The organism is Nisaea nitritireducens (genome assembly GCF_014904795.1).
Taxonomy (GTDB): Bacteria; Pseudomonadota; Alphaproteobacteria; order Thalassobaculales; family Thalassobaculaceae; genus Nisaea; species Nisaea nitritireducens.
Map to the genome: position 1 here is coordinate 1 of NZ_JACZFS010000065.1, position 57,671 is coordinate 57,671.

51 protein-coding genes and 1 tRNA gene are annotated in these 57,671 nt (G+C 60.6%); 31 read left to right on the top strand and 21 right to left on the bottom strand.

Annotated elements, in window-relative coordinates; translation table 11 throughout:
• Positions 1-1,161, bottom strand: a 1,161-nt coding sequence (locus tag IG629_RS20140) for a pyridoxal phosphate-dependent aminotransferase (RefSeq protein ID WP_193173710.1), incomplete at its 3' end; no start/stop codon positions are given.
• A 178-nt stretch (positions 1,162-1,339) separates the two neighbouring features.
• On the opposite strand from IG629_RS20140, the gene IG629_RS20145 reads away from it, so the two are divergent.
• The 7 genes from IG629_RS20145 (at position 1,340) to glpK (ending at position 7,881) form a co-directional block, all read left to right on the top strand.
• Positions 1,340-2,422, top strand: a complete 1,083-nt coding sequence (locus tag IG629_RS20145) for a class I SAM-dependent methyltransferase (RefSeq protein ID WP_193173711.1) — start codon at positions 1,340-1,342, stop codon at positions 2,420-2,422.
• Positions 2,423-2,556: 134 nt separating this feature from the next.
• A complete protein-coding gene (locus IG629_RS20150) occupies positions 2,557-3,036 on the top strand; it encodes a hypothetical protein (protein ID WP_193173712.1) in 480 nt (159 codons plus the stop codon).
• A 73-nt stretch (positions 3,037-3,109) separates the two neighbouring features.
• Positions 3,110-4,372 carry an MFS transporter gene (locus IG629_RS20155; protein WP_193173713.1) on the top strand — a complete coding sequence of 421 codons (1,263 nt, stop codon included), beginning with the start codon at positions 3,110-3,112 and terminating at the stop codon, positions 4,370-4,372.
• Positions 4,362-5,219, top strand: coding sequence for a metallophosphoesterase family protein (locus tag IG629_RS20160; protein ID WP_028467754.1), 858 nt, complete (start codon positions 4,362-4,364; stop codon positions 5,217-5,219). Before IG629_RS20155 ends, IG629_RS20160 begins: the two co-directional genes overlap by 11 nt.
• A gap of 57 nt (positions 5,220-5,276) precedes the next feature.
• Positions 5,277-5,501, top strand: a complete 225-nt coding sequence (locus tag IG629_RS20165; RefSeq protein WP_193173714.1) for a hypothetical protein — start codon at positions 5,277-5,279, stop codon at positions 5,499-5,501.
• A gap of 178 nt (positions 5,502-5,679) precedes the next feature.
• Complete coding sequence (gene ppa, locus IG629_RS20170) at positions 5,680-6,213, top strand: inorganic diphosphatase (RefSeq protein WP_028467756.1); 534 nt, start codon at positions 5,680-5,682, stop codon at positions 6,211-6,213.
• A 156-nt stretch (positions 6,214-6,369) separates the two neighbouring features.
• Positions 6,370-7,881, top strand: a complete 1,512-nt coding sequence (gene glpK / locus IG629_RS20175; protein ID WP_193173715.1) for a glycerol kinase GlpK — start codon at positions 6,370-6,372, stop codon at positions 7,879-7,881.
• 31 nt (positions 7,882-7,912) lie between these two features.
• Here glpK and IG629_RS22915 read toward each other — a convergent pair whose 3' ends face one another.
• The 4 genes from IG629_RS22915 to IG629_RS20190 all read right to left on the bottom strand — a co-directional run bounded on the left by IG629_RS22915 (position 7,913) and on the right by IG629_RS20190 (position 12,398).
• Positions 7,913-8,185 (bottom strand): GGDEF domain-containing protein, encoded by a 273-nt coding sequence (locus IG629_RS22915; RefSeq protein ID WP_264299844.1) that lies wholly within the window; start codon positions 8,183-8,185, stop codon positions 7,913-7,915.
• 40 nt (positions 8,186-8,225) lie between these two features.
• The gene (locus IG629_RS20180; RefSeq protein ID WP_319025140.1) at positions 8,226-8,927 is read right to left on the bottom strand and encodes a sensor domain-containing diguanylate cyclase; all 702 of its coding nucleotides are present in this window, start codon (positions 8,925-8,927) and stop codon (positions 8,226-8,228) included.
• A 373-nt stretch (positions 8,928-9,300) separates the two neighbouring features.
• The gene (locus IG629_RS20185; protein WP_193173716.1) at positions 9,301-11,751 is read right to left on the bottom strand and encodes an ATP-binding protein; all 2,451 of its coding nucleotides are present in this window, start codon (positions 11,749-11,751) and stop codon (positions 9,301-9,303) included.
• 8 nt (positions 11,752-11,759) lie between these two features.
• Entirely contained in the window at positions 11,760-12,398 is a 639-nt protein-coding gene (locus IG629_RS20190) for a histidine phosphatase family protein (protein WP_193173717.1), read from the bottom strand.
• A 96-nt stretch (positions 12,399-12,494) separates the two neighbouring features.
• On the opposite strand from IG629_RS20190, the gene IG629_RS20195 reads away from it, so the two are divergent.
• Both IG629_RS20195 and IG629_RS20200 read left to right on the top strand, forming a co-directional pair.
• Positions 12,495-12,758 carry a hypothetical protein gene (locus tag IG629_RS20195; RefSeq protein WP_226886980.1) on the top strand — a complete coding sequence of 88 codons (264 nt, stop codon included), beginning with the start codon at positions 12,495-12,497 and terminating at the stop codon, positions 12,756-12,758.
• Positions 12,755-13,396 (top strand): DUF2238 domain-containing protein, encoded by a 642-nt coding sequence (locus IG629_RS20200; RefSeq protein ID WP_193173718.1) that lies wholly within the window; start codon positions 12,755-12,757, stop codon positions 13,394-13,396. Before IG629_RS20195 ends, IG629_RS20200 begins: the two co-directional genes overlap by 4 nt.
• Here the strand turns inward: IG629_RS20200 and IG629_RS20205 are convergent.
• Positions 13,353-15,881, bottom strand: a complete 2,529-nt coding sequence (locus IG629_RS20205; protein ID WP_193173719.1) for an ATP-binding protein — start codon at positions 15,879-15,881, stop codon at positions 13,353-13,355. The two genes, IG629_RS20200 and IG629_RS20205, sit on opposite strands and share 44 nt — an antisense overlap.
• Positions 15,882-16,471: 590 nt before the next feature.
• Between IG629_RS20205 and IG629_RS20210 the strand changes: the two genes are divergently transcribed.
• A complete protein-coding gene (locus IG629_RS20210) occupies positions 16,472-17,590 on the top strand; it encodes a GGDEF domain-containing protein (RefSeq protein WP_193173720.1) in 1,119 nt (372 codons plus the stop codon).
• Here the strand turns inward: IG629_RS20210 and IG629_RS20215 are convergent.
• The 4 genes from IG629_RS20215 to IG629_RS20230 all read right to left on the bottom strand — a co-directional run bounded on the left by IG629_RS20215 (position 17,581) and on the right by IG629_RS20230 (position 22,572).
• On the bottom strand, positions 17,581-20,316 hold the full coding sequence (locus IG629_RS20215) for a sensor histidine kinase (RefSeq protein ID WP_193173721.1): 2,736 nt from the start codon (positions 20,314-20,316) through the stop codon (positions 17,581-17,583). The two genes, IG629_RS20210 and IG629_RS20215, sit on opposite strands and share 10 nt — an antisense overlap.
• Positions 20,316-20,579 carry a hypothetical protein gene (locus IG629_RS20220; RefSeq protein ID WP_193173722.1) on the bottom strand — a complete coding sequence of 88 codons (264 nt, stop codon included), beginning with the start codon at positions 20,577-20,579 and terminating at the stop codon, positions 20,316-20,318. Before IG629_RS20220 ends, IG629_RS20215 begins: the two co-directional genes overlap by 1 nt.
• A gap of 3 nt (positions 20,580-20,582) precedes the next feature.
• Positions 20,583-20,954: a response regulator transcription factor gene (locus tag IG629_RS20225; RefSeq protein WP_193173723.1), complete on the bottom strand. Its 372-nt coding sequence runs from the start codon at positions 20,952-20,954 to the stop codon at positions 20,583-20,585.
• A 106-nt stretch (positions 20,955-21,060) separates the two neighbouring features.
• Positions 21,061-22,572 (bottom strand): helix-turn-helix domain-containing protein, encoded by a 1,512-nt coding sequence (locus tag IG629_RS20230; RefSeq protein ID WP_193173724.1) that lies wholly within the window; start codon positions 22,570-22,572, stop codon positions 21,061-21,063.
• Between the two features lie 218 nt (positions 22,573-22,790).
• Here IG629_RS20230 and IG629_RS20235 point away from each other — a divergent pair, with 218 nt between their 5' ends.
• From IG629_RS20235 to IG629_RS20265, 7 genes are all read left to right on the top strand, one after another.
• On the top strand, positions 22,791-24,140 hold the full coding sequence (locus tag IG629_RS20235; RefSeq protein ID WP_193173725.1) for a substrate-binding protein: 1,350 nt from the start codon (positions 22,791-22,793) through the stop codon (positions 24,138-24,140).
• A 92-nt stretch (positions 24,141-24,232) separates the two neighbouring features.
• Positions 24,233-25,264 carry a branched-chain amino acid ABC transporter permease gene (locus tag IG629_RS20240; RefSeq protein WP_193173726.1) on the top strand — a complete coding sequence of 344 codons (1,032 nt, stop codon included), beginning with the start codon at positions 24,233-24,235 and terminating at the stop codon, positions 25,262-25,264.
• 3 nt (positions 25,265-25,267) lie between these two features.
• The gene (locus tag IG629_RS20245) at positions 25,268-26,476 is read left to right on the top strand and encodes a branched-chain amino acid ABC transporter permease (RefSeq protein ID WP_193173727.1); all 1,209 of its coding nucleotides are present in this window, start codon (positions 25,268-25,270) and stop codon (positions 26,474-26,476) included.
• 11 nt (positions 26,477-26,487) lie between these two features.
• Complete coding sequence (locus tag IG629_RS20250) at positions 26,488-27,243, top strand: ABC transporter ATP-binding protein (protein ID WP_193173728.1); 756 nt, start codon at positions 26,488-26,490, stop codon at positions 27,241-27,243.
• Positions 27,240-28,028 carry an ABC transporter ATP-binding protein gene (locus IG629_RS20255; RefSeq protein WP_193173729.1) on the top strand — a complete coding sequence of 263 codons (789 nt, stop codon included), beginning with the start codon at positions 27,240-27,242 and terminating at the stop codon, positions 28,026-28,028. The genes IG629_RS20250 and IG629_RS20255 overlap by 4 nt, the downstream gene beginning before the upstream one ends.
• Before the next feature lie 157 nt (positions 28,029-28,185).
• Complete coding sequence (locus IG629_RS20260) at positions 28,186-28,776, top strand: histidine phosphatase family protein (RefSeq protein WP_226886970.1); 591 nt, start codon at positions 28,186-28,188, stop codon at positions 28,774-28,776.
• A gap of 90 nt (positions 28,777-28,866) precedes the next feature.
• Positions 28,867-29,241: a cupin domain-containing protein gene (locus IG629_RS20265; protein ID WP_193173730.1), complete on the top strand. Its 375-nt coding sequence runs from the start codon at positions 28,867-28,869 to the stop codon at positions 29,239-29,241.
• A 154-nt stretch (positions 29,242-29,395) separates the two neighbouring features.
• Here IG629_RS20265 and IG629_RS20270 read toward each other — a convergent pair whose 3' ends face one another.
• The 4 genes from IG629_RS20270 to IG629_RS20285 all read right to left on the bottom strand — a co-directional run bounded on the left by IG629_RS20270 (position 29,396) and on the right by IG629_RS20285 (position 36,480).
• Positions 29,396-31,633 (bottom strand): ATP-binding protein, encoded by a 2,238-nt coding sequence (locus IG629_RS20270; RefSeq protein WP_193173731.1) that lies wholly within the window; start codon positions 31,631-31,633, stop codon positions 29,396-29,398.
• A gap of 173 nt (positions 31,634-31,806) precedes the next feature.
• Positions 31,807-33,834, bottom strand: a complete 2,028-nt coding sequence (locus IG629_RS20275) for a MacB family efflux pump subunit (protein ID WP_226886971.1) — start codon at positions 33,832-33,834, stop codon at positions 31,807-31,809.
• Positions 33,770-34,996 (bottom strand): efflux RND transporter periplasmic adaptor subunit, encoded by a 1,227-nt coding sequence (locus IG629_RS20280; protein WP_193173732.1) that lies wholly within the window; start codon positions 34,994-34,996, stop codon positions 33,770-33,772. Before IG629_RS20280 ends, IG629_RS20275 begins: the two co-directional genes overlap by 65 nt.
• 32 nt (positions 34,997-35,028) lie before the next feature.
• Entirely contained in the window at positions 35,029-36,480 is a 1,452-nt protein-coding gene (locus IG629_RS20285) for an efflux transporter outer membrane subunit (RefSeq protein ID WP_226886972.1), read from the bottom strand.
• A 523-nt stretch (positions 36,481-37,003) separates the two neighbouring features.
• On the opposite strand from IG629_RS20285, the gene IG629_RS20290 reads away from it, so the two are divergent.
• The 3 genes from IG629_RS20290 to glxR all read left to right on the top strand — a co-directional run bounded on the left by IG629_RS20290 (position 37,004) and on the right by glxR (position 40,033).
• Positions 37,004-37,858: a D-amino-acid transaminase gene (locus IG629_RS20290; RefSeq protein ID WP_193173734.1), complete on the top strand. Its 855-nt coding sequence runs from the start codon at positions 37,004-37,006 to the stop codon at positions 37,856-37,858.
• Positions 37,859-38,077: 219 nt separating this feature from the next.
• Positions 38,078-39,088, top strand: a complete 1,011-nt coding sequence (locus IG629_RS20295; protein ID WP_226886973.1) for an LLM class flavin-dependent oxidoreductase — start codon at positions 38,078-38,080, stop codon at positions 39,086-39,088.
• Positions 39,089-39,151: 63 nt separating this feature from the next.
• Positions 39,152-40,033 carry a 2-hydroxy-3-oxopropionate reductase gene (gene glxR / locus IG629_RS20300; protein WP_193173735.1) on the top strand — a complete coding sequence of 294 codons (882 nt, stop codon included), beginning with the start codon at positions 39,152-39,154 and terminating at the stop codon, positions 40,031-40,033.
• Between the two features lie 165 nt (positions 40,034-40,198).
• Here the strand turns inward: glxR and IG629_RS20305 are convergent, their stop codons facing one another.
• Positions 40,199-41,521: a ferredoxin reductase family protein gene (locus tag IG629_RS20305; RefSeq protein WP_193173736.1), complete on the bottom strand. Its 1,323-nt coding sequence runs from the start codon at positions 41,519-41,521 to the stop codon at positions 40,199-40,201.
• A gap of 249 nt (positions 41,522-41,770) precedes the next feature.
• On the opposite strand from IG629_RS20305, the gene IG629_RS20310 reads away from it, so the two are divergent.
• The 4 genes from IG629_RS20310 (at position 41,771) to IG629_RS20325 (ending at position 44,989) form a co-directional block, all read left to right on the top strand.
• Positions 41,771-42,661, top strand: coding sequence for a hypothetical protein (locus tag IG629_RS20310; protein WP_193173737.1), 891 nt, complete (start codon positions 41,771-41,773; stop codon positions 42,659-42,661).
• Positions 42,662-42,819: 158 nt separating this feature from the next.
• Positions 42,820-44,130 (top strand): DUF2254 domain-containing protein, encoded by a 1,311-nt coding sequence (locus IG629_RS20315; RefSeq protein ID WP_193173738.1) that lies wholly within the window; start codon positions 42,820-42,822, stop codon positions 44,128-44,130.
• 109 nt (positions 44,131-44,239) lie between these two features.
• Complete coding sequence (locus tag IG629_RS20320; protein ID WP_193173760.1) at positions 44,240-44,596, top strand: YigZ family protein; 357 nt, start codon at positions 44,240-44,242, stop codon at positions 44,594-44,596.
• A 27-nt stretch (positions 44,597-44,623) separates the two neighbouring features.
• Positions 44,624-44,989 carry a YchJ family protein gene (locus IG629_RS20325; protein ID WP_226886974.1) on the top strand — a complete coding sequence of 122 codons (366 nt, stop codon included), beginning with the start codon at positions 44,624-44,626 and terminating at the stop codon, positions 44,987-44,989.
• 23 nt (positions 44,990-45,012) lie between these two features.
• On the opposite strand, the gene IG629_RS20330 is transcribed toward IG629_RS20325, so the two are convergent.
• On the bottom strand, positions 45,013-46,611 hold the full coding sequence (locus IG629_RS20330; RefSeq protein ID WP_193173739.1) for a GMC family oxidoreductase: 1,599 nt from the start codon (positions 46,609-46,611) through the stop codon (positions 45,013-45,015).
• A gap of 5 nt (positions 46,612-46,616) precedes the next feature.
• A complete protein-coding gene (locus IG629_RS20335; protein ID WP_193173740.1) occupies positions 46,617-47,585 on the bottom strand; it encodes a 3-hydroxyacyl-CoA dehydrogenase family protein in 969 nt (322 codons plus the stop codon).
• Positions 47,586-47,812: 227 nt separating this feature from the next.
• Here IG629_RS20335 and IG629_RS20340 point away from each other — a divergent pair, with 227 nt between their 5' ends.
• The 4 genes from IG629_RS20340 (at position 47,813) to IG629_RS20355 (ending at position 52,018) form a co-directional block, all read left to right on the top strand.
• The gene (locus IG629_RS20340; protein ID WP_193173741.1) at positions 47,813-49,540 is read left to right on the top strand and encodes an N-acyl-D-amino-acid deacylase family protein; all 1,728 of its coding nucleotides are present in this window, start codon (positions 47,813-47,815) and stop codon (positions 49,538-49,540) included.
• Positions 49,541-49,581: 41 nt separating this feature from the next.
• On the top strand, positions 49,582-50,757 hold the full coding sequence (locus IG629_RS20345; RefSeq protein WP_319025138.1) for a serine hydrolase domain-containing protein: 1,176 nt from the start codon (positions 49,582-49,584) through the stop codon (positions 50,755-50,757).
• Positions 50,758-50,844: 87 nt separating this feature from the next.
• A complete protein-coding gene (locus tag IG629_RS22980) occupies positions 50,845-51,399 on the top strand; it encodes a GNAT family N-acetyltransferase (RefSeq protein ID WP_193173743.1) in 555 nt (184 codons plus the stop codon).
• A 124-nt stretch (positions 51,400-51,523) separates the two neighbouring features.
• Positions 51,524-52,018, top strand: a complete 495-nt coding sequence (locus tag IG629_RS20355; RefSeq protein WP_193173744.1) for a CinA family protein — start codon at positions 51,524-51,526, stop codon at positions 52,016-52,018.
• 130 nt (positions 52,019-52,148) lie between these two features.
• Here IG629_RS20355 and IG629_RS20360 read toward each other — a convergent pair.
• Positions 52,149-52,238: transfer RNA gene (locus IG629_RS20360), tRNA-Ser, on the bottom strand.
• Between the two features lie 218 nt (positions 52,239-52,456).
• On the opposite strand from IG629_RS20360, the gene IG629_RS20365 reads away from it, so the two are divergent.
• The 3 genes from IG629_RS20365 to IG629_RS20375 all read left to right on the top strand — a co-directional run bounded on the left by IG629_RS20365 (position 52,457) and on the right by IG629_RS20375 (position 55,027).
• Entirely contained in the window at positions 52,457-52,783 is a 327-nt protein-coding gene (locus IG629_RS20365; protein WP_193173745.1) for a hypothetical protein, read from the top strand.
• A 97-nt stretch (positions 52,784-52,880) separates the two neighbouring features.
• Positions 52,881-53,372: a VOC family protein gene (locus IG629_RS20370; RefSeq protein ID WP_319025139.1), complete on the top strand. Its 492-nt coding sequence runs from the start codon at positions 52,881-52,883 to the stop codon at positions 53,370-53,372.
• Positions 53,373-53,413: 41 nt separating this feature from the next.
• A complete protein-coding gene (locus IG629_RS20375; RefSeq protein ID WP_193173747.1) occupies positions 53,414-55,027 on the top strand; it encodes a Rieske (2Fe-2S) protein in 1,614 nt (537 codons plus the stop codon).
• A gap of 17 nt (positions 55,028-55,044) precedes the next feature.
• On the opposite strand, the gene IG629_RS20380 is transcribed toward IG629_RS20375, so the two are convergent.
• The 3 genes from IG629_RS20380 to IG629_RS20390 are packed head-to-tail and all read right to left on the bottom strand — an operon-like array spanning position 55,045 to position 57,506.
• Complete coding sequence (locus IG629_RS20380; protein ID WP_193173748.1) at positions 55,045-55,719, bottom strand: DUF1028 domain-containing protein; 675 nt, start codon at positions 55,717-55,719, stop codon at positions 55,045-55,047.
• Positions 55,720-55,745: 26 nt separating this feature from the next.
• The gene (locus IG629_RS20385; protein WP_193173749.1) at positions 55,746-56,165 is read right to left on the bottom strand and encodes a RidA family protein; all 420 of its coding nucleotides are present in this window, start codon (positions 56,163-56,165) and stop codon (positions 55,746-55,748) included.
• Between the two features lie 54 nt (positions 56,166-56,219).
• Positions 56,220-57,506, bottom strand: a complete 1,287-nt coding sequence (locus tag IG629_RS20390) for a flavin-containing monooxygenase (RefSeq protein ID WP_193173750.1) — start codon at positions 57,504-57,506, stop codon at positions 56,220-56,222.
• Positions 57,507-57,671 lie beyond the last annotated feature (165 nt).

Here is a 57,671-nt window from a genome sequence, read left to right on the forward strand (position 1 = left end):
GTCTTCGAGGATCGTATCGGACGTCGCATAGGAGATCCGGAAATGCGGGCTGAGGCCGAAAGCCTCGCCATGCACGGCCGCGACGCCTTCCGCTTCCAGCAGGTAGGTACAGAAATCTTCGTCATTCTCGATGGTCTTGCCGTCGGGCGTCTTCTTGCCGATGACGCCGGCGCAGGACGGATAGACGTAGAAGGCGCCGTCCGGGGTCGGGCAGTTCAGGCCGCTGGCCTGGTTCAGCATGGAGACCACGAGATCGCGGCGGGCCTGGAAGGCCTTGTTGTTCTCGGCGATGAAATCCTGCGGGCCGTCGAGCGCGGCGATCGAGGCTGCCTGGCTGATCGAGGACGGGTTCGAGGTCGACTGGGACTGGATCTTGCGGATCGCTGTGATCAGCTCGACCGGGCCGGCCGCGAAGCCGATGCGCCAACCGGTCATGCAGAAGGCCTTGGACATGCCGTTGACGGTCAGTGTCCGGTCGTACAGGCCGGGCTCTATTTCCGCCGGGGTGCAGAACTTGAAATCGTCGTAGACGAGCTTCTCGTACATGTCGTCGGTCATGACATAGACGTGCGGGTGCTTCATCAGCACGTCCGTGACCTTCTTCATGTCTTCCTTCGTGTAGCCGGCGCCGGACGGGTTCGACGGGCTGTTCAGGATGATCCATTTGGTCTTCGGCGTGATCGCCTTTTCCAGATCTTCCGGCTGCAGCTTGAAGTCCATCTCCTGCGGGCATGGGACGATAACCGGCTCGCCCTCGGCGAGCAGTACCATGTCCGGGTAGGAGACCCAGTAGGGCGCCGGAATGATGACTTCGTCGCCCGGGTTGAGCGTGGCCATCAGCGCGTTATAGAGCACCTGCTTGCCGCCGGTGCCGACGGTGATCTGGTTGCGCGCATAGTCGAGATTGCTGTCGCGCTTGAACTTGCGGCAGATCGCGTCCTTCAGCTCGGGCGTACCATCCGGATCCGTGTAGCGGGTGTCGCCGCGCTTCATCGCGTCGATGGCGGCTTCGATGATGTGGGCCGGGGTATCGAAATCCGGCTCGCCGGCGGAGAGGCCGATGACGTCGCCGCCCGCGGCCTGCAGTTCACGCGCCTTGGCGCTGATGGCGATGGTGGGGGACGGCTTGATCCGGCCGAGACGGTCAGCGATGAAGCTCATTATTTCCTCGGAAAGGCTGGCTGATAAGACGGAAGGCAGAGCCTACGCCTTCACTTGTCGAGGATCAATATTATGATGTGCGCAACACTTGTTTGGTTTGGGTGCGATGGCATGATGCGAGGAGGCGAAAAATCTGAATTGCTACGTCAAATATTTTTTTATTGAGAGGTTTTATTGTATGGATAAAAAAAATAAGAATAAATATCGAGAGTATTATTCTCAGTATTTTTCAAAAGAGACTTTTCTCAGTCCTAAAAAAGAAAAATTCCATTCAAATCTTCAATATCTTCAGGATATTGGCCTCGCTGATAGAAAGAGTTTTGAATCGCGTCGGATTATGGAAATTGGCGCCGGAAAAGGGCGTCTGACATTTAATCTTTGGAAATCAGAATTACTTGAAGATGTTGTGCGCTACGATGTCGTCGAGCCCTCGGATGGTATCTACGCGATCAAGGAGTTTCTTCAGCTGCCTGCTGCACATTTCTCAAAAAGCGACCTTGTTCAGATCGTGCAGGAACATCCGCCCGGTTCGGTCGACTTGCTGATATTGCATGGTGTTATTCCACATGTGAGCATCCCGAGTCTTCGCGAGATAGTTCAGCAAGTATCGAGACTTATCAGTGCCAATGGAGAAATTCACGTCACCTCTAGCTTTTTCGGGATGAAAAAGGCCGGGTCGCGCGCGCTGATGGCGTTTTCCGATATGACGCCTGGTGGTGAGACGGTGGCGGCTTTTTTGCACGCCGGGCTGCAGTGGGCCATGACAGGGTGTCGCATCGGCTGTGTTTATGATTTCTATCAACGGCATTTTTTTCATTCATTCCGGTCCGGATTTCGCGACCGTTACTTGCACTTCAACGAGATAATGTCCGTACGGCCTTACAACATGGATTGGGGATATGCCAATCATGCGGATGCCCTTCGGGATGCGGGGTTTTCTGTTCATTCCTGCTTTCCCCACTCTATGAGTTTGCGCGCCGCGCGTACCGATCACGGAATGATGTTTCCGCCCAGAATCAATGGTGAAGACTGCAATGTTGTGATCTTGGGAAATGATTGGTTGGGGAAGTGGGTGGCTGCGAATCTCGGTATTGCGCCCGAACATTGCATCAATGGGGTAGAGCAATTGGCCGGCGCTGACGTGGTTATCGCTGCTTATGACTACACTAAAGGTCCTTCTTATGCGGAGACGGTTCGAAGCTTGGAAGCTCGAGGGTACAAATTCGGTGAAACGTGTTTCATCTATCAAATGTTCTTCTAAACAGATCAGAAATAGGCTCGATTTTCGAAAAACTCTGGACATGCAAAGTGCCGACGGGAGATTCTCCCGAAATCTGGAAAAACCGGCAAGAAATTCATCGTAATTTAAAGAGTTTAGAGTGTAAGAACAGCGCTATGGACCCGATACGCAGATCAGAACATGCAATACCCCGCGCTGGCACACTCGACCGCGATGTCTGGGCGCGCGATCTCGCCCGCTCCATGTGCGAAAAGGTTCCCGATGTCGAGGAGCTGGAGATGCGCCGGCTGGAGCAGTTCCTCTGCGGCCTGATGCATTATCTGTTGGGCAAGGTGCACGATCGGCCTGAATTCCGGCGCGAGGAAGCGGTCTGGCGCGGAAAGCACGGCTTGCTGCCGCTGATGGGCGGGATGATGGACCGGTACCGGAACATGCCCCGCAAGCCCGGCACGGAGCCGGTGCGGCAATGGCTGAATGACATGGCCGACGAAGCGACCAGCTCGAAATACAACCCCGTCTGCATCCAGGCGTTCCGCCTCCTGGCACGGCTTGAGCATGACGATCTCGAGAACATGCTGCACAACGCGTCTTGCGTGGTGCTCCTCTCGCTCGGTCAGGAAATTCCCGCGGATTGATTCCGAAGTCGGGAGCATTCCATTCCCGTTCTAAGTATTTTCCAAGCCCGGGACATTGGACTACAAACAGATCATGTCCCTCACAACATCCGTGGCTCGCTTTTGTCAGGCGTTCCGCAATCGCGATTACGCCATTTATTGCGCCGGCAGCTCCCTGACCGTCATCGGTCTGTGGATGCAGCGGATTGCCGTCGGCTGGGTCGCCTGGGAGCTGACCGAGAGCCCAACCTGGCTCGGCATCATTGCGTTCGCCGAGCTCTTCCCTGTGGTCATCCTGAGCCCGCTTGCCGGTACTCTGGCGGACCGGCTTGACCGGCTGTGGATTGCCAGGGTCGCGCAATGTCTCAACATGGTCCAGGCCACGGCACTGACGGTTTTGACGCTGTCCGGTGCGCTGACAATCTGGTGGCTGTTCTCACTGGCGCTGTTCACCGGGATCGTTGTCTCGTTCTGGCAGCCGGCCCGGATGGCGATGATCCCCAATCTGGTCCGGCGTGAGGATATGGCCTCGGCGGTGGCGATCAATTCGGTGATCTTCAACGCGGCCCGCTTTATCGGCCCGGCGATCGCCGGTGTGGTTATCGTGGGCTATGGCGCGGGCTACGCCTTCCTCGCGAACGCGATCAGTTATCTGCCTTTCATCGCGGCATTGTGGATCATCCAGCCGAATATGAACGGGCGGAAGCCGAAGCATGGTGCAGGCATTTTGGCGCAGATGGCCGATGGATACCGTTACGCCCTGACCCATCCCGGCATCGGCCCGATGCTGATCCTGATGCTGATCACCTGCATCGCCATGCGTCCGGTGTTCGAATTGTTGCCGGGCTTTGCCGCCGAGATTTTCGGCCGCGGTGCCGAGGGGCTCTCCATGATGGCGACGGCCACCGGGATTGGCGCGGTGATCGGGGGACTCTATCTCGGTCAGCGCAACGGCCTTGAAGGTCTGGTACAGCTTTCCCTCGTGAGTGTGGTGGCGATGATCGCGGCGCTGCTGGTGTTCAGTCTGACATCGAATTTCTGGGTGGCACTGATTGCGCTGGCCGTTGCCGGTGGCGCGATGGTCACACACGGGGCCGGGTCGCAGACCCTGATCCAGGCGGCGGTCGACGAGGATATGCGTGGCCGGGTGGTTGCGCTTTACGGCATGCTGTTCCGGGGTGGTCCGGCGATCGGTGCCCTGGGCATGGGCTGGGTCTCGGAGTGGGCCGGGTTGCAATGGCCGCTTGTGGCCGGTTGCGCCATTGCGTGCCTTGCGCTGCTCTGGATGACCGGACGCCGGATGGCCATCCGGGATGCCATGGAGGCACGGCGTGGAGAAGTCGAGAGTGACGGCTGAATCCGAAAATACCCGGCTCTGGGCCATTTCCGATCTCCATCTCGCCTCCGAGGTGAACAGGAACGCGCTTGCCGAGATTCCCGATCATGGTGCGGATTGGCTGATCCTGGCGGGAGATGTCGCCGAGCGCGAGGAAGTGTTTGTCGATGCGGTGACCTTTCTGGGCAAACGGTTCGGAAAGCTGATCTGGGTGCCGGGAAATCACGATCTCTGGACCGATCAGCGGCCCGGCGGGGTGGCCCGGCGCGGCGATGAGCGCTACCGGCATCTTGTCGAGTTGGCCCGCGCGGCTGGCGTGGTCACACCGGAAGACCCCTATCCAAGATGGCCGATGGATCTTGATGGAGAGCCGGTCTTCATAGCGCCGCTTTTCCTGCTCTATGACTATAGCTTCCGCCCGGAGGATGTTCTGCTCGCCGACCTGAAAGACTGGGTGCGGGAGAAACACGCGGTGCCGGTGGATGAAGTCCTGCTCGATCCCGAACCTTTCGCGGATCGCCCGGCTTGGTGCGCTGCCCGTTGTGCTGAAACCGAGGCCCGTCTGTCGGCTTTGCCCGAGGGCGCGCGGACCGTGCTGGTGAACCACTGGCCCTTGCGCGAGGATCTGATCCGGATACCGCGGGTTCCGCGATTTGTGCCCTGGTGCGGCACCCGGATCACGCATGATTGGCACCGCAGGTTCCGCGCTATCGACGTCGTCACCGGGCATCTGCATACCCGCAGGACCGACATGGTCGACGACACCCGTTTCCATGAGGTCTCCCTCGGCTATCCAAGACAATGGGATCAGTCGCGCGGGATTGGGGATTATCTCCGCGACGTGACCCCCGGAAATGCAAGGGGTTGAATTCGTTCGCCGGCATGCGAGGATGGAAAAGATTCACCGGCGAGGGGGAGCTGACCTATGCGTACTGTTGATCTGACCTTGGAATTCGAAGCGGCCGAGAGCCTTCTGCAGATTTTGAACGAGGGAAGGGTTTCCGGCGACATGCGCGATCATCTCGCCAGGTTGGTTGAGGATGCCATCCGCGCAGCTTCGGCAGCTGAACCCGAGACCGAACCGCGCTATGTCGGAGAACATGGGGAGCATAACCCCAACACGCTTGGGAAACCGGGCGGTATCAAATAGCCAAGCGCCTTATTTCCGGGTTTTCTCCATAGCTGCGTCCATTCGACACTTGACCTTCGCGCCGCATTGCCGCAAATGCTGCGCCGCAAAAGTTTTCTGTCGCCAATCCGATAAAAGGCGGGAATACCGTGTGCGGGGATCTGCTCGCTAGGTGTCCCGTGCGAATGGAGCAAGACCCTTGGACGTAAGTAAGATCTCGACTGGCCCCAATCCGCCGCACGAAGTACATGCCGTTATTGAAATTCCGCAGGGCGGCGTTCCGGTGAAGTACGAGCTGGACAAGGATTCCGGCGCGATGATGGTCGACCGGTTCCTGCACACCGCCATGTTCTACCCGGCGAACTACGGTTTCATTCCGAACACCCTCTCCGACGATGGCGATCCTGCCGACATCCTCGTCATTACCGGTTCCGGCGTTGTTCCGGGTGCTGTCATCCCGTGCCGTCCGATCGGGGTCGTGCATCTGGAAGACGAAGCCGGCATGGACGAGAAGATCATCGCAGTGCCTGTCGAAAAGCTGCATCCCTATTATGCCGGGGTGAAAAGCTATCGTGACCTGCCGGAAATTCTGATCCAGCAGATCGTCCACTTCTTCGAGCACTACAAGGATCTCGAACAGGACAAGTGGGTGAAATTTATCGAGATGGGTGACGCCGAGTCGGCCCGGACCACGATCCTGGAAGCGATGGAGCGGGCGAAAGACGCGAAGTAACGCGCCGCCCTCTGAAAAAGCGATCTGAATGCAGCCGCGCCGTCCCATGAGGGGCGGCGCGGTTTTGTTTGTGCTGGCAACCGCCCGCTGCGACGGGCTATTGAATCTTCTCGGCGCCCGATGCGTCGCGGGCAGCACGGCCCGAGGGAGGATCAGATGAACACAGCCGCAAAGGCTGGCAACGACCGGCTTATTCTTGCACTCGATCAGGGAACCACCTCGAGCCGCGCTATCGTGTTCGATGCGAACACACGCGTGGCTGCGGTCGCGCAGCAGGAGTTTCCCCAACATTTCCCGCAGTCCGGCTGGGTCGAGCACGACCCGGAGGATCTCTGGCGGACCACGGTAGAGACCGCGCGGGAGGCGATCGCGAAGGTCGGCGGCGCGGAGCGGATAGCGGCGATCGGCATCACCAACCAGCGCGAGACCACGGTGGTCTGGGACCGGCGTACCGGCAAGGCCATCGCCAATGCCATCGTCTGGCAGGACCGGCGCACCGCACCATTCTGTGCGCGCCTGAAAGAGGCGGGCCATGAGCCGCTTTTCACGGCAAGGACGGGCCTTTTGCTGGACCCCTATTTCAGCGGCACCAAGATCGCCTGGATTCTCGATAATGTGGAGGGCGCGCGGGCGCTTGCGGATGCAGGGCATCTGGCTTTCGGCACGGTGGATAGCTGGCTGATCTGGCGGCTGACCGGCGGCAAAGTGCATGCGACGGACGCAACCAATGCCTCGCGCACGCTGATCTATGACATCAACAAGGGCGCTTGGGACGCGGAGCTGCTGGCTATCCTCGGGGTGCCGGCTTCCATGCTCCCGGAGGTGAAGGACTCATCGGCGGATTACGGGGTGACGGACGCGGACCTGTTCGGCGCGCCAATCCCGATCTCCGGTGTGGCAGGGGACCAGCAGGCGGCGACCGTGGGACAGGCCTGCTTCGAGCTCGGCATGATGAAATCGACCTACGGGACCGGCTGTTTCGCATTGTTGAACACAGGCAGCAAACCGGTGCAGTCGACCAACCGGTTGCTGACCACCATCGCTTACCAGCTTGGCGGCAAGCCAACCTATGCTCTGGAAGGCTCGATCTTCGTGGCGGGCGCCGCCGTGCAATGGCTGCGGGACGGGCTCGGTATGATTTCGGATGCGTCCGAAAGTGCGGGGCTGGCGGAGCGAGCGGACATGGCGCACCGGGTCTATCTCGTGCCGGCCTTCACCGGTCTTGGCGCGCCTTACTGGGACGCGGAAGCGCGCGGCGCGCTCTACGGGCTGACACGAGCCTCCGGGCCCGCCGATTTCGCGCGGGCTGCTCTGGAAAGCGTCGGCTACCAGACACGCGACCTGCTGGGAGCCATGCGCAGTGACTGGAGTGCCGAAGGCGGAGATACCGTGCTCAGGGTCGATGGAGGCATGGTGGCTTCTGACTGGACCATGCAGTTTCTCGCCGACATTCTCGGGGCTCCGGTCGACCGGCCGGTGGTGGCGGAGACAACGGCGCTCGGCGCCGCCTATCTCGCCGGCCTGAGGCACGATTATTATCCGTCACCGGCGAGGATGGCCGAACAGTGGGCCCGGGAGCGCCGCTTTGAGCCGGCCATGGGGGCGGACGCCCGTGACCGGCTTTACGCCGGCTGGCGCGATGCGGTGCGGCGCACTGTATCCGGTTGAACGATGCTGCAGGTGTTCGGGTGGGGGGCGATCAGTCTCCGGACACGTCCGTTTTGCTGTCAGCTCCGAAGCTGTCCTTGGCTGCTATGGCCACCCGGTTGCGCCCGGCCGCTTTGGCGGAGAACAGCGCGGCATCTGCCCGTGCGATGAGAGATTTCAGGGAATCTTGTTCACGAAAAGAGGCCAGACCGGCGCTGGTCGTCACGCGAAGCGTGTGATCCCCGATTGCGACGGGCGTGGTTTCAAGAGCGTTCCGGCAGCGTTCTGCGACACGCTCCGCAAGATCAAAATCGGTTTCGGGCATCAACAACGCGAATTCCTCTCCGCCGATCCGGCCGAAAAGGTCAAGGGTCTCTGGATTCAGATGTGCACAGGGCTGCAAATGTTCTGATGACCTCGTCGCCCGCAGGGTGACAGAAGCTATCGTTCACTTCCTTGAAGCGGTCCAGATCAAACAAGGCGAGCGCCAGTGGCCGGTTGTAGCGTTTGGCACGTTCCAACTCCCGGCCGGCGCCTTCCATCCAGGCGCCACGTGACATGGCGCCACTGAGATGGTCGCTCGAAGCAATCTGTCTGAGTTCCAGTTCGCCGACGACAATTTTTGCAAATTGGTCGAGTATCGAGACCTCGAATGGTGTGAACAGTCGCGGCTTGGTGTCGATCGCACAAAGGCTGCCGATATTATATCCGTCCGGGGTTCTCAGGGGGATTCCCGCATAGCTGCGAATATGAGGCTCGCCGGTCACCAGCGGGTTTTCGGAAAAGCGCGGATCGGATGTTGCATCTTGGATGACGAGCGGGTTCCGATCTTTGATGGCCTGGGCGCAGAAGGATACATCACGGGGCGTTTCGCTCATTTCGATGCCGCGTTTCGCCTTGAACCATTGGCGCTGGTGTTCGACAAGAGAGATTGCGCACATGGGGACGTTCAGAATATTCTGGACGAGGTTGACGACATGCTCGAACGCATCTTCTTCGCTGGTTTCGAGGATCTGATAGCGTTGCAGCGCGAGCAACCGACCCTCTTCGTCTCGCAATTTGTCCACATTATCCAAGCAGGGACTCCTCATCCGCTGGGGTGGGAACAGTCAAGACAGCGGCTCTGCCCGCTATGACGACGGAAGTGTTGCTGCGCCCACCGGCATAATCTGCGTTTGCCCTGTACGGGCTGACTGCAATTCGATTCGGAACGTCTGTTTGAAATCGAGACAATGTGATGGTCCTCGGTGCGTAGAACGGAACCTAATCCGGTGAATCAATATTCATCCAAATGATAGCGAATGGCGTTTCGCCGAATCTTCAGGTGAAATCTCTGGCATCGGGGCCGATCAATCTTGAACAGGACAGTTGATTTCACGTTAGCAACCTTTCGAGTGTATTGTGGCTGGAATATGCGCGAAGTGAGCGCGCACGGCAGTCTCAAGGCAGAATAACCTCGATCTCCGTGCCTTCTCCGGGCTTGCTCCGACAATTGATCTTTCCGCCCAGGCGCTGTGTCGCCAGATTGAACACGATATGCATCCCGAGTCCGGTGCCGCCGTTGGCGCGCCGGGTAGTGAAGAATGGGTCGAATATCTGGGCGCGGGTCTTCTCGTCCATTCCCTTGCCGAAATCTCGAACGAGAATCCGGTCGGCTCCGTTGCTTAGTCTCTGGACTTCTATTTCGATTTCACCGCCGTTCGAATCGTAAGCGTGAATTCCAGCGTTCATGATGAGATTGGTCAGGATCTGCGCGATAGCGCCAGGGTAGGTAAGCCGGTGAAGGTTTTCGGACGGCTCCGCGAATCTGACTGTGAGACCCCGCCGCCTGGTCTCGGCAGACAGGCTTTGGATCGTACTGTCAATATACGTGCCCAGTTCGATCTCCCGGGCGTCATCAGCGGTCTGGTCCACAGCGACCAGCTTGAAGTTCTTGATGAGATCGGCGGCCCGATTGAGGTTTCGCTCCACGATCTCGAGCCCGTTGCCGATATTTGAAAGGCGATCAACGGCGAGTTCGCGGGTTAAACGGCTTTCCGGACTCCGGATCTCTCTGTCGAACTCCCGGGCGATATCCGCCACGTGGCTCGCGGCAGTGACACAGATCCCAAGCGGCGTGTTCACTTCGTGCGCGACACCGGCGACGAGCGCGCCAAGGGCTGCCATTTTCTCCTGACGCACCAACTCGTTCTGTGCGCTTTTCAGATCCGTGATGTCTGTATTGGTCACAATGCATCCGACATCGTCGACAAAGCGGCGCTCTACCTTGTGATAGGATCCGTCGGGCAAAATGTCCTCGAACACATTGCTTTCCCGTCGTTCGAGAAGGGCGGTCCGTTCGGAGAGAATTTTCTCCAACTTCTTCGGGTCGCGTTGCTGGTTCCGTTTGCTGGTGTGAATGTGCTTCAGAATCTCGATATAGGGCGTACCTGGAGTACAGATCCGGTCCGGAAACTTGTGCGCCTTCCTTATCCAGGTGTTGGTGAGGCGCACGCGATTTTCAGTATCGAGCAAAATCATGCCTATGGGCGCGTAATTAACAACGGCTTCCAGCGTCTTCCGTTCGGTTTCAAGTGCTTCCTCGGTCTGGCGACGGACGACGACCTCGCGCTGTAGTTCCTCCGTGCGTTCCGACACCATCCGCTCGAGTTCGGCGGTCATATTCTCCCTGAGTTTGTCCGCCTCGATTTTCTCGCTGATGTCGCGGACCATAAATTGAGCGATCTCGATTTGATCGGGGCCCTCGAAAGCTGTCACCGTGAGTTCCGTCGGAAATTCGGTGCCATTCAGCTTTCTGCCGCGCCACTGGACGACCTGCGGGGTTCCTTTCCGGGCTTCGTCGAAAATCGCATTCAAGTTTTTTACGGTTGTTTCCTGCGTGCCGTGAACGCTGCCCGAGAGCGTTCCGAGAGGGGTGCCCAGGACTTGTGCTGCCTCGACGCCGAACATTTCCTCGGCCTTCTTGTTCAGAGCGGTGTATCTGCGGTTCGCAAAGACGAAAATCGCGTCTCCGGCACTGTCGAAAAGATCTCTGTACTGGGTCTCGCTTCGTTCTCGTTCCGAAACCTCTTGCCGAAGCTGATCCAGAATACTTTCGAAATAGGAAATCGCGCGTCCCAGCTCGCCAATCTCGTCGGTCCGGTTTTGGTCCGGAAGGAAATTGGACGGCTGGCCTTTCGCCAGGTTGCCCAGGGCCGTTATGGCGTCGATCAGGTCCCGCGACATCAGGCGGTTTATGAACCACGAGACCAGCAGGGAAAGCGGAACGCAGAATGCCAGACCGGCGAGGAGAGTCTGTGTCAGGCGCCGGTCGAGCGCGGCGTAAGCTTCTGAGGCGTCCGAATTGTCCTGCAAGTTCACATTCATCAACTCGCCCAGGTCATGGAAGACCTCTTCGTACTGTCTGTTCGTCCGGCTCATCTGCTCCGCGTAGCGCGCCATATTCACCGAGGTCATCAGAACCGCTGAGATGTAGTTCTGACGGAATGTCTCGAAATTCTGTCCGAATTGCCTAAAGAGGCGACCATCAAGACTTTGCGCATCCAGTGTGCCCTGAATACTTTCCAACTCCTTCTTGATGTCGTGCAGCCGGTTTATGTGAGGACGTGCAAGATCGTAGAGTTCGCCCTCTTCAAGCTCGCCGGCGCGGCCGAGGATGCTCTGCATCTCTAGATGGACGGCGGCAACGCGTTCGCCGAGCGATGTTACTTTATCAAGCCGGGAAATGGCGGACATCTGAAGCTGGGCCAGGTCCCGCCGCTTTTCGCTATTGCTCTGGAGAACCGTGATCAAGAGACCGGCGAAGATCAGCACGGTGATGATCGGGGCAACAAAAACCCAGGTCTTGAGCCCCAGCCGAAACCGCCGGCCTGGCCGTTTCTCTGATGTCACGGGAAATCCTATTGTTGACTGGCCGTGAGTGGCCAGCTGTCGGGGTGGATGGCGGCGCGGTAACGGAAGGCACCGGCCCCGTCCGGTTCAAAAACAACGGTAACGCCCTCGGGCTTAGGCCAGACGCCCGACGCTTCGCGAAGATTGGCAGTGTGACCTGCGATGACTGTATTTGTGCCGTCAGCGGGGACCTCGGCCAGCAGGGCGCGCAGAACTGTGGTTTGCCGCTCTGTGTTCTCGTCTCCGGACCCGAGCGAGAACTTGAGATCGTCAATCAGCTCTGCCTTGCCGAAGGCAAGGATCGCCGTGTTCCTGGCGCGGCAGTACGGACTGGCAACGATTTTCGCAACTGGAATACCGAGCTTTCTAAGGGCGTCGCCGATCCGGCGTGACTGATCGCGGCCGAGTTCGGATAGGGGGCGCTGGGTTGTGCAGTTGTCCAGGTTATCGCGATCGGTGTCCTCGACGTCGTGGTCCGTAGCGGCGTGCCGGATGTAGAGAATGAATCCGCCACCACGCAGCTCATCTACAAGATCGCTCGAGATCGCTAAATGGCTTGTCTGCGAAGCATCTCCGTCAGAAGAGGCGAGTGCTGCCTGCCAGGGAAACCCGAGCATTAGAATCGTCAGAAAGATACGTGAAAGCATCAGGACAACTCCGATTGATTTCCGATCTGAGTGTCAATTTTTATTCAAATTAGTCACGAAAGGGTTAATTGAGGGCATATTCCGGGTTCCGGGGACTTGGTCAGGCGCATTCGTGCCGCAGGCTTTGTTCACGCTGTGCATGAAAGCGTCGGCTATCAGACCCGCGATCTGCTGGAAGCCAAGCGCAGTGAGTGCAGTGCCGACGGAGGGGATTTTGTTCTGCGGGTCGATGCGGGCATGGTGGCTTCCGACTGGACCATGCAGTTTCTCGCCGACATTCTCGCTGCTCCGGCCGATCACGCCGCCGCGATGCGGTGCGGCGGACGGTTACGGCGTGAACGGGGCGGGATAAAGGCATGAGTTTGGGTAGGGAAAGCATCGACGCAAAAGGCCGGGACAAACCCCTGTTGGTAACAACCTTCCTGGTCGCCCTGATATGCCTGTGGTCCTTCCTCGACGCCCGCGATCCGCTGATCTGGTGGATGGAAGCGCTTCCGGTGCTGCTGGTCTACCCGCTGCTTTGGGCAGTGCGGGGACGGTTCAGGACGACGGCGCTGCTCAATATCCTGATCGCAGTGCATGCAGTGATCCTGCTGGTCGGCGCTCATTACACCTATGCCGAGGTGCCGCTGTTCGACTGGGTGCGCGATGCTTTCGGATTTGAGCGCAATCACTATGACCGTGTCGGGCATCTGGCGCAGGGTTTCGTCCCGGCCATTGCCATCCGCGAGTTGCTGATCCGGACCTCGCCGCTCCGGCCAGGCTACTGGCTGTTTGCGATCGTGCTCTTCTCTGTTCTTGGTGTCAGTGCAAGTTACGAGCTGATCGAATGGCTCGCGGCGGTACTGGTCGGTGCCGATGCCGATGCCTTCCTCGCGACCCAGGGAGACCCCTGGGATACTCAGGCGGACATGGCTCTGGCGGGATCGGGGGCTCTATTGGCGCAGATCGTCTTCAGGCGGCTGCATGACCGCCAATTGACGCGGCTGCCGGAGTAGCAGGCGTAGCTGAGGATTCGTCCGCCGGGGTTTGTGGCAGGATTATCTCGAATTCCGTGCCTTCGCCGGGTGTGCTCTTGCAATGGATCCGGCCGCCGAGCCGCTGGGTGACAAGATTGAAGACGATGTGCATGCCGAGCCCGGTTCCGCCGTTGGCGCGTTTTGTCGTGAAGAACGGATCGAAAATCTGCGCCTGCGTCTCCTTGTCCATGCCCTTGCCGAAATCCCGAACAATGATCCGGTCCGATCCGTCACTCAGCCGCTCGACTTCCAGCCGGATATCGCCGCCATGGTTTTCATAGGCGTGGATGCCCACGTTCATGACGAGATTGGTCACGACCTGCACCAACGCGCCGGGGAATGTGCGCCGGGTCAGCTTCTCTTCCGGGCGCACAAGGTCGATATTGAGTTTCTTCCGCTTCGTTTCGGCGATCAGGCTCTGCAGGGTGTCCTGGATATACTCGCCTAGTTCGATTTCCCGTTCGTCGTTCGCCGTCTGATCCACGGCGACAAGTTTGAAGCTCTTGATCAAGTCGGCCGCGCGGGCGAGATTCTTTTCGATGATGCCGAGTCCCTCGCCCGTCTGAGTGAGCTTTTCAACGGCCAGTTTGCGTGTCAGGCCGCCTGTGGGGCTCTGGACCTGTTCGCTGAACTCACGGACGATCGACGAGACATGTGACGACGCTGTCACGCATATTCCGAGCGGTGTGTTCACCTCGTGGGCGACCCCGGCGACCAACCCCCCGAGCGCGGCCATTTTCTCCTGGCGAACAAGATCGTTCTGCACGTTCTTGAGATCGGTGATGTCTGTGAAGGTGATGATATACCCAACACCGTCGATGAACCGACGATCAACCTTATGGACGCTGCCGTCGGGCAGGCGATCCTCGAACACGCTGTTTTCCTGGGCTTCAAGATTGGCGATCCGGGATGCGAGCATGTCGTCCTTGGCCCGGCCCTTGAAATCCCCTTCTGGCTTTGCGTTGAAAATGTGACGCAAAACGCCCTGATAGGGCATACCCGGGGCGGAGATCGCATCGGGAATTCCATGGACCCGCTTGACCCACGAATTCATGCGGACAATCCGGGCATCGATATCGAGAAGCGCCATGCCGAGCGGGGCATATTCGACTGTGGCCTCGAGCGTCCGGCGCTCTGCCTCGAGCGCCTCTTCGGTTTCCCGTCTTGCCGCAACCTCCCGCTGGAGCTCCTCGGTACGTTCGGAGACCATGCGTTCCAGCTCGACGGTCATGTTTTCCTTGAGACGTTCGGCCTCCTTGCGGCTGGTGATGTCCCGGATGATCATTTGCACGATATTCTTGCCGTCGGGGCCGGCAAAAGCCGCGACCGTGCATTCCGTTGGAAAGGCCGTGCCATCCAGTCGACAGTTGCTCCATTCGAACCTCTGCGGCTCACCGCGGAGCGCCGCGCTCATCTTCTCTTTGAATATTCTGGCGAGATCTTCTTGATTGTAGCTTGCCGGGTCGGCAAATGCTCCGAGTTCGTAGTTTTGGATCTCCGACGCCTTGAAGCCGAACATCCTTTCTGCCTGTTTGTTGGCGCTTACATATTTGCCGTCTTCCATCACGAGGATCGCGTCGCCGGCGCTGTCAAACAGGTTGCGAAGCTGGGCTTCATTTCTCTCCCGTTCCGAGATCTCACTCGTCAGGAGATCGAGAATACCGTCGAAAAATGCGATGGCGCGGGCCAATGCGCCGAGTTCGTCCTTGCGCGACTTGTCGATTCCGATGTTTGACGGCTTGCCGTTGGCAACGTTGGACAGGGCTCCGATCGCGCTTCTCAGATCCCCGGAGATCCGTGTCGAGATCACCCAGCCCATGATGACTGAAATCAGTACGGCCAGAGCAAGCCCGCCAATCAGCGATCGTGTGATCTGCCTGTTATGCTCCTCGGTCGCGATAGAGGCGTCCTCGTTCATGCGCAGGGTAAGGCTGGATATCTGATCCAGCTGGCGAACCACGGTGAGGTAGAGCCTGTTGATCTTGCGCATCTCGCCGTCGAAGCGCGAGAAATCGACGGAAGTCGACACGATCGCCGACACATACTGTTTTCTGAGCTGTTCGAATTTCGTTAGCAGGCTTGTCGCCGAAGCAGATATTTCAGGATCTGCGATAATCGTCTCGCGCGTTATCCGGATATCCTGTCTGATCTCGTGGAGGCGACGCATCGTTGGTCGGGCAAGGTCATAGAATTCTACTTTTTCGACCTCGTGAGCTTTCCCCATTGCTTCCAGCATCGCCAGGTGAACTTCGGTTATCTGCTCTCCGATTCCAGAAATCTGTCGGGCCCACAAGAGCGTCGAGGATTGCCTCTCCCTGAGTTCGTCGCGCTGTTCTTTAGTGCCATTGAGTACCGCAATGAAAAGCCCGGTAAAGATTGCAATGGTGAGGAGTGGCGTGAACAAGAACCAAGCCCGCATTCCGGGGCGGAGGCCAATTCGTGGGGTGGCGAAGGTGAGTGCCATGGAGCCTCCTCTACGATTGATTCACGGGCAACGAGGCAATAACCGATAGCCTGAAGGTCCGACTGCGAGAGCCTGAAAGGCATGCACCTAAAAAACGCGGGCAACTGCGATAGCAGCCTCTGTCGTCCTTGGTGCAATTTCGCGCGGTCCGTTCGAACATCGATATTGCCTCAGTTCGTTATGCGTCCCGCGCATCATTCTGTGAGAATGGTCACGAATTCGTTAATACGTATTGCATTTTAAATAAATACATATGAAGGGGTGCTTCTCATGTGTGAGATGCGCTGACGATCGCAGGTGACCATCAGTATGCCCGCGAGTGCCGTCGGGGAAATGGTGAAGGGTTTCGTTCCGGCCATGGTCATTCTGGAGTTCCCGCCCCGGACGTCGCAGATCCGCGTCAGTCGCAAGCTCGGCGCGACCCTGTAGCCGTTGATTTTTGTGTTAGATTTTCTTCTAAAATACTTAGAAATTGTCTGGTTTAGCTGCTTGAGCTAGTTTGCCGGGACGACTAACAGATTGCGGTGCGGGACCTCGAGAGCGATCATTCGCAAGGCATTCCGATTGCGCGTGATGCGCGGAGAGTACCCATGAGTGACAGCGTCCACGCCGGTGACGAGGACGGCTCCAGATATGGCCGTGAATACTTCTCCTATGTGCGTGGTCTTTTCCTTGCGACCTCCTTTATCAGTATCTTTGAGCTGTACCTGAATTTCGACTGGTTCCTGAGCGTGCCCCTCTGGCTGCAGGTCGCCAGGATTATGATAACGGTGATTGTCGTCGGGTACTGGCTGTGTATGCCCCGCTTCGACCCGATGCCCCGCCACGCCTTCCGGGTCGGCATTCTGTTTTTCCTGATGAGGTCTCTGACGCTGTCCTATGCGTTGGAGCCGTATAATGTCGCGTTCTTCTATACAGTCGCTTTGATTGCCCTGATGACGCTCGCGTCTAACAGGTATGAGGTCTGGGCGGCCATGCTGATCGGTGCAGTGTCGCTCCTGATCGCGCGCAGTGGGCAATTTCCGGATCGGGCCTATTTGGGCCTTGCCCTGGTCACGATTTTTGCCGGGTATTTCGGTTTGTCCTTTTTGCGCTTCCGGGAACGGCTTTTCGAACTCCTGTCCCAACTGAAAGACCAGACCAGGACGGATCAGCTGACCGGCCTGAAGAACCGCCGTGCTCTGCAGGACGATATTGAAAACGGCTTTCAGCTGCTCGAGAGCGAGGGCACGGCCTTCAGTCTTCTGCTTATCGATGTCGACCATTTCAAACGGGTGAACGACATCCATGGACACGCGGCCGGGGACGAGATCCTGAAGACATTGGCGCGGGAGATCCGTCACGATGTCCGAGATATGGCCGATGCCGATGCTGGAGCTGGCACTGTGTACCGGTTCGGCGGCGAGGAATTCGTGGTGATCCTGCCTGGCACGAGCGTCGACGGTGCAAGTATCGTGGCGGAGCGGTTGCGCAGTCGCATCGATGCAAAGCAGTTTGATGCGATCCCCCAGGAGACCCTCATCCCTGTTGGCGGCGTGACGATCTCCGTCGGCATTGCGGGAGCAGAGGCGGGGTCGGGTTGGAGCGAAGTTTACAGCGCTGCCGATCTGGCTCTCTACAGGGCGAAGGATCTGGGGCGGAACCGTGTTGAGCGCGCAGATCGCCCGACACCGTTTCCTGCCAGCCCTGAACTGGTGTTTCAGGCCTGACCGGCTTCGGGTTCCTGTGGCTGTGGTTGCGCCCGTTTCACCGGCAGGGTGATGCGGAAGCATGTTCCGATCCGCCGGTCGTCGATCAAGGCGAGGGTGCCGCCGAGCCGCTTCATGATTTCCTTGCTGATGGCAAGGCCGAGGCCGATCCCGCCGGTTGAGGATTGAGCCGCGCCGCGCTGGAATTTCTCGAATATGAACGGTCGCAGATGGCTCGGTATGCCGGGGCCATTATCGGAAATCTCGATCTCGTATTGCTCATCCGTCAGCTTGCCGGTTATCCGTATCTCGGGCTTGGCGGAGGTGTTGTGCTTGATGGCGTTGGTCAGGATGTTGATCACCACCTGCTGCAGGCGATCCGGGTCCGCGTCAACCAACGCCGAGGGAAGTGGTTGGTCCAGAAGGATTTCGCTGCCGGTGGATTGCGCCAGCCCGCGGCATGATTCGATGGCCCGAACCAGCGGCACCGCTGCGTCGAGCTCATGCAGGTTCCAGGAAGCCTCGCCCCGATCCATCAGGTTCATATCCAGGATCTCGTCCAATAGCCGGGTCAGGCGCAGACTTTCCTCATGGATGATGGAGAGAAAATGCTGGCCTTGCGGGCTCGACAGGTCGCGGGTTTCCAGCAGGATTTCCGAGAAGGAGCGGATCGAGGTCATCGGCGTCCGGACCTCGTGACTGACCTGGCTCAGAAAATCGTCCTTCTGCGCATCCAGCAGGGTGAGGCGCTGGTTGGCGCGGCGGAGTTCGCGCGCCGTCGCTTCAAGCTCAAGCGACTTCTTCTCCACCTCTTGGCTGTATTCCATCAGCTGTGCGGTTTCATCGGCGATACGCATCAGCTCATCGAGGCTGATGGTCTCGCCGCTGACGATACGGGAGATCATGGCGCGCGCGGAGGCGGCTCCGATGGACCCGGCCAGGCGGCGCTCCAGATGCGCGATGAAGGCATCGGTCGGTTGCGGGAAGTCACTCTCCAGCCCTTGCCCCTCGGCGAATTCGCGGAACACGCGCTGGGCTTCGGTTGACCCGAGAATGCGCTGGGCCAGAATGAACAGATCCTCGGCCGAGGCGGAGCGCTGGATGAAGCGATGCTCGTCGCCCGCCGGCGTGCGAAACACATCGACGAACAGCGTGCCCTGAAGGCGTTCAAGCGGTTTCGGCTCGAACAGCAGGGAGCCGCCGATGAAGAGAACAGTATTGGTGGCGAGGCTCCAGAACAGGGCATGGACCAGCGGGTCCTGGCCGGTCAGCCCGAACAGGGCCTGCGGGCGGAACAGCTCTATGCCCCAGGGGCCGTGCTCGATGGTACTGGCCGAGAGCAGCAGGTCGCCCTCGAAGCTCGGCAGGAACAGGGTGTAGCCCCAGAGCAGGAAGCCGGCCAGCAGACCGAGCTTGGCGCCGCTGGCGGTGGCCCGTTTCCAGTAGATGCCGCCGAGCAGGGAAGGCAGGAACTGGGCGACACCGGCAAAAGCGATCAGACCGATGGCAGCCAGCGCGTCCGACTTGCCGCTGAGGCGGAAGTAGAGATAGCCGAGCAGCAGGATGAAGCCGATGCTGATGCGCCGACTGATCAGCAGCAGGCGGCGGACATCGCCGCTGCGCTCGATCGACGTCCACGGTGTGCGGAGCGCGATCGGCATGACGATATGGTTCGAGATCATGGTCGACAGCGCGATGGAGGCGACGATGACCATCGATGTCGCCGAAGAAAATCCGCCGAGGAAAGCCAGCAGCACCAGGAAATCCTGATCGACCGACATCGGCAGGGTGAGCACGAACATGTCTGGATTGGAGCCTTCGGGCAGCACGGTCAGGCCGCCAATGGCAATCGGCAGCACGAACAGGCTCATCAGCAGCAGGTAGGCCGGGAACAGCCACGAGGCCATGCGAAGCTGATCCTCGCCGGTATTCTCCACCACGGTGACCTGGAACTGGCGCGGAAGGCAGATGATGGCAATGGCGGACAGGAAGGTGAGGGCGACCCAGCGGGCGTCGAACATATCGTCGGTCTGCAGGATGCGGGCAGCATCCCGGCTGAAGATGTCGGCGGGCCCGTCCGCCAGGGCAAAGACGACAAACAACCCGACGGCGATCAGCGCGAAGAGCTTGACCAGCGCTTCAAGCGCGATGGCGGCGACGACGCCGTGATGGCGCTCGTTCGCGTCGATTGTCCGGGTGCCGAAAATGATGGTGAAAAGCGCCATGCCGGCGGCGATCCAGAAGGCCATTTCGTTGGCTGGGTCGCTGCTTGGTGGGTTTGCAAGAGTGCCCGGATCGGAGGCGACGATCACCTGGATGCTTGTGGTCACGGCCTTCAGCTGCAGGGCGATATAAGGGGTGGTTCCGATCACTGCGATCAGGGTCACCAGAACGGCGAGGCTGGTGCTCTTGCCGTAGCGCGAGGAGATCAGGTCGGCGATGGAGGTGATCCGGTGCATATGGCCGATCCGGACCAGCTTGCGCAACAGGAACCACCAGCCGATGAAAACCAGCGTCGGGCCCAGATAGATGGTGGCGAACTCAAGCCCGTTGCGGACTGCCGAGCCGACCGCGCCATAAAAGGTCCAGGAGGTGCAATAGACCGAGATCGAGAGAGTGTAGACGACCGGCGACTGGATCCAGGACGCCTTGCCGGAGCGCGCCTGACGGTCGCCCAGGAAAGCGACCATGAAAAGCAGCGCCACATAGGCAAGCGAGGTGACGAAAATCAGGTTCGGGGAAAGCATCAGCGCCCCGGTGAGGAGGTGTCAGGCGGTACGGCCGCGTGCGGTTCCGGGTCATTGAGCCTGTGTGAAAACCAGAAGGCGATCGCGATCAGCGCGGACCAGAGCCCGAAGATATAAGCAACGATCAGCGGGATGCCGAACAGGCTCGTCTGCGCCGTGAACAAGTTGATGACCGGCGGGAGCAGCAGGAATAAACCGGCGACCGGGAGCAGGAAGGCGGCGTCTCGGAACTTGGCCGCTGTACTGGGTGAGGCGGGGCGCATCGGCTAAAGTCCGGCCAGCCTGCGGACCTGATCGACGACATCCTTGTTCGAGAACGGCTTTGTCACGAATGCGTTTGCGCCGATTTCCTCCGCCGTCTTGCGGTCCTTTTCCTGGCCTTTCGCCGTCAGGACGATAACCGGAAGGTCTCGGGTGCGCGGAGACGCGCGGAGCTGCCGCAGGATGTCGAACCCGTTGCGGTGCGGCAGCATGATGTCGAGGATCACCACGTCAGGCAATGAGCCGGCGTTGAGCTGTTCCAGAGCAGAGTTTCCGTCGAGCGCACTGGTCACTTCCCACCCCTCGCGTCCCAGCAGGAAGCTCAGGGACTCGAGAATGTTCGGCTCGTCCTCCGCAATAAAGACGCGTTTCGTCACGCCGTTTCCCCCAATAGCCGTGTTGGTAGTCCGACTGTTTTTTCAATGCCGGTTGATTCGAGTGTAGCTCAGGCGGGCGATGGCGCAACAGCTCTACGTGTTTCCGTCAGGCGCCGGTGATCGGGTGCTCCTGCCTGTGGCGGCATTCTTCGCGCGTGCAGACCCGGCAGGCGGAGCCGACCGGCTCCGATACGGACTTCGCCGTCAGGTCCAGACCGTCACCATAGATCACGTCGCGGGCATAGAGCGCATCGCAGCCCAGCATGATCGAAACAAGGTGCCGCGGAGCATCGAAGCCCGTGGCCTGCTTGGCGACGGTCTTGGCGAAAAACAGGAAGCGGCTGCGGTCGGGAAATTCGGCCAGTTGCCGGAACACCCGGTCCGGTGTCTGAAAGGCCCGATAGATCGCCCAGAGGGGGCAAGCGCCACCATAGCGCGGCAACGGCAAATCGCGCAGCGGCAGGCGCTTGGTGATGAAGCCTGCCGGGTCGGAGCGCATGAAGGCGAAGGGCACACCCTCCGCGCCCGGCTTGCGGAGCGAGGCCAGCCGGTGGCAGACCTGCTCGACGCTGGCGCTGAACCGGTATTGCAGCATGTCGATATCGTACCGGCAGGCAATCGCGACCTCCCGGAACCGGTCGTACGGCATCAAGAGGGCGGCGGCGGCATAGGATTGCAGCGAGCGGCGGCCCCGGACCAGAGCCGCATCGCTGGTCAGCAGGGGGGATTGCAGCAGAATTTCCTCGATCACGTCCGCCAATGCACTGACCGCGAGTGCCCGCGCTGCCTGAAACCGGCGGGTTGCGGCCGGCAGGGCAGGCCCTGATGCGGTGGTCACGGATGGCGGTGTCTTGCCGAACTGCTGGAGCAATGTGTGGGCTGCGGATTCGAATTCCGGTGCCAGCACGTCACATCCGAGGCGTGTGCCGAGCTCTTCCACGGCCTCTTCGAGGGTGGCGAAATAATTCTGGTTCTCCAGAACAAAATCGTCGACCTCCTCCGCCGGTGTGACCGAGCCCTGGCGTGACGGCGCGCGGTCGAAATATCCGGCCATGGCTTGAGCGACATCGGACAGTTTGGCGCTTTCCTCCGCGAGGTTGCGGTGAAACCGCGCCTGCTGATCTTCGGGGACGTCATCGACGCTGGCGAGAATTTCAGAGGTCGACCGGATGGCGGCAATGTTGGAAAGCATGCCGTGCACGGCGTCGGAGAGGAACGGGTCCTGGCGCAGACGGTCGGACAGGGCGTGCAGGGTCGCGGTCTGGTCTAGGTTGGTCCTGTGCATATTCACGATCAGCCCGGCCCATGGCCGGTGCCGGGCAACAAGATCTGTCGCACTTTCAGGATCTGTCTCGCTGTCGGCATTGGCCGGATCGGTTGCGATTTCCTCCAGGTCCTGGATCAGGCGGCGCTCCGCTGCACCGTCCAGATAGTCGATGCCGACGGAAAGTACCTCGCCCAGCCGTCGCAACAGGGCTCCGCCGACCTGACGTTTGTTGTGCTCGATCAGGTTCAGGTATGACGCGGAAATGCCGACGGCCTGCGCAAGATCCGCCTGCGTCCGTCCAAGGCTCCGGCGCCGCTCCCGTATTCTCATTCCAATCGGCGCGCGGGCCATGTTTCAGTTCCTTGATTTTGCTCAACTTGGTGCAGTGCAGCGTAAATTATTTACAAACCAATAATATTTGATATCCATAAATTTACAAAAAAATCAGCAAATTTCAAATACTTATTCGTTTGTTGACTAAATGTGCGTACCCTTGTGACTGAGCGCATAAAGATGCTCATCGCGGATTGGGTCTCTGACGCATTCCAGAAAAATAACGGGAGGAACAAATGGCAAAATTCAATCCTGGATTCAGCCGCCGTGGCCTGCTGAAGGCCTCGGCTGTTGCTGGGGTCGGCCTTGCTGCGCCGACGATTTTCTCAAGTAAATCCTATGCCTACATGAATGAGCCGAAAGGCGGGACTGTAACTCTGGGCTTCAACGTGCCGCAGTCAGGCCCTTATGCTGACGAGGGCGCGGATGAGCTTCGCGCCTACGAACTCGCGGTCGAGCACCTCAACGGTGGCGGTGATGGCGGGATGATGAATACCTTCTCGTCGAAGGCACTGAAGGGCAATGGTATTCTCGGCAAAAAAGTCGAGTACGTGACCGGCGATACCCAGACCAAATCCGATGCTGCCCGCGCGTCGGCGAAGTCGATGATCGAGAAAGACGGCGCCATCATGATTACCGGTGGTTCGTCCTCCGGTGTCGCTGTGGCGGTGCAGGGCCTGTGTCAGGAAGCAGGCGTGATCTTCATGGCCGGCCTGACCCATTCCAACGACACTACGGGTAAGGACAAGAAGGCTAACGGCTTCCGTCACTTCTTCAACAGCTACATGTCTGGTGCAGCGCTTGCGCCGGTGCTCGGGAAAGCCTACGGCACCGATCGTAAAGCTTACCATCTGACGGCAGACTACAACTGGGGTTACACCACAGAAGAAGCTGTCCGGAGCTCGACCGAAGCGATGGGCTGGGAGACGGTTGGGGCGGTCAAGACACCGCTCGCCCAGACCGACTTCTCGTCCTATATCACGCCGGTTCTGCAGTCTGATGCCGACGTTCTGGTGCTGAACCACTATGGCGGCAACATGGTGAACTCGCTCACCAACGCCGTTCAGTTCGGCCTGCGCGATCGCGTTGCCAATGGCAAAAACTTCGAGATCGTTGTGCCGCTTTACTCGCGGCTGATGGCCAAGGGTGCTGGCGCAAACGTTAAGGGTATCTTCGGTTCTACGAACTGGCACTGGTCGCTGACAGACGAAGGCTCCAAAGCGTTCGTCAAATCCTTCGGCACCAAGTACGGGTTCCCGCCGAGCCAGGCCGCCCACACCTGCTACGTTCAGGCTCTGCTTTATGCCGATGCCGTCGAACGGGCTGGTAGCTTCAATCCCTGTGCCGTCGTCGAGGCTCTCGAAGGCTTCGAGTTCGATGGTATGGGCAACGGTCCGACCCTCTACCGTGCTGATGACCACCAGTGCTTCAAGGACGTTCTCGTCGTGAAGGGTAAAGAGAACCCGACTTCGGAGTTCGATTTGCTCGAGATCGTCGAGGTCACGCCGGTGGCGCAGGTGACCTACGCACCGGATCATCCGCAGGTCGCGGGCGGTAGCCTCGGAAAATGTAACCCGGGCTCGTAATCGGGCACTCGCAATGCACCGACCGTGCCTGAGGGCACGGTCGGTTGTTTGCGTTGCTTGGGAATGTGATCGGATCCACAGGAGGTGGCGTCTTGGACGCGATTATTCTTCAGATTCTTAACGGACTGGATAAGGGCAGCGCCTATGCGCTGATCGCTCTCGGTCTTACGCTAATCTTCGGGACATTGGGCGTCGTCAATTTCGCTCACGGGGCATTGTTCATGCTGGGGGCGTTCTGCGCCGTCACACTGAACAAGATTTTCACGATCTCTTACGAAACGATCGATCCGGTCCGTAAAGACTTTCTCGGAAATCCCCTCAAGGTCGAAACGCCTTACATTTTCGACTGGTTCGGACCGGACGTTGGCACCGCCATGATCGAGTGGTCGGTGCCGCTGGCGATCCTGTTCTCCATACCGATCATGATACTCATTGGCCTGTCCATGGAACGGGGCCTGATCAAGTACTTCTACAAGCGGCCTCACGCCGACCAGATTCTGGTCACCTTCGGACTGGCAATCGTGCTGCAGGAGATCATCAAGTACTTCTATGGCGCGAACCCGATCCCGACTCCGGCGCCGCCGGCTCTGACCGGCAGCGCGGACTTCGGTGTCCTGCTCGGATTCGATGCGGGGTCGATCATCTACCCGTACTGGCGCCTGGTTTATTTCGTTTTTGCGGCTGCCATTATCGGCGGTGTGTTCGCCTTCCTTCGATATACCACCTTCGGCATGGTCGTTCGCGCTGGCATGGCCGATCGCGAGACCGTTGGCCTGCTGGGAATCAACATCGACAAACGGTTTACGATCATGTTCGCGCTCGCGGCCTGCGTGGCCGGACTTGCCGGCGTGATGTACACCCCGATCAATTCGCCGAACTATCATATGGGGATGGACTTCCTGGTCCTGTCCTTTGTCGTCGTCGTGGTCGGCGGCATGGGGTCTCTCGAAGGGGCTGTTGCCGCAGGCTTCCTGCTCGGCGTGCTGGAGTCTTTCGCCTCGATGGGCGAGATCGTCTCGCTGCTTCCGGGTATCAACCAGATCATTATCTATCTGGTCGCCATCATTATTCTATTGACGCGTCCTCGCGGCCTTATGGGTCGCAAGGGCGTGATGGAGGAGTGACCGATGCTGGGACTCAACAGCAAAGACAAGACGCTGTTTCTGATCGTCCTCGCGCTGACGATGTTCGCACCGTTTCTGCTGAATCCATTCCCGGAAGGGTCTGAGCTGGCGCAGTTCAATGCGGGCTATCCGGATCTCATGCAGAGATTCGTGATCTTCGGGATATTCGCGATTGGCTTTAACATCCTTTTTGGGCTGACCGGATATCTCAGCTTTGGCCATGCAGCCTTTCTCGGTGTGGGCTCCTATGCCGGCGTGTGGATGCTGAAGCTGCTGACGATGAACGTTGTGCCGGCGATCATCGTTTCGGTGATCTTCGCGGGACTGTTCTCAGCCGTTGTCGGATACATCTCGCTGCGTCGTTCGGGGATTTACTTCTCGATCCTTACGCTGGCCTTCGCGCAAATGTCTTTCGCGCTGGCCTATTCCGTGCTGACTCCGATCACCAACGGTGAGACAGGTCTGCAACTGGCCCTCAACGATCCGCGTATTCTGGATTTCGATGCGGCCGACGGCTCGCTTCCGGCGACAAACTTTTTCGGGATCGAGATGCGGGACGGGTTTGAGCTTGCGCTCGGTCCGTGGCTCTTCACCTTCAATTTCGGTTATTATCTCTGTGCCGTTGTCATGCTGATCGCATTCTACATCTCCATCCGGATCTTCCGGTCGCCCTTTGGGCTGATGTTGCGGGCGTTGAAGACGAACCAGCAGCGGATGCGTTTCACTGGCAAGAACCCGAAACCCCACACGCTGGCGGCTTTCATTATATCCGGCATGTATGCCGGGCTTGCCGGTGGGTTGATGGTGGCAATGGATCCGCTTGCTGGAGCTGAACGCATGCAGTGGACCGCCAGCGGCGAGGTGGTTCTGATGACCATTCTTGGCGGTGCCGGAACCTTGATCGGTCCGGTGCTCGGGGCGGGCGTGATCAAATACTTCGAGAACATCTTCTCGAAGATCAACGACAACGTCCTCTACAACTGGTTTTCCTTCCTGCCGGACGGCATGCAGGACGCATTTGTCTTCATGATCCATCCGTTCATCGGCAAGGGCTGGCACCTCACTCTCGGAATCATGTTCATGCTGGTCGTGATCTTTCTTCCGGGCGGAGTGGTCGAAGGCGGACAGCGGCTCAAGCGGCTGTTCCGTCGACGGGGCGGCTCTGACAGTGCGGGCGGCGCTTCGTCGGCCAAAGTACATCCGGCGGAATAGGGAGCGGATTGATGGGTATTCTTGAAGTCAAAGGGGTCAACAAACGCTTCGGCGGTTTGAAGGCTCTTGACGAGGTCAATCTAAATGTCGAAGCCGGCGCTGTGCATGCGATCATAGGGCCGAACGGTGCGGGCAAGTCGACCTTTCTGAATTGCCTGGTCGGCCGGCTGGAGCCGGATACGGGGACCGTGGATTTCGATGGCAGCTCTTTGCTCAACCTTGAGCCGCATGAGATCAACCAGCTGGGCGTCAGCCGGGTGTTCCAGACACCGGAGATTTTCGGCGATCTCGACCTGCTCGAAAATGTGATGATTCCGACGCTGGCGCGACGGGACGGTCCGATCAAGCTGGATGCCTGGAGCCGGGTGGATCATCTCGTGGAGGTCCGGGAACGGGCCGAGGAACAGCTGCAGGATGTAGGGCTGTTCGAAAAGCGGGATATGACGGCCAGCAGTTTGTCGCGTGGTGACAAGCGGAGGTTGGAACTCGCCATGTGTCTCGTGCAGGACCCAAAGCTTCTGCTGCTGGACGAGCCGACTGCCGGCATGTCTCGGGCTGATACAAACAACACCATCGACCTGCTGAAGAAAATTGGCGAGCGCGGGATTACAAAGATCGTAATCGAGCATGACATGCATGTCGTGTTCTCGCTTGCCAACAAGATCTCCGTGATGGCCCAGGGAACCGTGATTGCGGAGGGCAAACCGGAGGATATCAAAGGCGATCCGCGGGTCCAGGAAGCCTATCTCGGGGGAGCCCATCTATGAGCACCGAAACCCTGACCACGCAGCCGGCGGGCAGCGCGCTTAAGAAACCGGAAAACCCGATCAAGAACCATGGCACGCCGCCAGCCTATTTCTCCTGTTGGGGGCTGCAGGCCTATTACGGCGAGAGCTACATCGTGCAGGATGTCAGCTTCAATATTCATGAGGGTGAAATTGTCGCCTTGCTTGGGCGGAATGGGGCTGGAAAGACATCCACATTGCGTTCCATCGCACGGGCTGGTGACCCGCAATTGCACCATGGGGAAATCTGGCTCGATCACCAACCGCTGCACGAAATGTCCAATTTTCAGGCCGCGCAGAACGGTGTCGGCCTGGTGCAGGAAGACCGGCGGATTATTCCCGGCCTGACAGTCGAGGAAAATCTTGAATTGGCCCAGATCAACAAGCCGCACGGCTGGTCGATCGAGCGGCTCTATGAGCATTTCCCGCGTCTGGCGGAACGCCGCAAGCAGGAGGGGATCACGATGTCCGGCGGCGAGCAGCAGATGCTGGCGGTCGCCCGTGCCCTTGCCCGGGACGTGAAACTGCTACTCCTGGATGAGCCCTATGAAGGGCTGGCTCCGGTCATCGTCCAGGAGATCGAAAAGATCCTTGAGGAAATCAAAACCCTCGGGATGACCTCCATTATTGTTGAACAAAATGCGATCGCGGCTCTGCACTTGGCAGACCGTGCCCTGATCCTCGATATGGGTCAGATCGTCTTCGACGGCACCGCGCAAGAAGTGCTGGATGATGAGGCACTCCGTCAGGAGTATCTCGCGATCTGATTTATCGGGTGCCGTAGCGGATCTCCTGTTCGCGGTACCTATGAGCCCCGCTTTATGCGGGGCTTTTTCTTTTTGTGCCCGCTGCTTCCGGGGGATGGCTTGCCTGATCCGAACGGCGCACTAATTCCGTGCGCGTCAGACCTCTCGGGAGATTGCCATGACTGTATTTGCGCGCCGGTCGTTGCTGTTTCTGCTTATCGTACCGTTGCTGGCCACGGCGTTGATTAAGCCATCGCTGGCAAGCGATACCCGCATGGGATGGGAACATCTTGCGGCACCGCGGACTTTCGCAATCATGCGTCATGCGATCGCGCCCGGAACAGGCGATCCGGACGAATTCCGGATTGGCGATTGCTCGACGCAGCGCAATCTCGACGAGAGAGGCCGCGCGCAGGCGCGACGCATCGGCGCTGCGGTGCGTCGCGCCGGTGTGGAAGTTGACCGGATACTTTCCAGTCAATGGTGCCGCTGCCTCGAGACAGCGGAACTGCTCGGCCTGGGGACGACAGAGGAATTGGCCAGCCTGAACTCTTTCTTCGCCGACAGGTCAACCGGGGCCGAGCAGACGGAAGGGCTGCGCGCATTTCTTGGGGCGCTGCCGGATGACGAGAGAGTTGTTCTCGTGACGCATCAGGTCAACATCACCGCTTTGACAGGTGTCTACCCGGCCTCCGGCGAGGTGATCCTGTTCAGGATCGAGGATGACGGTACGGCGACGGTTCTCGAGCGAATCAGGACTGAATCCTGAACCCTTCCGGATACCGGGATAGCTTCTTGTCCGGGCCGTCGATCTCCGCGATCCTCCTGCATCATGTCAATGAGCGGGGAGACGCGATCAATGTCCGGGCAGAATTTCTTTAATCTTCATGATCTTGACCAAGGCATTCAACGCACCCTCGCCGAAGGGCTGACGGCGCGGATCTTTCCGGGCGAGAACCTGATGTTCTCCATCGTGCGCATTGAGCCGCATGCCGAAGGCTCGATGCACAGCCACCCGGAAGAGCAATGGGGCATCATGCTCGAAGGCAGCGGCGTGCGAACGCAGGATGGCGTGGAGCATGCGGTAAAGGCCGGTGATTTCTGGTGTACGCCCGGCGATGTCGTGCACGGGCTGAAAGCCGGTCCGGACGGCTGCTTTGTGATCGACGTCTTCAGCCCGCCGCGCGGCGACTATAAGAAAGCCGGCAGCGGGTACGGTGCCGATAACGGATAGCGGCCGCTCCGCTTGCCGTATCTACTGTCGGCTTTGTTCATCAACGCTGCCTGTTGAATTTTAAAGCGCCAGAAGCCTTTCAGGCTGCATGGAGAGCTTCAGTGTTTTCAAGGGGCCGGATCGATGCGATGGATCTGCTCCGGTTACTCTGCCGTCAGGAGGGGGGAGTGATTGCCGTTTGTCTCTCCGGGTGACTGTGCAGGGTAAATCTGCCCAGCGCAGTTCGGAGGTCTGCAATCTCGAGCGGCTTTGTCAGCACAAACTGCATGCCCGCACTCAGATATTCGTCTTTCTGGTCCTGAAACGCGTTCGCGGTCAGCCCGATGATGGGTAATTTCTCCGGGTTGCGGGCGAACTGCCTGATAGAGACGGTTGCCTGCACGCCATCCATGTTGGGCATCTGCACATCCATCAGAATGACGTCGTAGGCTTCGGGGGCGTTACGGACGAGATTCAGCGCAATTTCCCCGTCTTGTGCAATCGTCACGGCATGACCATCCCGCTCCAGCATGGCCTGGGTGATCATCTGGTTGATGTCATTGTCCTCAGCAACCAGGACTCGCAGGTGCGGAATGTCGGCATCTTTGACGATTTCATCGATAACCTGTTGATTTCTGGCTATCTCAGTGTCGACGGATAAGCGGAACGTCGTACCGGCGCCAACCTCGCTTTCGACTGTTAATCTGGCACCGATAGCGTCGGCAATACGTTTGGAAATGTTCAGGCCAAGTCCTGTGCCGCCACCATGGCGGATTCCGACGTCGGTCTGTGTGAATTCCTCGAAGATATCATCGATATCGTCTATCGCGATCCCCGGGCCGGTGTCGGACACTTCGAACGAAATCCGGCAGGTTTTTCCATCGCCGAGCATCTGGCTGCGGGCAACAAGATCAACGCTCCCGGTCTCCGTAAATTTGATGGCATTGCCGATCAGATTGAACAGGATCTGGCGAATATGATCGAAATCGCCATAGAGGAAAGTCTCGCTCTCGTCGATCACGCTGCCGCGGAAGCCCAAGCCTTTCATCTCCGCCCGGATCCGGAACATGGATTCCATCGCGTTCATCATGGCCGGAAGGGAGAAGCGCTCCTTGGAGATGGTAATCCGGCCTGCTTCAATTCGGGCGAAATCCAGCACCTGATTGATCAGGGTGAGCAAAAACAACCCGGATTCCTTAGCGATAGAAAGCTTCTGGGCTATGTCCGGCGCTACTGCCTTCTTGTCGATGAGCTGGAGCATCCCGAGGATGCCATTCAGTGGTGTTCGGATCTCGTGTGACATGGACGTGAGAAACCGGGATTTGGCTTCGCTGGCGGTTTCCGCGTTCTGGCGGGCGATGTGCAGCTCTTTGTGAAGGTCGGCGATTTCGGTGATGTCGAGCAGGGCCAGCAGGAAGAATGTTTGGTTGGTACCCGCAACCACGCGTATCCGCAGATGAATTTGGATGTCCTGGCCGTCACTGCGCCGGGCAACCATTTGCATGCCGCCGTCTTCTGCCTGCAAATTCTGTGCACCGAAAGTCAGCTTTCCTTCCAGGGAACGACGGTCTTCTTCAAATTCCTCCGGGATCAGGGATTCTATGGCGCGGCCGGACAGCTCATCGATCGAGTAACCGAGTAGCCGCTCTGTCTGCCGGTTGATCCGGAAAATATGTCCTGTGCTGTCGACGCTCACCAGTGCGTTCGGAGACTCGTTATATAACTGCTCGATATAGGCGAGGGATGCGTTCAGGCGTGCGTTGATCCGCGACGCCCTGATCAGCAATACGATCATGCCGGAGGCGCCCGCCAAAATGAGGACCACGACGAACGATCCCTGCTTCAGGGTGCTCATCGCGTCGTTGAAAGAGGCCTGGGCAATCTTTTCCTGCTGGAAACTTCGGATCTCGTTCAGACCCTGGAGCTTTTCGAGGGCGACCAGCGCGGCGTTGTCGTCGACACGGACAAGTTTGTCCAGCTCGTTCACGCTGAGCTCTTGGTAGAGGCGGATCGTCTCTTTCTCTTTTGCAAGGTAATCGTCAATCGTTGCCTGTACGTCATTCAGAAGGCTTTGCTCTTCGGCGGAGGGGAGAACGAATTTCAGAGCAGCGATCTCGGTAAGGGCTGCAAACGCGCTCTTCTTCATGCGCTCCAGGTAAACCGGATCGCGCCGCAATACGAAGTTCTTGAAATTGTGTATGAAACCGCCGTAGCCGAGATGGCGTTGCAGCGCATTGAGGCTTCCGGAAACATTCCGGGTCTGATCGTTGTACTGGCGCCAGGAGGTTTCTGCGGCGTTAAATCGGCTCGCGGCCTGAATGCCGAGGAACAGCATTGCGGCGATGCTGGCGGTCGCGAGAATGACGACCACGGCAATTCCAGAATGTCTGTTCACGAGACTTCTGCTCGCCATCAATATGCTCCCTGGTGGCCGCTTCCTGTTCTACGGGAGCGGTGCGGGGGAGGCGTTCATGTGGCGCCCCTCTTTGCAGGTATTTCGCATAATAGGATAAACTTTTAGTTAAAATCGTATGGCTTTGCCTCTTCATCCATGCTGGGTTGCGTCAGTGCATCGGGCAGCATCTTTCAGCTGCGGGAGAGCACTTCCGACGGGTCGAGCCTGGAGGCATTGCGTGCCGGCAGGTAGCCAAAGACGACCCCGATCAGCGTCGCGCAGATCACTGCCGAGACGATGGCGGTGTTCGAATAGACCAGGCTGAAGCTCGACCCGAGCATGCTGAAGAGCACCCCGAAACCGAGCGCGGCCAGGATGCCGAGCACGCCGCTGATCAGGCAGACCAGCACGGCCTCGATCAGGAACTGCTGCAGGATGTCACCCTGGCGGGCGCCGACCGCCATACGCACGCCGATCTCGGTGATCCGTTCGGATACCGAGACCAGCATGATGTTCATCACCCCGATGCCGCCGACGGCGAGCGAAATCAGTGCGATCGCGGAGATCAGCAGGGCCATGGTCTGCGTGGTGCTGGTGATGCTCTGGCGGATTTCGTCTGTATTGAGGATAAAGAAATCCTTCGCGCCGTGCCGTTGCGTCAGCATGTCCGTGACGGTCTGCTCGGCGACGTCCATATCGGTGCTCTCGTCCACGCGCAGGATGATACTGCGGAGGGACGTGCTGCCGAGGAAGCGGGTCTGCACGGTGGTGTAGGGCAGATAGACGGAGAGGTTCTGCCGGCCGCCGAAGCTGCTCTGGCTGGAAGAAACGATGCCGATCACAAGGCAGGGAACGGTATCGATGAAGATCACGCTGCCAATGGCGGTGTCCGTTGCGCCTGGAAAGAGCGTGTTCCGCGTGTTCTCGTCGATCACGACTTCCTGAGTCCGGAAGCGAATACTGTCTGTGTCCAGCAGCCGGCCTTCCACCAGCTCGGTTGCTTTCGCGGCGAAATACTGGTCGCCCACGCCGCTGATCTGGGCGTTGGCCTCGACCGGCCCGAAGCGGACCGTTCCGGAGGAGGAGACGGTCGGTGTGACCGCCGCGGCAAAATACTGTTTTTCCAGTTCCGCCGCGTCGCTCACCACCAGAGTCCTGATCCTGCCGGAGCGCAGATCGCCGAAATTCTTACCGGGGAAGATCTCCAGCGTGTTGGTGCCGAGTCGGCGGATATTCTCGAGCACCTGCCGCTGCGAGCCTTCGCCGAGGGCCAGAACGCAGACAACCGACGCAATGCCGATGACGATGCCGAGCATGGTCAGGGAAGTCCGCAGCTTATGCGCCCGCATGGCGAGCAGGGCCATCTGGAAGGCTTCGGAAAACCGGTCAACCGCCGCTTTCCAGGCGGATGCGGACTGGCCGCTGGTCGCTGGTCGCTCGGCTGACTGGATCTGTTTTGCCGGGCGGGTCTGCCGGTCCGCGATGATCTCGCCGTCGCTGATCTCGATGATGCGCTCGGCCTGGGCGGCGACTTCCGGGTCGTGCGTGACGATGATGACGGTGCGTCCGTCCTCGTGCAGCTCATGCAGGATGCGCAGCACTTCCTCGCTGCTTTTCTTGTCCAGCGCGCCTGTCGGCTCATCCGCCAGGATCACGTCCGCGTCGTTCATCAGGGCACGGGCAATCGAGACCCGCTGTTGCTGGCCACCCGAGAGTTGGCCCGGCCGGTGTTCCGCGCGATCCGCCATGCCGAGGCGATCCAGTAACTGGTGCGCTTTCTCCAGCCGGTCGGCGCTGCGCTGTCCGGCATAGATGGCAGGGATTTCGACATTCCCCGCCGCCGTCAGTTCGGCGAGCAGATTGTAGCGCTGGAAGATGAAGCCGAAATGCTCGCGCCGCAGTGCCGCCAGGTCGTCCGGGCCGAGTGCATCGGTGGGTTTGCCGGAGACCCGGTAGGTGCCGGATGTCGGTTTGTCGAGGCAGCCGAGCACGTTCATCAGTGTCGACTTGCCGGAGCCGGACGCGCCGATGATCGCGACCATCTCGCCGGCTTCGATAGTGAGGTCGATGCCTTTCAGCGCTTCGACATAGCCGTCGCCGGAGGGAAAGGCGCGGCGCAGGTTTTCGATCAGGATAAGGGGATCGGCCATGGCGTCAGAACCGCATCCGGAAACCGCGTCCGCCGGAGCCGGACGAAGCGCCGCCGGACTGTCCGACAATGACCTTTTCCCCCTCGGCGAGGCCAGATGTCACCTCGACCGTTACCTTGTCGTTGAGGCCGGTTTTGATCGTGCGATTGTCGACCTTGCCATCTGCGCCGAGAATGCGGACCCGATAGCTCCCATCCCCGGTCTTGCTGCCGAGCGCGGCCGCCGGGATGGTCAGTACGTCACGGGCCTGCTTGAGGACAATATGCACTTCCGCAGTCATGTAGGTGCGCAGCCGGCGATCCTCGTTCGGGATGTCGAAGGTTCCGATGTAGTAGATTGCGGAGGAGCTTGACGATGAGGTGGATGAGCTGCTGCTGGACGAGGTGGTGATGGCGCTGTCGGAAGTGATCGATTCCGGTGCGGGCTCTATGGCCTTCAAAACAGCGTCGTAGCGCCGCTCAGGATCGCCGAGAATGGTGAAATAGACCGGCTGGCCGCGCTCCACCCGGACGACATCTGCTTCCGAGATCTCGGCGCGCACGGTCATGGTGTCGAGCTCGCCGAGAACGATGATTGTCGGCGCGGATTGCGCGGCGTTGACGGTCTGGCCTTCCTGGCTGACCACGGCCAGCACGGTGCCGTCCGTCGGCGCGATGATCTTTGTGTAGCCGAGATTGGCGTCGGCGGTCTCGACCGCGACCTCGGCTTCCACGATTTCGGCCCGCAGCGCCTCGATCTGCGCCTCGGTGGTGCGCACGTCTGCTTCCGCCGCCTCGAAGTCTGCCTGGGAGACGGCCCGTTGGGCGACCATGGATTTTTGCCGGTTAAGGGTCAGGTTGTTCCGCGTCAGGGTCGCCTGTTTCTCGGCCAGCTGCGCCTTCACGTTGGCGAGTGCGGCCTCGGCGGTGCGCAGTGCATTGGTCTGGGTCACGGAATCGATTTCCGCGATCAGGTCGCCTTCGAGAACCTCGTCGCCCAGAGTGACGTGCAAGGCCGTGATCTGGCCTGAAACCTGGGCGCCGACCGCCACGAGGGTGACCGGTTTCAGGATGCCGTTGGCGAGCACCGTTTCCTCGATGCTGCCGATCTTCGCCTGCCGCGTCACATAGGAGATTTCCCTGGAGGAGAAGAACCTGTCCCATGCGTAATAGCCGCCACCGGCTGCGGTGATCAGGACGAGCAGGGCAATGAGCAGGCGCCGGCGCCTGCGGGAGGTATGTGTGTTTGTCATGATCGGGATACGGTCTGCATTTCGCTTGGGCTTCAGTCGAGGGGAACGGTCGTGGATGCGGGGGTGATGTCCCCGTTCACACCGTTCCATCCGCCGCCGAGCACTTTGTTGAGAGTGACGTAGCCGGTGGCGATGGTGACCTGACTCTGCAGCAGGGAATCTTCCGCGGAATAGAGCGAGCGTTCCGCGTCGAGCACGTCGAGGAAACTGCTGGAGCCGGCCTGGTAGAGGGTTCGTGCCAGTTGCGCCGCATCCCGGTAAGCGTTCGCGGCCTCGGTCAATGAGCGATAGCGGATGCGCTCCTGCGCCAGGGTGACGATGGCGTTCTCGACATCCTCCAGCGCGGTCAGCACCGCCGAGCGGAAGGCGGCCTCGAACTGGTCGCGCTGGGCGACGGCGATGTCGACGGCCGCCGCAAGCTGGCCGCCATTGAAGATCGGCACGCTGACGGAGGGGCCGATGAGCCAGCCGATGGAAGACCCTTTTGCCAGATCGCCGATGCTGGAGCCGGAAGTGGAGATGCTGCCGGTCAGGCTGATACTGGGATAGCGGGCCGCCTCCGCCTCGCCGATCAGGGCGGTGTACTGGGCAAGCTGGCGTTCGGCGGAGCGTACGTCCGGCCGGGTCAGCAGGATATCCGCAGGCACGCCGGCGGGGATCGGCTTCTCGGGCACCGGGATCGGGGCATTATTCTCGATCCAGCCGGTCAGCGCAGCCGGCGGCTGGCCGGTCAGGACGCTCAGCCGGTGGACTGCCTGCGCGTATGAAACCTCGAGCGTCGGGATATTGGCTTCGGTGCTGCTGGCTTGTCCGGCTGCATTGGCCATGTCCGCGCCGGAACTGGCGCCGGCCCGGAACATCGAGCGGGTCAAGGCCTCGGTTTCGCGCTGGGAGTCGGCTGTCCGCCGGGCGAGGGCAATGCGGGCGCGGAAACCGCGGGCGGAGACATAGTTCGACGCGATATCGCCGATCAGCGTCAGCATGGTGTCGCGCAGATCCTCTTCCGCGGCGTCCAGGCTGTAGGCCGCAGCCTCGACCCGGCGCTGCTTGCCGCCGAACAGGTCGAGCTCCCAGCTCGCATCGAACCCGGCCTGGAAGTTCGTGCCGACCGAGCCGTTGGTTCGGTTCCGGTTGGCCGATCCGGTGCCGTCAAGCGTTGGCGACAGTGCGCCGCCGGCTTGCCGGTAGGTCGCACGTGCCTCGCGGATCTTTGCTTTTGCCGCAGCCAGGTCGAGATTTTGTCCGCGTGCCACGTCAACCAGCCGGTTCAGGGTCGCATCGTCGAGTGCCAGCCACCAGCGGGAGAGCGCGGGTGCGGCAACGGGCACTGCCGGGGTAATGGTGCTGTCCTGGCCGTTCCAGCGTGCGGGCACCGGCAGTTGCGGCAGGGCATAGTCCGGGCCGACCGTGCAGGCCGCGAGCAGACCTGTCAGGGCAACAAGCGTGGCACGGGTCGCCGGGATGGCTTTTCCTGTATTACTCAAGAGGGGCACTCTATTGGTCGGCCGAACTTTGACATCTGCCGGCGAGTGGTCGTAACGGCGAGAACCGCCGGCGAAAAATCGGGACATAGAGCTCTAACGTCCGGGTTCTGAGTTTCCGTCGCGAGAGGGCACGGAAAAATTTTGCGTTCGGGTAAAAGCCGCCATCGACATCAAAAACGGGCATCGCCGGCTGGCAGTTGGGCTGGCAGCGGATGCCGTCGGAGACGAGCAGTTCAAGCTTAGGGGGCATACCGCTGGACGGCCATTATTTTTTGCCGTGAAAAGACTGGCCGGGGACGCAAAAGGGACTTCGTTTTGCAGTGCAAACAGGGCTGGTTTCGGAGCCCGGCTGCGGTGTATGGTCGGGATCTCGCTGGCTCTTCGGGGTCTCCGGGACGTCCCCGCGGGCAGGGGTGGCCTCGCCGAAAGGCACGATGGCCGCGCGCAAGCGCAGATCCTCCGCCCTGTTCATAATCCAGGGATCGGTTCTCGATCCGTCACCCGGTTTCTTGAGGTTTACAGAATGCGTACTGTCTTTGTTAACGGCAGCTATGTCCCGGAGAACGAGGCCCAGATCTCGATCTTCGATCGCGGTTCCCTGTTCGGCGATGCCGTCTATGAGGTGACATCGGTTCTCGACGGCAAGCTGGTCGAATATGAAGGGCATATGGCGCGCCTGCGCCGGTCACTGGATGAGCTGAAGCTGCCGTCCCCCGCCACCGACGAGGAACTGCTCGAGATCCATCGCGAGCTGGTGAAGCGGAACGACCTGACCGAGGGGCTGATCTATCTGCAGATCTCCCGCGGTGCGGCCGACCGCGACTTCCTGTTCCCGGGCCCGGACGTGAAGCCGACCCTGCTGATGTTCCCGCAGAAGAAGTCCCTGATCAACAGCGCGCTGGCCGAGCGCGGCCAGAAGATCATCCTGGTCGACGACCTGCGCTGGCGCCGTTGCGACATCAAGACCGTGCAGCTGCTCTATGCCTCCATCGTCAAGAACCAGGCACATGATGCCGGTGCGGACGATGCCTGGATGGTGCTGGATGGGGAGATCACCGAAGGCTCCTCCAACAACGCCTATATCGTCACCGAGGACGGCACCATCGTCACCCGTGACCTGTCGACCGACATCCTGCACGGCATTACCCGCAAGTCGGTTCTGCAATGCGCGGCCGAGCTGCAGCTGAAGGTCGAGGAACGTCCGTTCACCGTGGCGGAAGCCAAGGCGGCGACGGAAGCCTTTTCCACCTCGGCCACCAGCTTCGTGAACCCGGTGATCGAGATCGACGGCGCCACTATCGGTGAAGGCAAACCGGGCCCGATCGCTCAGCGCCTGCGCCAGGTCTATATCGAGGCGAGCAAGGCCGCCGGTATCTGATCGCTGCTTCTTGACTGAAGTAGCTGCAGGGGAGCGTGCAATGGCGCGCTCCCCTTTTCGTATGCAGAGGCTGCCCCCACACAACGGCCGGGAGGTGGTACGGCGGCAAGGCCATGCTCGGGGAAGAGTCTCGTGGCGGATCGGCAAGGCGGCGGCAAGCGAAACGCTCTATGCTTGCCATCCGCGTTTTCCGAAGCTCTCGCCAGAAGGAGCCCGCCCATGTTGCACCTTTCCGTTCTCGACCAGTCCGTCGCCGGTGTCGGCAAACCGCACGGCCAGACCATCCGCGATACCGTCGCCATGGCCGAGCATTGTGAGGCTCTGGGCTACAAGCGGTTCTGGGTGTCGGAGCACCATTCCCACCCGACCATCATCGGCACCGCGCCTGAAATCCTGTTGGCCGGGATCGCCATGAAGACGGAGCGCATCCGCATCGGTTCCGCCGGGGTGATGCTGCCGCATTACGCGCCGCTGAAGGTGGCCGAGCAGTTTCGCGTGCTGGAAGCCTTCGCGCCGGGAAGGATCGATCTCGGTCTTGGTCGCGCGCCCGGCAGTGACGGCCGGACCTCGCTTGCGCTTAATCCGGCAGCGGCCGAGCGCCCGGCCCAGTTTCCGAACGACGTGCAGGATCTGATGGCCTGGGTCAGCGGCCAGCCGCTGCCGGAAGGCCATCCGTTCGCCGCCGTCCAGGCGAACCCGCAGGGCGAGACCTCGCCCGAGATCTGGATGCTCGGCAGCTCGCTTTACGGCGCCCAGGTGGCGGCCCATTTCGGCCTGCCCTACAGCTTCGCCTGGTTCTTCACCGAAGGGCAGGGTGGTCCGGAAGCGATCCAGATCTACCGCGACCGCTACCAGCCGAGCGAACGCTTTCCGGAGCCGAACCCCGGCATCTGCGTCTGGGCGCTGGCGGCGGAAACCGAGGAGGAGGCGCAGCACCACTTCACCTCCCGTGCCCGCTGGCAGCTCTACCGCGATCGTGGCCGCTACACTCCGCTGGAAAGCGCCGAGACGGCGCGTAATGCCGCCTATTCGGAAAGCGAGACGGCACGGATGGACGAGCTGCGCGGCAAAGCGATGGTCGGCACCCCGGAGAAGGTGGCGGAGCAGATCAACGCGCTGGCGAAGCGGCTCGGGATCGAGGAAATTGCCGTCGTGACCTGGGCGCATGACGAGAACGTGCGGCGGCGGAGCTATGAATTGCTGGCTGCGGAATTCGGGATGACGGCATAAGGCGCGGCACGGCAAAGTGACGCAAACGCGCGAACAACAAATTCAAAGGATGGAGACGAACAGATGAGCAAGCTTGGTTTTATCGGCCTCGGCATCATGGGCGTGCCCATGGCGGGACACCTGATCGCGGCGGGCCATGAGGTTTTCCTGAACACCATCGGCCAGGTGCCGCGCAGCCTGGTCGACGCCGGCGGCAAAGCCTGCCCGAGCGCGGCTGCGGTCGCCAAGGCGGCCGACATAATCTTCATCATGGTGCCGGACACGCCGCAGGTGGAAGAGGTGCTGTTCGGGGATGATGGCGTCGCCGAGGCGCTCTCTGACGGTAAGACCGTGGTCGACATGAGCTCGATCTCGCCGCTCGCGACCAAGGATTTCGCGACAAAGATCAACGAGCTCGGCTGCGAGTATATCGACGCCCCGGTTTCCGGTGGTGAGGTCGGCGCCAAGGCGGCGTCCCTGACTATCATGTGCGGCGGCTCACCGAAGGCCTTCGCCCGGGTGAAGCCGCTCTTCGAGCTGATGGGCAAGAACATCACGCTGGTCGGCGGCAATGGTGACGGGCAGACCTGCAAGGTCGCCAACCAGATCATCGTCGCGCTGACCATCGAAGCTGTCGGTGAGGCTCTGCTGTTCGCCTCCAAGGCGGGGGCCGATCCGGCCAAGGTGCGCGAGGCCCTGATGGGCGGCTTCGCCTCCTCGAAGATCCTGGAGCTGCATGGCGACCGCATGGTGAAGCGCAATTTCGACCCGGGCTTCCGCATCGAGCTGCACCAGAAGGACCTGAACCTTGCCCTCTCCAACGCCCGCGAAATGGGCCTCAGCCTGCCGAACACGGCGACGGCGCAGGAACTGTTCAACGCCTGCACGGCGCATGGCGGCAAGGCATGGGATCATTCGGCGATGGTGAAGGCGCTGGAGCTGATGGCGGATCACGAGGTCGCGTAAGGCGCGCCTGGTCCATAATCCCCCGGCCCGTTGTTATCGGCAGCGGGCCGGACCCTACCGCAGGGCGAAGATCAGAACGGCAAGCAGAAGCAGGGCGCTGGTCCCCCAGACGCCGGCCTGGATCCTGTGTCGCAGCTTGCTCATGCCAGCCCCCTCGCGTGCTTCCTAATCATAATAAAACTGCTCGGCGATAATCTGCTTCGGCGGAACCCCGTGCGCCAGCAGGGCGTCTTCGACGCTCTCCAGCATGGCGGGCGGCCCGCACAGGATATAGAGCCAGTCGCACGCGTCTTCCGCTGTAAAGACCTGCCCGATGGTCTCCCGGTCGATCAGCCCGACCCGTCCGGCCCAGCCCGGCCCGGGCTCCGACAGGACGTGGATGACCTCTGTGTTCGGGCGCCCGGAAAGCGCTTCCAGTTCGTCCGCGTAGACGATCTGCTCGGCGGTGCGGTTGCCGTAGAGCAGGGTCATCGGGCGCGGGTCGTCTTCGGCGCGGAGCTGCCGGGCGATGGAGAGCAGCGGCGCGATGCCCACCCCGCCGGCAATCAGCGCGATCCCCGTTCCCGTGCGCCCCTTGAGCGTGAGATTGCCATGCGCATTGCCGAGCCAGGCGACGGTGCCCGGCGCAACGTCTCCGATATGCCGGGTGGAATCCCCGGCTTCCTTGATGACGAAGCGGACATCGGGGCGGTCGGCCGGGGCCGAGCTGATCGAGAACGGGTTTTCCTGCAATGAGAACGGGCTGTGCCCCAACTTGAGCCAGGCGAACTGCCCCGCCTCGAAGGCGAGCGCGTCCCCGCGCCGGGGCCGCAGGGCGAGCTCCCATGTCCTGAGCGCGATCTTCCTGACCGAGGTGACCTCGTAGGGCCGGCGCGCCTCCCCGAGCGGCGCAATCGCATAGGTCCAGACCAGCGAGGCAAGGGCGAGGGTGAGCAGGACAAGCCAGAACCCGGCGAGCAGCGGGTCGGCACTGTACCGCCCCGCCTCAAGCGCGTGATGAGTCACCGCCGCCGCGATCACCACCGCGCCGATGGCATGCATCGCCCGCCAGACCTCGTAACGATAGGGCAACTGGTCCCGAAAAATCGACATCAGCACGAAGCACGGCAATGCCACCCAAGCGATCAGCCCGGTGATCAGCGAGCCGGCATCGAGGCCGAGCGTAAACTGCCCCGTCGCGTCCCACGGCAGCGGCGTGCCGAAAAACTCCGCGCTGTAGAGATAGGGGTGAACAAGAACGAAAATCAGCGCCGTGCGCGCCACGAGCTGATGAAACCGCATGGTCACATCCATCCCGATCCGCCCCGAAATCGCCCGGAACCGCCCCGACAGCACGAACTCGACCAGCAAAATAGCGAACGCCGTCATGCCGAGCCCGGAGGCGATCTCATCCAGCAGGGGGCGCGGCGGGAGATTTTGCAGGGCGCTAAGGAGAAGCGGGGCAACCGTGATGAGGAGATAGCCGGTGAAGAGGATTATGGGGTGCATTGGTTTGCTCTCTTCGGGAGGGCTATTGCGGCGGGCTGGTCAGTGTGGGGGGAGGATAACGCATTAATCGATGCTGGTTCGTGTTTGTTTTTCAGTGCAGAGGGTAGTTCAGAGGTGTCTCCTTATCTCCCGTTAGTGATGATGAAAGCGCGAGGAATGCTCGCGGGGCATATGTTGGCGTGTGGGAATTGGTAAGTTAGGGCATGATATTGGTGGCGGAAATCGAAAGCGTAAATCGCCGGAGGGAATATGTCAGATGGTGATGGAGTAAAAAATTATGACCTTGTTGGTCATCCTATCAACATTGATACGGTCTCGCCTCTCCAGGATGTGGTCAAAAATCACATCGATACTATTTCGGAATCTCACGTTCGGGAGCTTTTGCAGGCTCTGAAAAAATTTGAAGCTTCTATTCTGATGAAATTTGACAAAAATTTGGCCGCTCAGAATTCGGAGGGAGTAGGTTTACTTAAAGTTTTTCAGGATGAAATGGCAACTTTGAGGCATGTTTTTTATTTATCATCTCAGAAGCTGTCAGATAGTATAATGCATGTTAGTGCAAGCTTAAATATTCCTAATGAATTAAAAATAATTACTCCTTGGTATGATACTTTTGCGACATTTTGGGTTGGTGTAAGTATTACACCTCTAGTGGTTGGTGTTGCGGCGTATATTGTTGGAAAGAAGCAAAATGAGCTGATTGCAAATCAGAATGCCATTTACGACAGGCAGAATGATTTGTATAAGCTTGATATTGCGCAAAGGACTTATCAATTGAAAGTAGATGTATATAATGAAGTGAAAGGTATATTTAATTGTGTGATCGTTGACCCAAGTTATCCTGACATTTCTATGAAAAATATGTTAAGAGTAGTTTCTGAATCTAAATTCTTATTTAGTAATGTGGTGGCCGATTTCGTCGCGGAGATGGAGAGGCGGTCTACCAAAATGAAAGCGTATGGAAAAAGCATAAAATCTTTAGAGAAAGTAATAAATTCTGGTGTTTATTCGGAGGCTCAACATAATAGATATTCTAAATATCTAGACGATAATCAAAGTAATTTGGAATGGTTTTCTGATAATATGTCTAAAATTGACGAGTTGTTCGTTCCAGAAATACGAATATCAGAGAGAGAGTAATTTTTTATAGTTTCTGAACTAGTGATTCTCAGGCTGTTTGATAGGATTGAGGCTCATGCCGGGCGGCCCTGGATTAACTCCTTCACTGTGACGGAAAGCGGTTTCGCCGTCAGTTCGGCAAGCTTGCGACCCAGCCCGCGACAAGAAAAGAGTTGGTCATGGCTGCCTCATTTTCGATCACCCGCGTCATCGCGTTCTGGGACCGCCTGAACTCCAGCTTCTGGTTCGTGCCCGCTCTCATGGCCATCGTGGCTGTGGCGCTTTCGTTTCTGCTCATCGAGGTCGATACCCTGCGCGACGTGGACCAGACGGACGACCCGAATGCGTTTTATACGTTCGGGCCCGAGGGCGCGCGGTCGATCCTGTCGGTGATCGCAACCTCGATGATCACGGTGGCAAGCCTGATCTTTTCAATCACGATGTTGTCGTTGCAGCTTGCCTCCTCGCAGTTCGGGCCGCGGGTTCTGGACAATTTCATGCGCGATCGCAGCAACCAGATCGTGTTGGGCACGTTCATCGCGACCTTTCTCTACTGCCTGTTCGTGCTGCGGTCGGTGCGGGGCATGGAGGGGGCCAGCTTCGTCCCCCATCTGGCGGTCGGGTTTGGTGTTGTTCTGGCTGCGGCCAGTGTCGCTGTTCTGATCTATTTCATTCATCACATCGCAACGTCGATCCGGATCGAAACCTTGCTGGCGAAACTCGCCCGGGAAGGGTGTGCCGCTGTTGATCGCCTGTTTGACGAACGGCCCGAGCAGGGTGCCGGGCACCAAATGCCTGACGGTTTCGAAGCATCCAGCAGGCAGATCGCGGCCGACTTTGGCGGATATGTCCAGAATATCGGCATTGACGCGTTGATGCGGATTGCCTCGGAGCATGATCTTGTTCTGCGGGTCGATGCGCCGCCCGGCAGGTTTGTCATCAAGGGTGCGTGCGTGATCACCGCATATCCGCAGGATCGGGTATCGGACAAGATCGCCGAAGAGCTCCGCGGTGCGGTCGTCATCGGCCGGGATCGGACGCCCTATCAGGATCTTGAATTCGCCATCCACCGTATCGTGGAACTGGCCCAGAGATCCCTGTCGCCCGGCTTGAATGATCCGACGACCGCTCTCTACTGCATTGACAGACTGGGAGAAGTCCTTGGTCGCGCAGCCGGACGGGGCATCCCATCGGCAATGCGATTGGACCGGGACGGCCAGGTGCGTCTCTCAATCGAAACTGTCGTTCTGGAGGATGTGGCCTGCCGGGCCTTCGCAGCGATTGCACGATACGGGATCACCGACGCGGATGTCGTCAGTCGGCTTTCGGAAACCCTTGTCAGGTTGGAAGAGGTTTTCCCGCTTGCCGCACGTCGCGGGATTACCGACTTCCGGGAGCAGGTGCTGAGCGCAAGCCGCGGCCAGCCAATTCCCGGGTTCGATGACAGAATTCTTTCCGATTTACAGGACACCGACAGCACGCAGCCCTGAAGCGAGGCGTTTGCTTTCCATGCTGCGCTTTCATGAAGGACACCAAAATGCCGGCCGGATATGCCGCAGCCCCCTTGCTGCCGGCATTGGATCGCTCTAAGCCTGCGTGATGCGTATTCTCGAGAACATCATCAGCGACCGCGGATCGAAATATGCGGTCTCGGGCGGTCCGTGCGCGTCCGAAGAGGAGGCCAAGGCCTTTATCAAGACGCTTTGCGCCAAAAAGAAATTCGCCAAGGCCACGCACAACACATGGGCCCTGCTGACCGCTGATACGGCGTTGAAAAACGACGATGGCGAGGCGGGAGCGGGAATGGTGATCCTGCGCATGCTGGAGCGGGAAGGGCTGCGCGACCATATCATCGTGGTGACGCGATGGTTCGGCGGCAAGCATCTCGGGGGCGACCGCTTCCGGCATGTTCAGAATGCGGTGCGGATCTATCTCGACGAGCTCGGCGCGCGTTGATGGGGCGCGACCTGATTGGAGAGCGTTTTGTTTGAGCCATGTGAGTGCGGCAGCGGGAAGAGCTATCTGGGCTGCTGCGGCCGGTTGCATTCTGGGGCGCCGGCGCGGGATGCGGAGGAGCTGATGCGCTCCCGCTATTGCGCGTTTAGCCGGGGAAATACGGCTTACCTGCAGAAGAGCTGGGCAGCGGAGACGCGGCCCTTGATCCTTGATCTGGACCCCGCCCAGGTCTGGACCGGGTTGACGATCGACCGGCACGAGGTGACCGGGCCCGATACCGCGACTGTCCGCTTCACGGCGACATGGCGGAACGGCACCCACACCGGCCGCGTGCGCGAAACCAGCCGCTTCCGCCGCGAGGGCGCAGACTGGGTCTATATCGACGGCACTTAGAGTGAGGTTCGGGCGCGCGACGATTACGCGCTTTCCGCCCGGATCAGGTCGGCCGCCTTCTCGGCGATCATGATGGTCGGGGCGTTGGTGTTGCCGGTTGTCAGATAGGGCATCACCGATGCGTCGGCGACGCGCAAGCCCTCGACGCCGCGGACTCTGAGCTCGGGGTCAACGACCGCCATGGGATCGATCCCCATCTTGCAGGTGCCGACCGGATGGTAGAGCGTGGTGCCGCGTTCCCGGGCGAATTGCGCGAGCGCGGCCTCGTCCGCTGCAGCCGATCCCGGCCAGAGTTCCGCAGCGCTGTGGCGCGCCAGGGACGGCGCCGCGAAGATCCGCCGCACATGCTCCATGCCGGACAGCATCACGCGCAAATCGTCGCGATCCGACAGATAGTTCGGCTTGATGCGCGGCGGCTCCGACGGATCCGGGCTGGCGGCCATCACCGTGCCACGGCTGGCGGGACGCGTCGGACAGATTACCGTCGCCATTCCGGGCGCGCGCTCAAGCGCCAGCGGCTTGTCCGGATCGTAGCTGGCCGGCGTGAACAGGAGCTGAAGGTCCGGGCTCTCCAGGCCCTCGCGGCTGCGGCAGAACACCATGGCGCTCGTCACGCCGAAGGTCAGCGCGCCGTTGCCGAAAAGCGCGAAGCGGCCGATCTCGCGCAGCACCCGCCAGCCCCGCGACAGCTCGTTCAGCGAGATCGCGTCCCGCACCCGGTGGGTGATGCGCGTGACATAGTGATCGGACAGGTTGGCGCCCACGCCCGGCAGGTCCTGCACCACCGGCAGCCCGAGGCCCGCGACATGCCCGGCCGGGCCGATCCCCGAGAGCTGCAGGATTTGCGGTGAATTGACGGCGCCGCCGCACAGGATCACCTCGCGGGAGGCGCGGACGCGGACATCCTCGCCGTGGCGGCGAAACACCAGCCCGGTGCACCGGCGCCCTTCGAAGGTCAGCTTTTGCACCAGCGCCTCCGTCTCGATCCGCAGATTGGGGCGCTCGCGCGCCTCGGCCAGGAAGGTGCGTGCGGTCGACGCGCGCCAGCGCCCGCGCCGCGTCATCTGCGAATAGGCGACCCCGTCCTGCTGTGAGCCGTTGTAATCGGGGTTTAAGGCAAAACCGGCCTCCTGGGCCGCGCGCACGAAGGCGTGGGTCAGTGGCAGAATGGTCCGGTAATCCTCGACGGGCATCGGGCCGCTGCGCCCCCGGACAGCATCCTCGCCTTTGTCGTAGCGCTCGGACCGGCGAAACAGGGGCAAGACGTCGCTGAAGCTCCAGCCCCGGCAGCCGAGCTGCGCCCAGCCGTCGTAGTCGGCCGGGTTGCCGCGCACATAGAGCATCCCGTTGATCGAGTGCGATCCGCCCAGAACGCGTCCGCGCGGCCAGTGAATAGCCCGTCCCGCCGTGCCCTCTTCCGGTTCGCTCGCATAGTTCCAGTTGACGTTCGCGTTATAGAGCAGGCTCTTCACGCCGGCCGGAATATGGATCAGGGGATTGTGGTCCGCGGGCCCGGCCTCCAGCAGCAGGACCTTTGCCCCGGTCTCGCTCAGGCGGCTCGCCACGACACAGCCGGCGGAGCCTGCGCCGACCACGACATAGTCCGTTTCCATCGCATCCATGCGGATCACCCCTTCGGCGACAGCGGCGTCTCTTCCTCCACCGTCTCCACCGCCGCTTTCAGCTTCAGCAGCCCGATATCCCGGTTCCGGAACAATTCGTCCGGCTTCATGTCGCCATAGTCGAAATAGCCTGACCCGCTCATCACGCCCATCTTGCCGTCCGCGATCAGCCCCTCCAGCGTCTCGCTGTAGCCTTTCACTTCCGGCGGCGTGTACATCTTGTTGGAGAGCGAGCGGCGGGTCATGTCGAGGCCGGTGAAGTCCGCTTTCATCAGCGCGCCCATGGTCGCCATGCGCAGGGCGAGGCCGTATTTGATGCTGTCGTCGATGGCCTCGGGACTGGCCCAGCCCTCGTCCAGCATCCGGGTGATTTCCAGCGTCATCGCCGCCTGCAGCCGGTTTGCGACATAGCCGGGCGTGAAGCGGTCGAACAGCACCGGCTTCTTGCCGATGGCGCGGTAATGGTCCCGCATGGTCGTCAGATGTGCCGGATCGGTTTCCGGCCCGCCGGCGATATCGACCAGATCGATGATATAGGGCGGCGTGTACCAGTGGGTGATGATGAAACGGTTCTGCAGGCTGGCCGGGACCAGCGGGAAGACGTCGAGATAGGAGGTGTTGCTGGCGATCAGCGCCCGCGCCGGGGCCGCCGCTTCGATCTCGGCATACACCGTGCGCTTCACATCCCGGTTCTCGACCACCGCCTCGATGATGAAATCCGCGTCCGAAACCGCGTCGGCGAGGGTAGCCACTGGCGTGATCCGGGCGAGGATCGGGGCGACGTCGGCGCGGGCGATGCTGCCTGCCGAGACCATGGTCTCCAGCGCGCTGGCGGCGAGGTCCATGCCGATCTTGAGCTGGTTCTCGCTGATATCGGTCATCTTCACCGGATGCCCGGCGATTGCATGCACCAGGGCAAGCCCGTGTCCCATCAGTCCGGCGCCGATCAGGGCGATCTTGCTTGAGCTGTCCATTGCCGCGTTTCCCCTTGCGATATTAGTGCTTCGTGTTTTGCCAGGAGGCTAGCAAAGCCGGGCCGCGCCGATTGATGGTATTTTGGCAGCACGGCTGGCGAGCGGCGCGGAGAGTGCCGGGTGTTCCGGCAAACCGTCACCACACTTGTGCCCGCCTGCGGCTTTACGGGGCCTGTCCGCAGGCTCACACTCCCGGAAAAAGAGAATAAACATCGGGAGGATTCGCCATGTCTGCTGAGCCAAAGTCTGCTGAGCCCACACTGATCATCCGGAATGGAACCATCGTCGACGGCACCGGGGCGGAGCCGGTCGAGGCGGATCTGGCGCTGGCCGGGGATCGCATCGTCGGCATCGGCGATTTCGGAGCGCAGACCGCCGTCGAGGAGATCGACGCGCGGGGCAAGCTGGTCACGCCCGGGTTCGTCGATATTCACACCCATTATGACGGCCAGGCGGTTTGGGACAAGCACATGGCGCCCTCGGCCTGGCACGGCGTCACCACGGCGATCATGGGCAACTGCGGTGTCGGCTTCGCGCCCTGCAAGCCGGAGGACCGCGAGAAGCTGGTCGAGCTGATGGAGGGGGTGGAGGACATTCCCGGCCCGGTCCTGCATGAAGGACTGAACTGGCAGTGGGAGAGCTTTGCGGAGTATCTCGACGTGCTGGAGAAGCTGCCGCGCGACATGGATCTCGGCGTGCTGCTGCCCCATGCCGCCGTCCGGGTCTATGTCATGGGCGAGCGGGCGATCAATCTCGAACATGCGACGCCGGAAGACATCGCCCGGATGCGGGAGATTTCGGCGGATGCTGTGCGCGCGGGAGCCTTCGGATTTTCGACCTCGCGCACCATCAGCCACAAGAGCCTCGCCGGTGACTACACACCGACCCTGCGCGCCCAGGAGGAAGAGCTGACCGGGATCGCGCGCGGCATGCAGGATGCCGGGGCAGGCTTCCTCGAGATCGTCTCTGACTGGGACGAGCCGGACCCGGAAACCGAGTTCGCCATGCTGCGCCGGATCATCGAGAATAGCGGCCGGACCGCCGTCTTCACCCTGAACCAGCGGCACGACCGGCCGCATTTCTGGCGCGACCTGCTGCGGATGGCGGGGGAGGCGGCGAATGACGGACTGTCGATCCGGCCGGTGGTGGCGCCGCGCCCGATCGGTATCCTGCTCGGCCTTGAAGGCAGCCAGAACCCGTTCTCCGGCACCGAGACCTATCGCTCCATCGCGGATCTGCCGCTGGCGGAGCGGGTCACGGCTTTGCGCGATCCGGAGGTGCGCCGGAAGATCCTTTCCGAGGACCCGGTGAAGAACAGCACCTTCCCGCTGATCCACCGGATTTCCTTCTCCAAGATGTTCCGCCTCGGCTCGCCCGCCAATTACGAGCCCGCGAAGAGCGAGTCCATCGCGGCGATGGCCGAGCGGGAAGGCCGGACGGCGCCCGAGGTCGCCTACGACATCCTGCTGGAGCGGGAGGGGCGCGGCTTCATCTACACGCCGCTGGTGAACTACGCGAATTACGACATGAGCGCGCCGGAAGAGATGCTGGCCGACAGGAACGCGATCATGGGGCTGGGGGACGGCGGCGCCCATGTCGGCTTCATCCTCGATGCCGGCTATCCGACCTGGCTGATGAGCTACTGGGGCCGCGACCGGGCCCGCTTCCCGATGACGGACGTGATCCGGCGCCTGACCTCCGACACCGCCAGCGCCGCCGGTCTGTCCGACCGTGGTGTGCTGGCGCCTGGCAAGAAAGCCGACGTCAATATCATCGACTGGGACAAGGTCGGCTTCTCCGATCCCTACGTCACCTATGACCTGCCGGCGAACGGCAAGCGGCTGATGCAGAAATCGACCGGCTACGACGCCACCATTGTCTCCGGCAAGGTGACATACCGGGGCGGCGAGGCGACGGGCGCCCTGCCGGGAGGAGTGGTGCGAGGGCAAAGATAGCGGTAGAGGTAGCGTCCAACCTTCAAGGACCCACCATGCCCGTGACTGATCTTATGCAGGGCTTTCCTGCCTCTCCCGAAACACAGGTGACGCTGGCGAACTGGCGGACGGCGCCGTTCAGCCGGTGGGCTTTTCACCATGTGCGCGAAATCGTGGCGTCTGCGGATATTCCGAACGATCCCGATGCGGTGTCCGGTCTGCGGCATGCGCCGGGCGGCCTCGACGGGCTCACGCTGGACGGTGGGGTGAGCCTCTCGGATTTCCTCGCCAACACGGACACTGACGGGATCGTGGTTCTGCGGCGCGGCGCGTTGGTGTTCGAATCCTATGCGAACGGCATGGATGTCTTCACACCGCATATTCTGATGTCGGTCTCGAAATCGCTGCTTGGCCTGATCGCCGGGATCCTCATTGAGGAAGGTGTTCTCGATCCGGACGCTCCGGTCACCAGCTATGTGCTGGAGATTGCGGGCACGGCCTACAAAGGCGCGACGGTGCGTCACCTGCTCGACATGCGGGCCGGAGTCGCTTTTGACGAAGATTATCTCGCGACATCAGGGCCGATCATCGAATACCGCAAGGCGCAGAACTGGAACCCGCTGGAGCCGGGCGAGCTTCCTTCGGATCTGCGGAGCTTTTTCGCGACGATGACCGGCGCGGACGGCGCGCATGACGGCAGCTTCCACTATGTCTCGCCGAATACCGATCTGCTCGGCTGGGTGATCGAGCGTGCCAGCGGACGGCGCTATGCCGATCTCGTCTCCGAAAAACTGTGGCGGCCGATGGGGGCGGAGCGCAGCGCCTATATCACCGTCGACCGGCTCGGCGCCCCGCGTTGTGCAGGCGGTTTCTGCGCGACGGTGCGCGATCTCGCCCGGGTCGGGCAGCTTCTTGTCGAAGGCGGGCGCGGTATCGTCCCCGCTGGCTGGATCGACGATCTGATCGCGGGCGGCGATGCTGCCGCCTGGGCGTCGGGCGATTTCACGGAACTCTTCCGCGGCGCGCCGATGCGCTATCGCAGCAAATGGTACGTCGAGGACGGGCCGGCGCCGCTGCTGTTTGGCTACGGCGTGCATGGCCAGAACCTGTTTGTCGACCGGGCGAACGAAATCGTGGTCGCAAAGGTCTCGTCCCAGGCGCTGCCTGTCGACGAGGAGCGAAACGCACTGACGATCCGGTCGGTGAAGGCGATTGTTGGCGCGCTCACGGCTGATTGACCTGTCTGCTTCGCGCCTTTATTGATCAATGCTGCGTTATAGGTAAGTGTCTTGTTTTGTTGGTTTTTTTGTTGAGAAGAGGATCAAGTGAAATTACGCATACCAAACATTGACGATATTCCTGCGTATGTTTCCGCGCTCAAAAACGGTTGGTCACCAGACAATTTGCGCCCTGAAGCCGCAGATGAACAGATCGCTGCGATTTCAAAGGACGCGGCATCGTTCGTTTCAAAACTTGACGATCCGACAGCGAAGGCTGGCCCTCTTACGCTTCCAGACGGCTCGAAGGTGCCGCGCTTGCCGAGCATTCGCAGATGGATATGGGATAATGAGTTTTGCGGTCACATAGGTTTGCGGTGGAAGCCTGGGACAGAGGAACTGCCGCCGACTTGTTCGGGTCACATCGGGTATGCCGTCGTGCCTTGGCGACAAGGAGAGGGCCTTGCGTCTGCAGCGCTTGTCGCAATTCTTCCAGAGGCGAAAGCAGCCGGCCTTAAATACGTTGAAATTACGACCAGCCCTGACAACCCTGCTTCGATACGGGTCATCGAAAAAGCAGGCGGGGTGATGGTTAGAACCTATAGTGCCGACAAGGCTCTCGGTGGACGCGAGACCGTAGAGTACAAAATCCCGCTGACTTAAGACGCAGACTTCGGAGAGCCGCCATTCATACGCAACAAATGAACGGCGCCTTTGTCCGCATAGCGGGCATACTGCTGAAATGAGCTAACAGCGCGATTTAAGGCGCGACGGGAGGATTGACGGGATGCGTGATTTGGGTGGGCTTGGTGAAGCCGCTGGACGGTTGTTGACGGCACGCGGCGAGACCATCGCCGTCGCCGAGTCCTCCGCCGGCGGGCTGATTTCCGCCTCTCTCCTGGCGGTGCCGGGCGCCTCCGCCTATTTCGTCGCCGGCGGGGTGATCTACACCCACAAGGCCCGCGAGATCTTCACGGATATTGTGTTTGAGCAGCACCCGGGCATGCGCTCCTCCTCCGAGCCCTACGCGGCCCTGCTGGCCGAGACCATGCGGCGGAAGATGGACACCACATGGGGACTTGCGGAGACCGGTGCCTCGGGCCCGCGGGGCAACCGCTACGGCGATGCCGCCGGTCACACCTGCATCGCGCTCTGCGGCCCGACGACCCGGGTCTTCACGCTGGAGACCGGTGAGGGAAACCGGGAAGCCAATATGTGGCGTTTCACCGAAGCCGCCCTGAACGCCCTGGCGGCAGCCCTCGAGCAACCGGTGACCGCCTGATCTGTCGCGTGATTCGCGGTGAGGCCGCAAAGGTCTGAGGCAACCGATTGCCTCTAAAGGGGATCAATCCGGGCGCCAACAGCCGGACGGTTTCCCGTCACATAAAAATATCAATTTGATATCGGAAAGCTGGCGGAGGGACGGGGATTCGAACCCCGGAGGGGCTTACACCCCAACACGCTTTCCAGGCGTGCGCCTTAAACCACTCGGCCATCCCTCCTGAAGAGGCGCGGACCATACAAAAGCCGTCCGGGCTTTGCAACGATTTGAAGCCTGAAATTGAAGAAAAAAAGACAGTTCTGCCGCTGACCCCCGGATATGCGCGGTACGATTGGTTGTGGGGCTCGATTGGTGTAGTCTTTCCAGACTGTTAGGGGGCTCGTCAGTTGTTTGCGCGCAGGTCCGCCGGAGAACCGGTTCGGGCGCGCCGGGGGATGTATGAGGCGGTTGTTCCGGTTTATTGCGCTGCTGTTGATCCTGATTGCGCTGGCACTCGCCGCGCGGGACGGATATGCGAGCTACCAGGCGGAGGCGCTGCGCATCATGGATGCGGGCACGCTCTGGGCCGGATTGCATCGGGACAGCCTGCAGCTCGCCGAGCCGGCAATCGCCCGATATCTGCATCCTTTTCTCTGGCATCCGGTGATGGTGACCGTCCTGCTGTTCCCGGCCTGGCTGGTCTTTGGTGGGCTCGGGATCCTTCTCTGGCTGCTGACCCGGCTGCGTGGCCGACCCGCCTCACGGGATCTGTTCATGCGCGACTGATCGTCCGCCCAGATAATTAAAAAAGAATAATCTTGATTTAATAAATTCCCGGCGCAGAATGCTCTGCAACGAACCCGTCGTTGCGAGGAGGCCTACCGTGCCGGAAGTTTCCGCTGAAAACCCTATCCCATCCTCAACTCCCACCCCGGTTCCCGTGGTCGGGATCAATCACATCGCGCTTGAGGTTGGCGATCTCGACGAGGCGCTGAAGTTTTACGGCAGGCTTTTCACGTTCGAGCAGCGCGGCCGGACCGAAAGCCAGGCCGAAATTGATCTTGGCGACCAGTTCATCGCATTGGTCACGAGCCGGCCTCAGCCGGCGGATGTGAAGCGGCATGTCGGTCTTGTGGTGGCGGACAAGGAGGCGGTGCGCGCGGTGTTGCTGGCGAACGGGGTGGAAATCCTGCCCCTGCCGGATCGTTTCCTCGACTTCCTCGATCCCTGGGGCAACCGGATCGAAATCATCGGCTACGAGAATATCCAGTTCACCAAGGCGGACCATGTTCTTCGCAGCATGGGGCTCGGTCATCTGCGGAAGACGGACGCGGCCATCGATGAGCTGACCGAAAAAGGCATGCGGCCGGACTGAGCGGACCAGACTGACCGGATAAGACAAGAGGAAGAGGTGTCATGGAACACAGGCAGAAACCCGAATGGGTCGAGGCAATGCCGCTCACACTGCTTGAGCAGGCAGGCCGTAAGATCTTCAAGGCGGGCGGCAAGCAGATTGCGCTGTTCCATGCGGATGGATGCGTGCATGCCTGCAACAACCGGTGCCCGCATGAGGGTTATCCACTGATCGAAGGCACCATTGATCAGGCGGGGGGCGATCAGGCGGCGGGCGCCTGCCGGCTGACCTGCAACTGGCATAACTGGAAATTCGATCTGGTCAGCGGCGCCAATCAGGTCGGTGGTGATCGTCTACGGATCTACCCCACGCAAGTTCGGGACGGCGCCGTCTTTGTCGACATTGCGGATGCACCGGCGGCTGAGCGGATCGAGACCGCGCTCGGTAATCTGAAAGAGAGTTTTCGCGACCATAATTACACCCGCATGGCCCGGGAAATCGCCCGGCTGAAGGCGGCCGGAGGCGATCCGCTGGAGGCGGTAAGGCAGGCGGTGCTCTGGACGCATGAACGGTTCGAATGGGGCACCACCCATGCCATTGCCGCGGCGCCGGACTGGTTGGAGTTGGGGGAAGATTATGGCGGACAGGACGACGCCTCCTCGATCATCCCGCACGTCGAAATTGTCGCTCATCTTGCGTGGGATAGTTTGCGCTGGGAGCGGTTTCCGTTCCCGGACGGAGAGACCGCGTTCGATGCAGACCGGCTGGTCGAAGCCATCGAGGCGGAGGATGAAGCGGCGGCTGCCGCGCTGGTGCGTGGCGCCTGTCGTGGTCCCGGCTGGCAAGTGCTGGATGCGCCGGTAACGCGGGCGGCGCTCGCCCACTATCAGGATTTCGGCCATGCGCTGATCTATTGTTACAAGACCCGGCAGCTCGTTGAACGATTGGGCGACACGTTGGCCGAGCCGCTTTACCTGACGCTGGTCCGGGCGCTGGTGAATGCCAGTCGGGAGGATCTGATCCCGGAATTCAAGGCCTATCGTCCAGCCCGGGAGGCATGGGACGGGGCAGGAGATGCGCCGGTCGCGCCGGAGGAATTCTACAGCCTCAACGTGCCCCGCGCGCTGGACCGTGCGAACCGCTCAAGCGGGGACCGCACAGCCCTGCTCGATGCCCTGATGGGCGCTGCCGCCTGGCAGATGCTGCATTTCGATACGCACTGGGGCGCCCGGCACGACCGCCCGGTGCCGGACAATGTGAACTGGCTCGACTTCACACACGGCATCACCTTCGCCAACGCGGTGCGGGCGCAGTGCGGACGGCTTGAGGATCTGTGGCCGGACGCCCTGTTGCAGATGGCCTGCTTTACCGGCCGTAACGCCGCCTATACCGAGGTCCAGCAGGACACGGCGCCCTATGCGGTGGATGATCCGGAGGCGTTTCTGGCTAACCTGCTGCCCGGCCTGTTCGATCATGCGGAGCCGGAATATATCGTCTCCGCCCATATGGTGAAGCTGCCGGTCGCCACCCGCGAGGAAATCCGGGCTCGCCCGGACGCTCCCTGGGTGCCGGTGCTGGCGGCGGCTGTGAACCGCTTCTTCCAGTCGAAGATCAAGCGCAAGCATGTCATGCGAACGGCGAAACAGTCGGTCGCGTTCGTTGCGGCGGAGGGGTGAGCGAGAAGGGGTGAGGGTTACTCGTCCCCCGGCACGCCGTAAGACGGTGCCTCGCGCGGGTCGAGCGCGCGGGTGACATAGGCGTCGAGCTGGGGTTTGTAGACCTCCCACGCCGTCGCAATCGCTTCGATCGGGCAGTCTTCCGTCCAGTCGCAGCGCAGGTCCGCGACGGGCCAGCCGAGTTCGTCCGCGATTTGCATGCCGGCGGAATGCACCGGGCCCGCTTCGCCGCCTGCCGCGAGGCCGGCCTTCATGGCGGCGATCAACCTGTCACCCAGATGACCGGTGGATTCCGTGAAGGCGGCGACGATGGCCGCGGGGACCTCCGCGTTGGCGAGCAGGTTGCCGCCTGACGCGACGTTTTCGGCCTTTGCTTCGGACCAGATACCCAGCGCGTTACCGCCGGAATGAATGGCGCTGCCGCCGTGTTTATCAACAGCGAGTACCTGGCGGTAGTCGAGAAATTCACACTCCTTGCGCATTGCCTCGATGGCACCCTCGGCGGATAGGCCGATTTCCATCCGGTCCAGCACCAGCGGGCCGAGGCGCGGATCAGTGATGTTCTGGCTGGCCACGGCGCCGACGCCGGCGCGGGTATAGGCGCAGCGGGCCGCGACGGCGGGCGAGGAGGAGGAGATGGCAATGCCGAACATGCCGGTCTCGGCGCAGCGGGCAACGAGGGAGAAGGTCATGCGGAACTCCTGATTACGCGTCCGGATCATTCATCCGGAATAACGGCGGTGCCGTCGATCTCTACCAGCCAGTCCGGCCGGGCAAGCGCCTGAACGACAAGGCCGGTACAGACCGGATGGACGCCTTTGATGTACTCGCCCATGGTCCGGTAGACGGCCTCCCGGTACCGGACGTCCGTTATATAGACGACAAGTTTTACAAGATGATGCATGTCGCCCCCGGCTTCTTCGAGGAGCTGGCGAATGTTCTGCATCACCTTGTGGGTCTGCTCGACGGGATCGTGACTCTCGATGTTCTTCGCCGTGTCCAGATCCTGCGGGCACTGGCCGCGCAGCCAGACCGTGCGGCCGCCGCGCGTGATCACCGCCTGGGCCAGATCGTTGTCCAGCTTCTGTTCCGGGTAGGTGTCCTTGGTGTTGAATTTCCGCAGCCGTTCATGCGCCATGCTGGCCTCCGTTGAGTAAGAATGCGGCCCGTCTGCCGTCTTGAAGAATGTTGATCAGGCCTTGGCGCCCGGCGCCGCGCCACGCGCACGGGCGGCGGCATCGACGTCGAGATAGGATCGCTGGATGGCAATCTGGTCCGCGACATATCGGGCGTCGTGCCAGACGCCCCAGATGAAGCTCGATCCACGACGCGACTGCCAGGGCAGACCGAGGAAATAGATCCCCGGTTCGCGCGAGACGCCGCGCTGGTGCAAGGGCTTGCCGGTCTCGTCGAACGTATCGACCTTTAGCCAGCTATAGTCATGTCCGAAGCCGATTGCCCAGATGATCGTAGAGATCCCGGCTGCTTTCAAATCGAGCTCACGGATCGGGTTGGTTACGCAATCCGGATCGGGAGCGATGATGTGCGCCTCGGGCTCCTCCGGCAGTTCAAGCCCGGTCCGGGCGAGATAGGCGTCCGCTTCCCGCAGGACGGAGAGGTAATTCCTGTCGCCATTCTCGATGTTGCGGCGGAGGTCGTCGGCGAAGCTCATGACGCCGTCTTTGCAGCCTTCCGCGCGGCCCACGAGGGTGAGGCCCTGTTCCGCGAGCTTGCGAAAATCGATGGTCTCTCCGCCACGCGCACCGCTCACTGCAATCGTCACATGCTCGGCCCCGGCGGACGGAGTCGCGGCCTCCCATTTGCCGAGAACGCCGAGCCACCAGCAATTGTCCCGTCCGCGATAGGCCCGGGGTGGGCGGTCATGCGGGCCGACCGCGAGCGTGACCTTTCTTCCCGCCCGGTTCAGCTCGTCTGCGATCTGCACGCCGGACGAGCCCGCGCCGATCACCAGAACGCCACCATCCGGGAGCTGGCCGGGATTGAGATAGGCGCTGGAATGGAGCTGGGTGATCCCGAGGCTATCCGGGACCACCGGCGGGATCGTCGCGGTCTGGAACGGGCCGGTGGCGGCAACCACACTGTTGGCTTCGATCACTCCATCCGATGTCTCGACACGAAAACCCGGGCGGCCCTCGTTCCGTGTCACGGACGTTACCTCGACACCGCAGCGGACCGGGGCATCGATCATCTTCGCGTAGTCGACGAAATAGTCGGCGACCTTCTCTTTCTCGACGAAGGCGTCGGGGCTCTCGCCCTTGAATTCCATGCCGGGAAAGCGGTCGTGCCAGGCAGGCCCGTTGGCGACCAGAGAATCCCAGCGGAACGATCTCCAGCGCTCGGCGATCCGGGACCGCTCCAGAACCAGATGAGGCACGCCAGCCTTGCCGAGGTGCTCGCTCATCGCGATCCCGGCCTGACCGGCGCCGACGACCAGCGTGTCTATTTTCTCAACTGGCATTTGAAGGTCCTTTTTTCAGGGGGATGACCCCTTTCGGCGACGTCTGGAGCTTGTTTTGCCGGAATGGCATACCGGCGTGCGGGACACCTGTATCGGAAGCCCGCAGTGTGAGGGGAGGCCGGTCCGCGCTTCAAGAGGCAAATCGTCGCTTCTCGCCTTTTGATC

Excerpts from the sequence above, each read along its gene's own strand:
- IG629_RS20340 (WP_193173741.1), top strand. The coding sequence starts at position 47,813 with ATGTCTGCTGAGCCAAAGTCTGCTGAGCCCACACTGATCATCCGGAAT.
- IG629_RS20205 (WP_193173719.1), bottom strand. The coding sequence starts at position 15,881 with ATGGCACTCACCTTCGCCACCCCACGAATTGGCCTCCGCCCCGGAATG.
- glpK (WP_193173715.1), top strand. The coding sequence starts at position 6,370 with ATGAACACAGCCGCAAAGGCTGGCAACGACCGGCTTATTCTTGCACTC.
- IG629_RS20220 (WP_193173722.1), bottom strand. The coding sequence starts at position 20,579 with ATGCGCCCCGCCTCACCCAGTACAGCGGCCAAGTTCCGAGACGCCGCC.
- IG629_RS20270 (WP_193173731.1), bottom strand. The coding sequence starts at position 31,633 with ATGGCGAGCAGAAGTCTCGTGAACAGACATTCTGGAATTGCCGTGGTC.
- glxR (WP_193173735.1), top strand. The coding sequence starts at position 39,152 with ATGAGCAAGCTTGGTTTTATCGGCCTCGGCATCATGGGCGTGCCCATG.
- IG629_RS20365 (WP_193173745.1), top strand. The coding sequence starts at position 52,457 with ATGAGGCGGTTGTTCCGGTTTATTGCGCTGCTGTTGATCCTGATTGCG.
- IG629_RS20380 (WP_193173748.1), bottom strand. The coding sequence starts at position 55,719 with ATGACCTTCTCCCTCGTTGCCCGCTGCGCCGAGACCGGCATGTTCGGC.
- IG629_RS20385 (WP_193173749.1), bottom strand. The coding sequence starts at position 56,165 with ATGGCGCATGAACGGCTGCGGAAATTCAACACCAAGGACACCTACCCG.
- IG629_RS20280 (WP_193173732.1), bottom strand. The coding sequence starts at position 34,996 with ATGACAAACACACATACCTCCCGCAGGCGCCGGCGCCTGCTCATTGCC.
- IG629_RS20260 (WP_226886970.1), top strand. The coding sequence starts at position 28,186 with ATGACTGTATTTGCGCGCCGGTCGTTGCTGTTTCTGCTTATCGTACCG.
- IG629_RS20150 (WP_193173712.1), top strand. The coding sequence starts at position 2,557 with ATGGACCCGATACGCAGATCAGAACATGCAATACCCCGCGCTGGCACA.
- IG629_RS20190 (WP_193173717.1), bottom strand. The coding sequence starts at position 12,398 with ATGCTTTCACGTATCTTTCTGACGATTCTAATGCTCGGGTTTCCCTGG.
- IG629_RS20335 (WP_193173740.1), bottom strand. The coding sequence starts at position 47,585 with ATGGACAGCTCAAGCAAGATCGCCCTGATCGGCGCCGGACTGATGGGA.
- IG629_RS20210 (WP_193173720.1), top strand. The coding sequence starts at position 16,472 with ATGAGTGACAGCGTCCACGCCGGTGACGAGGACGGCTCCAGATATGGC.
- IG629_RS20295 (WP_226886973.1), top strand. The coding sequence starts at position 38,078 with ATGTTGCACCTTTCCGTTCTCGACCAGTCCGTCGCCGGTGTCGGCAAA.
- IG629_RS20250 (WP_193173728.1), top strand. The coding sequence starts at position 26,488 with ATGGGTATTCTTGAAGTCAAAGGGGTCAACAAACGCTTCGGCGGTTTG.
- IG629_RS20215 (WP_193173721.1), bottom strand. The coding sequence starts at position 20,316 with ATGCTTTCCCCGAACCTGATTTTCGTCACCTCGCTTGCCTATGTGGCG.
- IG629_RS20305 (WP_193173736.1), bottom strand. The coding sequence starts at position 41,521 with ATGCACCCCATAATCCTCTTCACCGGCTATCTCCTCATCACGGTTGCC.
- IG629_RS20355 (WP_193173744.1), top strand. The coding sequence starts at position 51,524 with ATGCGTGATTTGGGTGGGCTTGGTGAAGCCGCTGGACGGTTGTTGACG.
- IG629_RS22915 (WP_264299844.1), bottom strand. The coding sequence starts at position 8,185 with ATGCCCGAAACCGATTTTGATCTTGCGGAGCGTGTCGCAGAACGCTGC.
- IG629_RS20375 (WP_193173747.1), top strand. The coding sequence starts at position 53,414 with ATGGAACACAGGCAGAAACCCGAATGGGTCGAGGCAATGCCGCTCACA.
- IG629_RS20390 (WP_193173750.1), bottom strand. The coding sequence starts at position 57,506 with ATGCCAGTTGAGAAAATAGACACGCTGGTCGTCGGCGCCGGTCAGGCC.
- IG629_RS20310 (WP_193173737.1), top strand. The coding sequence starts at position 41,771 with ATGTCAGATGGTGATGGAGTAAAAAATTATGACCTTGTTGGTCATCCT.
- IG629_RS20145 (WP_193173711.1), top strand. The coding sequence starts at position 1,340 with ATGGATAAAAAAAATAAGAATAAATATCGAGAGTATTATTCTCAGTAT.
- IG629_RS20315 (WP_193173738.1), top strand. The coding sequence starts at position 42,820 with ATGGCTGCCTCATTTTCGATCACCCGCGTCATCGCGTTCTGGGACCGC.
- IG629_RS20200 (WP_193173718.1), top strand. The coding sequence starts at position 12,755 with ATGAGTTTGGGTAGGGAAAGCATCGACGCAAAAGGCCGGGACAAACCC.
- IG629_RS20265 (WP_193173730.1), top strand. The coding sequence starts at position 28,867 with ATGTCCGGGCAGAATTTCTTTAATCTTCATGATCTTGACCAAGGCATT.
- IG629_RS20230 (WP_193173724.1), bottom strand. The coding sequence starts at position 22,572 with ATGGCCCGCGCGCCGATTGGAATGAGAATACGGGAGCGGCGCCGGAGC.
- IG629_RS20290 (WP_193173734.1), top strand. The coding sequence starts at position 37,004 with ATGCGTACTGTCTTTGTTAACGGCAGCTATGTCCCGGAGAACGAGGCC.
- IG629_RS20330 (WP_193173739.1), bottom strand. The coding sequence starts at position 46,611 with ATGGATGCGATGGAAACGGACTATGTCGTGGTCGGCGCAGGCTCCGCC.
- IG629_RS20235 (WP_193173725.1), top strand. The coding sequence starts at position 22,791 with ATGGCAAAATTCAATCCTGGATTCAGCCGCCGTGGCCTGCTGAAGGCC.
- IG629_RS20255 (WP_193173729.1), top strand. The coding sequence starts at position 27,240 with ATGAGCACCGAAACCCTGACCACGCAGCCGGCGGGCAGCGCGCTTAAG.
- IG629_RS20320 (WP_193173760.1), top strand. The coding sequence starts at position 44,240 with ATGCGTATTCTCGAGAACATCATCAGCGACCGCGGATCGAAATATGCG.
- IG629_RS20245 (WP_193173727.1), top strand. The coding sequence starts at position 25,268 with ATGCTGGGACTCAACAGCAAAGACAAGACGCTGTTTCTGATCGTCCTC.
- IG629_RS20155 (WP_193173713.1), top strand. The coding sequence starts at position 3,110 with ATGTCCCTCACAACATCCGTGGCTCGCTTTTGTCAGGCGTTCCGCAAT.
- IG629_RS20165 (WP_193173714.1), top strand. The coding sequence starts at position 5,277 with ATGCGTACTGTTGATCTGACCTTGGAATTCGAAGCGGCCGAGAGCCTT.